Source organism: Deinococcus radiotolerans (assembly GCF_014647435.1).
GTDB classification, from domain to species: Bacteria; Deinococcota; Deinococci; order Deinococcales; family Deinococcaceae; genus Deinococcus; species Deinococcus radiotolerans.
The window spans coordinates 55134-110385 of sequence record NZ_BMPE01000011.1; the positions used below are offsets into that span (position 1 = coordinate 55134).

The 55252-nt window shown below is 71.2% G+C and carries 58 protein-coding genes (1 of these 58 running past the window's edge); 26 read left to right on the forward strand and 32 right to left on the reverse strand.

Annotated elements, in window-relative coordinates:
* Nucleotides 1–35 precede the first annotated feature (35 nt).
* The 3 genes from IEY63_RS15525 to glpX form a co-directional block, all read right to left on the reverse strand.
* Entirely contained in the window at nt 36–857 is an 822-nt protein-coding gene (locus IEY63_RS15525; protein WP_189069903.1) for an enoyl-CoA hydratase/isomerase family protein, read from the reverse strand.
* A gap of 109 nt (nt 858–966) precedes the next feature.
* Nucleotides 967–1575, reverse strand: coding sequence for an NAD(P)H:quinone oxidoreductase (gene wrbA / locus IEY63_RS15530; RefSeq protein WP_189069904.1), 609 nt, complete (start codon nt 1573–1575; stop codon nt 967–969).
* 132 nt (nt 1576–1707) lie between these two features.
* Complete coding sequence (glpX, locus tag IEY63_RS15535) at nt 1708–2721, reverse strand: class II fructose-bisphosphatase (protein WP_189069905.1); 1014 nt, start codon at nt 2719–2721, stop codon at nt 1708–1710.
* Nucleotides 2722–3044: 323 nt separating this feature from the next.
* Between glpX and pgm the strand changes: the two genes are divergently transcribed.
* The 10 genes from pgm to IEY63_RS15585 all read left to right on the forward strand — a co-directional run bounded on the left by pgm (nt 3045) and on the right by IEY63_RS15585 (nt 14620).
* Complete coding sequence (gene pgm / locus IEY63_RS15540) at nt 3045–4694, forward strand: phosphoglucomutase (alpha-D-glucose-1,6-bisphosphate-dependent) (RefSeq protein WP_189069906.1); 1650 nt, start codon at nt 3045–3047, stop codon at nt 4692–4694.
* A 502-nt stretch (nt 4695–5196) separates the two neighbouring features.
* A complete protein-coding gene (locus IEY63_RS15545) occupies nt 5197–6009 on the forward strand; it encodes an MHYT domain-containing protein (RefSeq protein ID WP_189069907.1) in 813 nt (270 codons plus the stop codon).
* A 73-nt stretch (nt 6010–6082) separates the two neighbouring features.
* Entirely contained in the window at nt 6083–6445 is a 363-nt protein-coding gene (locus tag IEY63_RS15550; RefSeq protein ID WP_189069908.1) for a response regulator transcription factor, read from the forward strand.
* A complete protein-coding gene (locus IEY63_RS15555; protein WP_189069909.1) occupies nt 6445–6825 on the forward strand; it encodes a chemotaxis protein CheW in 381 nt (126 codons plus the stop codon). Before IEY63_RS15550 ends, IEY63_RS15555 begins: the two co-directional genes overlap by 1 nt.
* Nucleotides 6826–6883: 58 nt before the next feature.
* Nucleotides 6884–9100 carry a methyl-accepting chemotaxis protein gene (locus IEY63_RS22285; RefSeq protein ID WP_229784749.1) on the forward strand — a complete coding sequence of 739 codons (2217 nt, stop codon included), beginning with the start codon at nt 6884–6886 and terminating at the stop codon, nt 9098–9100.
* A gap of 16 nt (nt 9101–9116) precedes the next feature.
* Entirely contained in the window at nt 9117–11831 is a 2715-nt protein-coding gene (locus tag IEY63_RS15565) for a hybrid sensor histidine kinase/response regulator (RefSeq protein WP_189069910.1), read from the forward strand.
* Nucleotides 11828–12583 carry a DUF4388 domain-containing protein gene (locus tag IEY63_RS15570; RefSeq protein ID WP_189069911.1) on the forward strand — a complete coding sequence of 252 codons (756 nt, stop codon included), beginning with the start codon at nt 11828–11830 and terminating at the stop codon, nt 12581–12583. Before IEY63_RS15565 ends, IEY63_RS15570 begins: the two co-directional genes overlap by 4 nt.
* Complete coding sequence (locus IEY63_RS15575; protein WP_189069912.1) at nt 12580–13419, forward strand: response regulator; 840 nt, start codon at nt 12580–12582, stop codon at nt 13417–13419. The genes IEY63_RS15570 and IEY63_RS15575 overlap by 4 nt, the downstream gene beginning before the upstream one ends.
* A 225-nt stretch (nt 13420–13644) precedes the next feature.
* Nucleotides 13645–13860 (forward strand): hypothetical protein, encoded by a 216-nt coding sequence (locus tag IEY63_RS15580; RefSeq protein WP_189069913.1) that lies wholly within the window; start codon nt 13645–13647, stop codon nt 13858–13860.
* Entirely contained in the window at nt 13850–14620 is a 771-nt protein-coding gene (locus IEY63_RS15585; protein ID WP_189069914.1) for a DUF421 domain-containing protein, read from the forward strand. The genes IEY63_RS15580 and IEY63_RS15585 overlap by 11 nt, the downstream gene beginning before the upstream one ends.
* Nucleotides 14621–14679: 59 nt before the next feature.
* Here the strand turns inward: IEY63_RS15585 and IEY63_RS15590 are convergent, their stop codons facing one another.
* The 9 genes from IEY63_RS15590 to IEY63_RS15630 all read right to left on the reverse strand — a co-directional run bounded on the left by IEY63_RS15590 (nt 14680) and on the right by IEY63_RS15630 (nt 22490).
* A complete protein-coding gene (locus IEY63_RS15590; protein ID WP_189069915.1) occupies nt 14680–15069 on the reverse strand; it encodes a 2Fe-2S iron-sulfur cluster-binding protein in 390 nt (129 codons plus the stop codon).
* 28 nt (nt 15070–15097) lie between these two features.
* Complete coding sequence (locus IEY63_RS15595) at nt 15098–16753, reverse strand: adenine deaminase C-terminal domain-containing protein (RefSeq protein WP_189069916.1); 1656 nt, start codon at nt 16751–16753, stop codon at nt 15098–15100.
* Nucleotides 16754–16796: 43 nt separating this feature from the next.
* Nucleotides 16797–17603, reverse strand: coding sequence for a hypothetical protein (locus IEY63_RS15600; RefSeq protein WP_189069917.1), 807 nt, complete (start codon nt 17601–17603; stop codon nt 16797–16799).
* Nucleotides 17604–17700: 97 nt separating this feature from the next.
* Complete coding sequence (locus tag IEY63_RS15605; RefSeq protein ID WP_189069918.1) at nt 17701–18039, reverse strand: hypothetical protein; 339 nt, start codon at nt 18037–18039, stop codon at nt 17701–17703.
* Nucleotides 18040–18176: 137 nt separating this feature from the next.
* Nucleotides 18177–18929, reverse strand: a complete 753-nt coding sequence (locus tag IEY63_RS15610; protein WP_189069919.1) for a PulJ/GspJ family protein — start codon at nt 18927–18929, stop codon at nt 18177–18179.
* Entirely contained in the window at nt 18926–19333 is a 408-nt protein-coding gene (locus IEY63_RS15615; protein WP_189069920.1) for a type II secretion system protein, read from the reverse strand. Before IEY63_RS15615 ends, IEY63_RS15610 begins: the two co-directional genes overlap by 4 nt.
* Nucleotides 19330–19794, reverse strand: a complete 465-nt coding sequence (locus tag IEY63_RS15620; protein WP_189069921.1) for a pilus assembly FimT family protein — start codon at nt 19792–19794, stop codon at nt 19330–19332. The genes IEY63_RS15615 and IEY63_RS15620 overlap by 4 nt, the downstream gene beginning before the upstream one ends.
* Complete coding sequence (locus IEY63_RS15625; protein WP_189069922.1) at nt 19791–21404, reverse strand: pilus assembly PilX N-terminal domain-containing protein; 1614 nt, start codon at nt 21402–21404, stop codon at nt 19791–19793. Before IEY63_RS15625 ends, IEY63_RS15620 begins: the two co-directional genes overlap by 4 nt.
* Before the next feature lie 90 nt (nt 21405–21494).
* Entirely contained in the window at nt 21495–22490 is a 996-nt protein-coding gene (locus IEY63_RS15630; protein ID WP_189069923.1) for a C39 family peptidase, read from the reverse strand.
* Nucleotides 22491–22866: 376 nt separating this feature from the next.
* On the opposite strand from IEY63_RS15630, the gene IEY63_RS15635 reads away from it, so the two are divergent.
* Together IEY63_RS15635 and IEY63_RS15640 are read left to right on the forward strand one after the other, a co-directional pair.
* The gene (locus IEY63_RS15635; RefSeq protein ID WP_189069924.1) at nt 22867–23316 is read left to right on the forward strand and encodes an NUDIX domain-containing protein; all 450 of its coding nucleotides are present in this window, start codon (nt 22867–22869) and stop codon (nt 23314–23316) included.
* Entirely contained in the window at nt 23313–23759 is a 447-nt protein-coding gene (locus tag IEY63_RS15640) for an NUDIX hydrolase (RefSeq protein WP_229784750.1), read from the forward strand. The genes IEY63_RS15635 and IEY63_RS15640 overlap by 4 nt, the downstream gene beginning before the upstream one ends.
* Here the strand turns inward: IEY63_RS15640 and IEY63_RS15645 are convergent.
* Nucleotides 23756–24478, reverse strand: a complete 723-nt coding sequence (locus IEY63_RS15645) for a GNAT family N-acetyltransferase (protein WP_189069925.1) — start codon at nt 24476–24478, stop codon at nt 23756–23758. The genes IEY63_RS15640 and IEY63_RS15645 overlap by 4 nt on opposite strands.
* Before the next feature lie 108 nt (nt 24479–24586).
* On the opposite strand from IEY63_RS15645, the gene IEY63_RS15650 reads away from it, so the two are divergent.
* The 7 genes from IEY63_RS15650 to IEY63_RS15680 all read left to right on the forward strand — a co-directional run bounded on the left by IEY63_RS15650 (nt 24587) and on the right by IEY63_RS15680 (nt 30174).
* Entirely contained in the window at nt 24587–24868 is a 282-nt protein-coding gene (locus IEY63_RS15650; RefSeq protein WP_189069926.1) for a hypothetical protein, read from the forward strand.
* 7 nt (nt 24869–24875) lie between these two features.
* Nucleotides 24876–25511 carry a hypothetical protein gene (locus IEY63_RS15655; RefSeq protein ID WP_189069927.1) on the forward strand — a complete coding sequence of 212 codons (636 nt, stop codon included), beginning with the start codon at nt 24876–24878 and terminating at the stop codon, nt 25509–25511.
* Nucleotides 25512–25521: 10 nt separating this feature from the next.
* Nucleotides 25522–27042 carry a uroporphyrinogen-III C-methyltransferase gene (gene cobA, locus IEY63_RS15660; protein ID WP_189069928.1) on the forward strand — a complete coding sequence of 507 codons (1521 nt, stop codon included), beginning with the start codon at nt 25522–25524 and terminating at the stop codon, nt 27040–27042.
* 126 nt (nt 27043–27168) lie between these two features.
* Nucleotides 27169–27726 carry a precorrin-2 dehydrogenase/sirohydrochlorin ferrochelatase family protein gene (locus tag IEY63_RS15665; RefSeq protein WP_229784751.1) on the forward strand — a complete coding sequence of 186 codons (558 nt, stop codon included), beginning with the start codon at nt 27169–27171 and terminating at the stop codon, nt 27724–27726.
* Nucleotides 27723–28814, forward strand: a complete 1092-nt coding sequence (hemA, locus tag IEY63_RS15670) for a glutamyl-tRNA reductase (RefSeq protein WP_189069930.1) — start codon at nt 27723–27725, stop codon at nt 28812–28814. The genes IEY63_RS15665 and hemA overlap by 4 nt, the downstream gene beginning before the upstream one ends.
* Nucleotides 28815–28880: 66 nt before the next feature.
* The gene (gene ygfZ / locus IEY63_RS15675) at nt 28881–29756 is read left to right on the forward strand and encodes a CAF17-like 4Fe-4S cluster assembly/insertion protein YgfZ (protein WP_189069931.1); all 876 of its coding nucleotides are present in this window, start codon (nt 28881–28883) and stop codon (nt 29754–29756) included.
* Nucleotides 29749–30174: a hypothetical protein gene (locus tag IEY63_RS15680; protein ID WP_189069932.1), complete on the forward strand. Its 426-nt coding sequence runs from the start codon at nt 29749–29751 to the stop codon at nt 30172–30174. The genes ygfZ and IEY63_RS15680 overlap by 8 nt, the downstream gene beginning before the upstream one ends.
* 181 nt (nt 30175–30355) lie before the next feature.
* On the opposite strand, the gene IEY63_RS15685 is transcribed toward IEY63_RS15680, so the two are convergent.
* The 3 genes from IEY63_RS15685 to IEY63_RS15695 all read right to left on the reverse strand — a co-directional run bounded on the left by IEY63_RS15685 (nt 30356) and on the right by IEY63_RS15695 (nt 34435).
* Nucleotides 30356–31375: an ABC transporter permease gene (locus IEY63_RS15685; RefSeq protein ID WP_189069933.1), complete on the reverse strand. Its 1020-nt coding sequence runs from the start codon at nt 31373–31375 to the stop codon at nt 30356–30358.
* Between the two features lie 31 nt (nt 31376–31406).
* On the reverse strand, nt 31407–32429 hold the full coding sequence (locus IEY63_RS15690; protein WP_189069934.1) for an ABC transporter permease: 1023 nt from the start codon (nt 32427–32429) through the stop codon (nt 31407–31409).
* Nucleotides 32430–32716: 287 nt separating this feature from the next.
* Nucleotides 32717–34435, reverse strand: coding sequence for an ABC transporter substrate-binding protein (locus IEY63_RS15695; protein ID WP_189069935.1), 1719 nt, complete (start codon nt 34433–34435; stop codon nt 32717–32719).
* Nucleotides 34436–34729: 294 nt separating this feature from the next.
* Between IEY63_RS15695 and IEY63_RS15700 the strand changes: the two genes are divergently transcribed.
* The 6 genes from IEY63_RS15700 to IEY63_RS15725 all read left to right on the forward strand — a co-directional run bounded on the left by IEY63_RS15700 (nt 34730) and on the right by IEY63_RS15725 (nt 40540).
* Nucleotides 34730–35749 carry a D-alanine--D-alanine ligase family protein gene (locus IEY63_RS15700; RefSeq protein WP_189069936.1) on the forward strand — a complete coding sequence of 340 codons (1020 nt, stop codon included), beginning with the start codon at nt 34730–34732 and terminating at the stop codon, nt 35747–35749.
* A 236-nt stretch (nt 35750–35985) separates the two neighbouring features.
* Nucleotides 35986–36216, forward strand: a complete 231-nt coding sequence (locus IEY63_RS15705; protein ID WP_189069937.1) for a FeoA family protein — start codon at nt 35986–35988, stop codon at nt 36214–36216.
* Nucleotides 36213–38435, forward strand: a complete 2223-nt coding sequence (gene feoB, locus IEY63_RS15710; RefSeq protein ID WP_189069938.1) for a ferrous iron transport protein B — start codon at nt 36213–36215, stop codon at nt 38433–38435. The genes IEY63_RS15705 and feoB overlap by 4 nt, the downstream gene beginning before the upstream one ends.
* The gene (locus IEY63_RS15715; RefSeq protein WP_189069939.1) at nt 38432–38734 is read left to right on the forward strand and encodes a DprA-like winged helix domain-containing protein; all 303 of its coding nucleotides are present in this window, start codon (nt 38432–38434) and stop codon (nt 38732–38734) included. Before feoB ends, IEY63_RS15715 begins: the two co-directional genes overlap by 4 nt.
* Nucleotides 38735–38886: 152 nt before the next feature.
* On the forward strand, nt 38887–39756 hold the full coding sequence (gene ypfJ / locus IEY63_RS15720; RefSeq protein ID WP_189069940.1) for a KPN_02809 family neutral zinc metallopeptidase: 870 nt from the start codon (nt 38887–38889) through the stop codon (nt 39754–39756).
* Nucleotides 39757–39868: 112 nt separating this feature from the next.
* Nucleotides 39869–40540: a M48 family metallopeptidase gene (locus IEY63_RS15725; RefSeq protein ID WP_189069941.1), complete on the forward strand. Its 672-nt coding sequence runs from the start codon at nt 39869–39871 to the stop codon at nt 40538–40540.
* Nucleotides 40541–40611: 71 nt separating this feature from the next.
* On the opposite strand, the gene IEY63_RS15730 is transcribed toward IEY63_RS15725, so the two are convergent.
* The 15 genes from IEY63_RS15730 to IEY63_RS15780 form a co-directional block, all read right to left on the reverse strand.
* Nucleotides 40612–40818 (reverse strand): hypothetical protein, encoded by a 207-nt coding sequence (locus tag IEY63_RS15730; RefSeq protein ID WP_189069942.1) that lies wholly within the window; start codon nt 40816–40818, stop codon nt 40612–40614.
* Nucleotides 40819–40964: 146 nt separating this feature from the next.
* On the reverse strand, nt 40965–41594 hold the full coding sequence (locus IEY63_RS15735; protein WP_189069943.1) for a helix-turn-helix domain-containing protein: 630 nt from the start codon (nt 41592–41594) through the stop codon (nt 40965–40967).
* Nucleotides 41591–43120, reverse strand: coding sequence for a hypothetical protein (locus tag IEY63_RS15740; RefSeq protein ID WP_189069944.1), 1530 nt, complete (start codon nt 43118–43120; stop codon nt 41591–41593). The genes IEY63_RS15735 and IEY63_RS15740 overlap by 4 nt, the downstream gene beginning before the upstream one ends.
* Complete coding sequence (locus IEY63_RS15745; RefSeq protein ID WP_189069945.1) at nt 43113–43829, reverse strand: ATP-binding cassette domain-containing protein; 717 nt, start codon at nt 43827–43829, stop codon at nt 43113–43115. The genes IEY63_RS15740 and IEY63_RS15745 overlap by 8 nt, the downstream gene beginning before the upstream one ends.
* A complete protein-coding gene (locus IEY63_RS15750) occupies nt 43816–44367 on the reverse strand; it encodes a hypothetical protein (RefSeq protein WP_189069946.1) in 552 nt (183 codons plus the stop codon). The genes IEY63_RS15745 and IEY63_RS15750 overlap by 14 nt, the downstream gene beginning before the upstream one ends.
* Nucleotides 44367–45281 carry a hypothetical protein gene (locus tag IEY63_RS15755; protein WP_189069947.1) on the reverse strand — a complete coding sequence of 305 codons (915 nt, stop codon included), beginning with the start codon at nt 45279–45281 and terminating at the stop codon, nt 44367–44369. Before IEY63_RS15755 ends, IEY63_RS15750 begins: the two co-directional genes overlap by 1 nt.
* The gene (locus tag IEY63_RS15760) at nt 45278–46231 is read right to left on the reverse strand and encodes a DUF6895 family protein (protein ID WP_189069948.1); all 954 of its coding nucleotides are present in this window, start codon (nt 46229–46231) and stop codon (nt 45278–45280) included. Before IEY63_RS15760 ends, IEY63_RS15755 begins: the two co-directional genes overlap by 4 nt.
* Nucleotides 46221–48944 (reverse strand): insulinase family protein, encoded by a 2724-nt coding sequence (locus tag IEY63_RS15765; RefSeq protein WP_189069949.1) that lies wholly within the window; start codon nt 48942–48944, stop codon nt 46221–46223. The genes IEY63_RS15760 and IEY63_RS15765 overlap by 11 nt, the downstream gene beginning before the upstream one ends.
* Complete coding sequence (locus tag IEY63_RS15770) at nt 48944–49723, reverse strand: ABC transporter permease (protein ID WP_189069950.1); 780 nt, start codon at nt 49721–49723, stop codon at nt 48944–48946. Before IEY63_RS15770 ends, IEY63_RS15765 begins: the two co-directional genes overlap by 1 nt.
* Complete coding sequence (locus IEY63_RS15775) at nt 49716–50648, reverse strand: ABC transporter ATP-binding protein (protein WP_189069951.1); 933 nt, start codon at nt 50646–50648, stop codon at nt 49716–49718. The genes IEY63_RS15770 and IEY63_RS15775 overlap by 8 nt, the downstream gene beginning before the upstream one ends.
* Nucleotides 50649–50767: 119 nt before the next feature.
* On the reverse strand, nt 50768–50896 hold the full coding sequence (locus tag IEY63_RS22475) for a hypothetical protein (protein ID WP_268239666.1): 129 nt from the start codon (nt 50894–50896) through the stop codon (nt 50768–50770).
* An 11-nt stretch (nt 50897–50907) separates the two neighbouring features.
* A complete protein-coding gene (locus IEY63_RS22480; RefSeq protein ID WP_268239667.1) occupies nt 50908–51036 on the reverse strand; it encodes a hypothetical protein in 129 nt (42 codons plus the stop codon).
* Nucleotides 51037–51047: 11 nt separating this feature from the next.
* On the reverse strand, nt 51048–51176 hold the full coding sequence (locus tag IEY63_RS22485; protein ID WP_268239667.1) for a hypothetical protein: 129 nt from the start codon (nt 51174–51176) through the stop codon (nt 51048–51050).
* A gap of 91 nt (nt 51177–51267) precedes the next feature.
* A complete protein-coding gene (locus IEY63_RS22490) occupies nt 51268–51393 on the reverse strand; it encodes a hypothetical protein (protein ID WP_268239668.1) in 126 nt (41 codons plus the stop codon).
* 341 nt (nt 51394–51734) lie between these two features.
* Entirely contained in the window at nt 51735–54578 is a 2844-nt protein-coding gene (locus IEY63_RS15780) for an AfsR/SARP family transcriptional regulator (protein ID WP_189069952.1), read from the reverse strand.
* A 229-nt stretch (nt 54579–54807) separates the two neighbouring features.
* Here IEY63_RS15780 and IEY63_RS22495 point away from each other — a divergent pair, with 229 nt between their 5' ends.
* On the forward strand, nt 54808–54936 hold the full coding sequence (locus IEY63_RS22495; RefSeq protein ID WP_268239669.1) for a hypothetical protein: 129 nt from the start codon (nt 54808–54810) through the stop codon (nt 54934–54936).
* 82 nt (nt 54937–55018) lie between these two features.
* On the opposite strand, the gene IEY63_RS15785 is transcribed toward IEY63_RS22495, so the two are convergent.
* Nucleotides 55019–55252, reverse strand: partial view of an endonuclease/exonuclease/phosphatase family protein gene (locus tag IEY63_RS15785; RefSeq protein WP_229784752.1) — the final stretch only. The gene runs 693 nt beyond the window's last position; only the last 234 of its 927 coding nucleotides appear in the window; the start codon falls outside the window, past its right edge; it ends in the stop codon at nt 55019–55021.

Consider the following 55252-nt stretch of genomic DNA (forward strand, 5'->3'; position numbering starts at 1 on the left):
TCCGCTGTGCAGCAGCCTCCGTTTCCACTTCCCCTTTACAGCGGTGCGTCGTCGGCGAAGTTCGGTGCGCGTTTCTCGCGGAGGCTGCTGAGACCCTCGCGGACGTCGGGGCCGGTGAAGCCGAGAAACTCCAGGGCGAGGGACGCGTCGAAGGTGGGTCCGGCCTGCCTGAGCCAGTTGTTGAGGGCGTATTTGGTCCAGCGGATGGCGGTGGGGCTGCCGCTGGCGAGTTGCCGGGCGACGGTCCAGGCGCGGTCCAGCAGTTCCTCGTCCGGGACGGTGAGGCTTACGAGGCCGATGCGTTCCGCTTCGATGCCGCTCACCGGTTCGCCGGTCATGAGGTGGTATTTGGCCTTGTTCAGGCCGCACAGCAGGGGCCAGATGATTGCGGCGTGGTCACCGGCGGCGACCCCCAACCGGACGTGCCCGTCGAGGAGGCGGGCGGTGTGCGCGGTGATGCTCACGTCGGCCAGCAGCGCGACGGCGAGGCCAGCGCCGACGCAGGGGCCGTGGATGGCGCTCACGATGGGTTTGGAGCAGTTGATGACGTTGTACACGAGGTCTCGGGCTTCTTTCCAGACGCGGGTGAGGGCGGTGAAGTCGCTGCTCATCTCCTCGATCAGGGTGAAGTCCCCGCCGCTGCTGAAGCCGCGTCCCTCGCCGCGCACGAGGACACTGCGGATGCCGGGCGTGTCATCAATGTCGCGCCACACGCGGGTCAGGGCGCGGTGCGCGTCGGCGTTCACGCTGTTCAGGGTCTTCTCGCTGCGGATGACGACTTCGAGGATGCCGCCGTCGTGCAGGTGGAGGTGCAGGCCGGGGTACGCGCCGGGAGCAGTGAGCTGGGCTGTGTCCATAGGGGCAGGGTAGCGGGTGCGTGGGCGGGGGTGTCCGGCGGGGTGGGATGGATGCACCTGAAGCGGGCCCACACGGCAGTCACGTGCGGGCCCGCTTCAGGTGATCTGTTTAGCCGTTGAGCTTGGCGGTCACTTCAACGAGGCGGCGCGCCTGGTGGGCGATGGTGGCGCGGTCCTCATCGGTCAGGGGCTGGCCGTTCGCGGTGACGCTGGCGCCGTAGGGGTTGCCGCCCGACGCGAAGATGGCCTGGTCGGTGTAGCCGGGCGCGACGATGATCGACCCCCAGTGCATGGCGGTAACGTACAGCGTCTGGAGGGTGGTTTCCTGGCCGCCGTTGGGGTTCTGGGCGCTGGTCATGGCGCTGAAGGTCTTGTTGGCGAGTTTCCCGGTCGCCCACAGGCCGCCGAGCGTGTCGATGAACGCGCGCACCTGGCTGGCGGCGCCGCCGAAGCGGGTGGGGGTGCTGAACAGGTAGGCGTCGGCCCATTCGAGGTCGGCGGGGGTGGCGGTGGGGACGTCGGCGCTGCGTTCCTGCTGGGCTTTCCAGGCGTCCTGGGTGTCGATGACGGCCTGGGGCGCGGTCTCGGGGACTTTCAGGATGCGGACCTCGGCGCCGGCGGCGCGGGCGGCTTCGGCGGCGGCCTGGGCCATGGCGTGGTTGGTGCCGTAGGTGGAGTAGTAGACGATGGCCAGTTTGACGGGGGAGGGCGTGGTCATGTCCCCAGCATGCACCTGACCGGGCATTCACTCAATATTGAAAGATTTGGCATGCATTGAGCGAATTCTCATCTGGGAAAGGGGAAGGGCACCCGGCAGTGACGCTGTGCCGGGTGCCCCTCCCGCCAACGGTCAGACGCGGATGGTCACGCGCGCGCCGTCGTCCTCCAGATGTACCGTGTCAATGAAGCGCACCACGCGCGTCGCGTAGCCCATCACCAGCGTGTGGGTGCGCGCCCCGCCGCCGAAGCGCCGCACGCCGCTCAGCAGCTCGCCGTACGTGATGCCGGTCGCGCTGAACACCATCTGCCTGCCCGGCGCGAGGTCATTGGTCTTGTAGACCCTGTTCTCGTCGACGCCCATCGCCTTGAAGCGCTCGCGCATGGCGTCGTCCTCCGCGATGAAGCGGCCCTGGATCTCCGCGCCCAGGCACTTCATGGCCGCCGCCGACAGCACCCCCTCGGGCGCGCCGCCCGAGCCCATCAGCGCGTGCACGCCCGTGCCGCGCACGCCCACCTGCAGGCTGGCGACCACGTCCCCGTCCCCGATCAGTTTCACGCGCGCCCCGGCGGCCCGCACCCGGCGGATCAGGTCCGCGTGCCGCTCGCGGTCCAGGATGGTGATCATCAGGTCGTCCACGTCGCGCTCCAGGCTCTGCGCCAGGACGTTCAGGTTCGCCTCGACCGGCCAGTCCAGGTTCACCTTCCCGGCGGCGGGGGGCGGCACGACCAGCTTGTCCATGTAGCAGTCCGGCGCGTGCATCAGCCCGCCCCGCTCGGACAGGGCGATCACGGCCAGGCCGTTCGGCAGGCCCTTGGCGGTCACGCTGGTGCCCTCGACCGGATCCACAGCGATGTCCACCTCGTACTGCCCCTGCCCGACCTTCTCGCCGATGTACAGCATGGGGGCCTCATCCATCTCGCCCTCGCCGATCACGACCGTCCCGCGGATATCCAGGCTGTTCAGCAGTTCGCGCATGGCCTCGGTGCCCGCGCCGTCCACGGCGTTCTTGTCGCCCATGCCCATCCAGCGGCTGGCGGCCAGGGCGGCGCCCTCCGTCACGCGGGCGGTCTCTAGGACCAGGGCGTGCTCGAAGTGGTTGGTGTCCACGCGGCTCTCCGCGCCTTGCTTCCGCTTGACCGTCATGCCGTTAACGTAACACGGGGACGTGAAAAACCGTCTCCGGGAGCGGTTCCATGCGGTGATTGGTGTGTCACTCCCCGGGGGAATTTGGGTTGGCTCAGTCCGTGGGGCGGCTCAGCGCAGTACGCCCGCCCAGACCAGCAGCAGCCACAGCACCACTGGGATGGCCAGCGAGCCAACAATCAGCTTCAGCAGCCGCCACCAGTCGTTCAGGAACTCCTTCACGCCCTCAGCGTAGCAGCCGCCCGAGCGCGCGACCGGGTGCCCCTTCACGCTGTCTTGCCTCAGCCGGACCCGCCATCCACGCACTCCGTACACTGGCGGGTATGACCCTCAGCCCCCTGGCCGGTAAACGCGCGCCGCAGAGCCTGCTGACGAACATCCCCCGACTGGTCGCCCACTACTACGAGACCCGCCCCGACGTCCGCGATCCACTGCAACGCGTGGCCTTCGGGACCAGCGGGCACCGCGGGACCAGCCTGAACGGCACCTTCAACGAATCGCACATCCTGGCCGTCACGCAGGCCGTCGCCGAACACCGCGCCGCCGCTGGCATCACCGGGCCGCTGTTCATGGGCCTGGACACCCACGCGCTGTCCGAACCCGCCTGGATGACCGCCCTGCAGGTCCTGGTTGCCAACGGCGTGCAGGTGCGCGCGCAGGCCGGCTCGTTCACGCCCACGCCCCTGATCAGCCACGCGATCCTCGAACACAACCGCCCCGGGCGCGAAGGGACGCCCGACCACGACTGGGCCGACGGGATCGTCATCACGCCCAGCCACAACCCCCCGCAGGACGGCGGCTTCAAGTACAACCCCCCCTCCGGCGGCCCGGCCGATACCGACGTGACGGGCGCCGTACAGGCCCGCGCGAACGCCATCCTGGAGAACGAACTGCGCGACGTGAAGCGCGTCTCACTGGAGGACGCCCTGGCGGGCCTGACGGACTTCGACTTCATCACGCCCTACGTGTCGGGGCTGGGCACGGTCGTGAATCTGGACGCCATCCGCCAGAGCGGCGTGAGGATCGGCGTGGACCCGCTGGGCGGCAGCAGCCTGCCGGTGTGGCAGGCCATTCAGGCGCAGCACGGCCTGAACCTGGCGATCGTGAACGAGGACATCGACCCGCGCTTCGCGTTCATGAGCGTGGACCGCGACGGGAAGATCCGCATGGACTGCTCCAGCCCGTACGCCATGGCGGGCCTGCTGGCCCTGAAGGATGACTTCGACGTGGCCATCGGCAACGACCCGGACGCCGACCGGCACGGCATCGTGACCCGCGCGGGCCTGATGAACCCCAACCACTACCTCGCGGTGATGATCGAGTACCTGTTCAGCCACCGCCCGGGCTGGCGCGAAGGCGCCGCGATCGGCAAGACGCTGGTCAGCAGCGCCCTGATCGACCGGGTGGGCGCCGGGATCGGGCGGCGCGTCGTGGAGGTCCCGGTGGGCTTCAAGTACTTCGTGGAGGGACTGCTGGACGGCTCGTTCGGCTTCGGGGGAGAGGAGAGCGCCGGAGCGAGCTTCCTGAGACTGGACGGCACGTCCTGGAGCACCGACAAGGACGGCCTGATCCCCGGCCTGCTGGCCGCCGAGATGACCGCCGTGACCGGCAAGACGCCCAGCGAACGCTTCGCGGACCTCACCGCGCGCTACGGCGAGACCGCCTACGACCGCCAGGACGCTCCGGCAGACGCCGCGCAGAAGAAGATCCTTTCAAACCTCAGCCCCGAGCAGGTCAGCGCGACCACGCTGGGCGGCGACCCCATCACCGCGAAACTCACCCGCGCGCCCGGCAACGGCGCGGGCATCGGCGGGCTGAAGGTCACGACCGACCAGGCGTGGTTCGCCGCGCGGCCCAGCGGCACCGAGGACGTGTACAAGATCTACGCCGAGAGCTTCCGCGGCAAGGAACACCTGAAACAGGTCATGGACGAGGCGCGGGACGTGGTCAGCGCCGCCCTGAGCGGCCAGTAAAACCGGACGCTTCTGCGCGGCCACGCCCGCCTGAACGTCAGCTGCCGGGGCCTCGGTGGCCCGAAAACACCAGAGTGCTCCCTGTGCGGCCCTTCTGCCTGGGCCGCCACGCCTGGGCACTGGGCCACGCCGGAATCATTCCTGTGTGGTCCGGCTTGTTCTTGACCGGCTGCGGTCAACGACCAGTTCCAGGAGCCAGGGTGCCGTCAGTGGAGACGTTGTTTCCGGCACCCCCAGGCCCGCAGCACTGGGGCGACTCTGCATGAACTTCATCTGCTGTCATGAAGCTCATCCGGCCGATCGGAGGCTCTGGGCTGAGTGGCGGACCCGCCCTGACCGCGCCTGAGCGGGTTGCGATCGCGGGCGCTCTCATGAGTGCGAATGCGAAAAATTCCGCACCCTGCCGCACCAATCAGTAAGTTTTATGTGAGTTCATTTTTCCTATGTTTGGCTATCAAAGATCGGGTTCAGACCCGACCCGCAGCCCACAGGAGGAAGTTACATGGATCACGCTGAAATGCTCCACCACACCTGGGTGAGTTCGTACATCATCCTGTCGTTCATCATTGCCACCGTGGCGTCCTACATGTCCCTGGAACTCGCCGGACGCGCCGGACGCGTGTTCAGCAGCGCCGCGAACCGCTTCTGGCTGATCGCGCAGGCCCTGGTCCTCGGCTACGGCATCTGGGCCATGCACTTCGTCGGCATGATGGCCTTCCAGGTAAACGCCGCCACCAGCCTGAACTACCCGATCACCGTCCTCTCCGGCCTGGTCGCCGTGGCCTTCATGTACCCCGCGCTGCTGATCCTGCACGCCGGACCCTTCAACCTGCGCCGCCTGAGCATCGCGGGCGTGATCGCGGGCATCGGGATCGTCGCCATGCACTACAGCGGCATGGCCGCCTTCCGCCTGCCCGGCACGGCACTTCAGCTGAACATCCCGGCCCTGATCGGCTCGGTGCTGATCGCCGTGGGCGCCAGCATGGCCGCGCTGTTCCTGTTCCACCGCCTCACCAGCGACTGGGCCAAGCAGCAGACCCGCGCGCGGCTGAACCTCGTCAAGGTCGGCGCGGCCGCCGTGATGGGCGCCGCGATCACCGCCATGCACTACACCGGCATGGCCGCCTTCCGCTACAAGATCGTGGACGAGATGCAGGTCGGGATCGCCCAGCAGGGCATCGACACCACCCTGCTCGCCCTGGTGATCGGCGTCGTGACCTTCCTGCTGATGGGCCTGGCCCTGACCAGCATCCTGATGGACGCCGGCCGCGGCGGCGACCTGGAAGACGTCGACTTCGGCAGCGCCGCGGACTGAACTCACCTCCCGTATCCTCTGCACCCTGTGGCCTGCCGCGTCCCGCGGCGCGCCCGGAAAGGACAACACCCTCATGGCACGAATTCTGATTGTTGATGACTCCCCCGCCGACCTGAAGTTCATGGAAGCCGCCCTGAAAGCCACGCCCCACAGCGTCACCGCACTGAACGACCCCGCCCAGGTCGAGGCGGTCGCCGACCAGCTGCGCCCGGACCTGCTCCTCGTGGACGTCGTCATGCCCGGCCGCAACGGCTACGAGGTCGTGCGCGGCCTGCGCCGCCAGCCCGGCATGGACAACCTGAAAGTCGTGTTCGTGTCCAGCAAGGGCACCGAGACCGACGTGAAATGGGGCCTGCGTCAGGGCGCCGACGACTACATCGTCAAACCCTACACGCCCGAGCAGGTCCTGGGCGTCGTGAACCGGCTGATCGGCTGATGCCCGACGCGCTGCTCGTCCGCGTGCAGGACACCCGCCTGGCGCTGCCCCTCTCGGGCGAGCAGACCATCGCGGAAGTCGGCCCCATCGCCCCGCTGCCCCACGGTGAACCGCTGCTGCGCGGCCTGACCACCCTTCAGGGCCGCGCCGTGCCCCTGCTGGACCTCGCGCCGCTGCTGGGCCACCCCGCCGCCACCCCCGCCCTGATGGTCCTGACCAGCCTGGAGGGCGAACGTGTCGCCCTGCTCGTGGATGAGGTCTACGGCGTCAGCAGCGTCCCCACGCCCCCCCCCGGCACCAGCCTGCTGCTGGACGTGCCCGGCGGCCCCCTCCTGAACCCGACGGCCCTGATCCGCGATCTGCGCGACCACCTGAGCTGACCCGCCCCCCGCACCTCACCCCACGCCCCTTCCCCCGCTCCCGCCCGGAGGTCCACCCATGCAACTCCAGTTCCAGACTGCCCGCCTCAACCGCGCCAATCGCAAAACCAACGCCCAGCGAGTCGGGTGGCTGGGACAGCTGCGCGTGGGTCAGAAGCTCTCGCTGGCCGCGTTCGCGTTCGCCGTCCCGCTGACCGTGCTGGTCAGCACGCTGCTCGTCGAGCAGCAGAGCGCCATCACGAAAACCAAGTTGGAACTGTCCGGCATCGAGCAGTTCGGGCCGCTGCGTGACATCAACACCAACCTCGCGGGCTTCGTCTCCACCGCCCTGCGTGGGGACAGCGGCGGCGCCGCGAAGGCCGCGTCGGCCATGGACGGCGCTATCGACCGGCTCGAAGCGCAGGTGTCGCCCGAGTACCGCGAGCGCGTGCAGTCCCTGCGCCGCGACTGGAAGACCCTGCCCGACTCCATCGGCACGCAGCCGGACCTCGCGATCCTGCAGACGTACGCGCAGCTGCTCAGCACCTACCAGCGCGACCTGAGCGAGGATCTCCTGACCCAGTCGGGCCTGATGCTCGACCCGGTGCCCAACACCTTCCACACCATGGAAGCCACGCTGCGCATCCTGCCGCGCCTGTCCACCGGTCTGAACCTCGCGGCACTGACCACGGAAGCGGGCCGCCGCGAGCCCGGCGACGACAGCTCCTACCTCAGCGTGCTGCGGGACCTGAACGTCACCCTGCAAGACGCCCTGACCGCCTACAACGCCAGCGTGGACCGCGTGGTCCGCGCCGACCCCAAGGCCGGGGCCGCCCTGAGCGAGGCCGCCACGAAACTCAACGAGGCCGTCACGCCCGCCCTGGCCGACCTGGGCGCCGCCGTGGAAGGCGGCAGCCTGAACAGCGTGGACGTGCAGGGCATCCAGAACAGCGCGCTGCTCCAGGTGGGCGCCGCGTACAACTCCGGCGTGGAAACACTGACCCGCGACCTGCAGAGCCGCATGAGTGACACGGAACGCCAGCGTCTGCTGTCCCTGCTGGCGATCATCGCGGCGCTGGTGCTGGCCTTCACGCTGCTGATCCGCCTGTCGCGCGCCATCGTCAAGCCCCTGACCGAACTGACCCGCGCCAGCCGCGCCGTGTCCAGCGGCGACCTGAACGTGCAGGTGCCCGTGCAGACCCGCGACGAGCTGGGCTACATGGCGCATACCTTCAACAACGCCACCACGCAGCTGCGCGTCAACGAGGAGAAGAACCTCAACGAGCGCGAGGAAGCGGCCAAACTCCAGAACAACATCGGTTCGTTCCTGGACGTCACCATGGACATCGCCGGCGGCGACCTGACCCGCCGCGGCGTGGTCAGTGAGGACGTGCTGGGGAACGTCGTGGACTCCATCAACCTGATGGTCGACGAGCTGGGGCAGGTGCTGGGCGAGGTGCAGAAGGCGTCGGTGTCCGTGACGGACGCCAGCCGCGACATGCTGCGCACCACCGACCAGATCGTGCAGGGCGCCGACACCACCACCCAGGAAACCCGCCGCGTGGCCGCACAGGTGCGCGCCGTGACCGACGGCTTCCGCGACATGGCCGAGGCCGCGCAGCTCAGCGCCGAATCCGCACGCCAGGCGCTCGAAGCGTCCGAGCAGGGCCGCGAGGCCGTGCTGGGCACCCTGGACGGCATGCAGAACATCCGCCGCGAGGTGCAGGGCGTGGCCCGGCGCATCAAGACCCTCGGTGAACGCTCCCTGGAAATTCAGGAAATCGTGGACACCATCTCGCGCCTGTCCAGCCAGACCAACCTGCTGGCACTGAACGCCTCCATCGAGGCGGCCGGTGCAGGCGCCGCCGGCAGCCGCTTCGCGATCGTGGCAGACGAAGTGCGTAAACTCGCGGACTCCTCCGCGCAGGCCACCGCGCGCATCGCCAGCCTGATCCGCACGGTGCAGCTGGAAATCACCGAGGTGGTCGGCAGCGTGGAGGACAACACCCGCGAGGTGGAACAGGGCTACCGCGTCGCCGCCATCGCCGGGGAACGCATCGAGCAGCTGGGTAAGCTGGCCGCCGAGTCCGCGCAGTTCGCCGAGCGCATCAACGCCGCCACCACCGACCAGGTGCGCAGCGTCGAGCAGGTGAGTGAAGCCGTGCAGCAGATCGGTCAGGTGGCCGAGAACTCCAACGAGAGCGTCGAGCAGGGCCGCGCCGCCGCCCGCCGCCTGCAGCACCTCGCGCAGAACCTGCTGCAGAGCCTCTCGCGCTTCAAGCTCCCCACCAACTAAGGCACAAGGAGCTGATGTGACCTCCCTCACCCCCCCGGTCACCCTGGACCCGGAACTGACGGCCTCCTACCTGCAAGACGCCCGCAGCGTCGCCGCGGGACTGGAAGACGCCACCGTCGACCTGTGGGTACCCGCCGACCGCGCGCGTGCGCTGGACACCCTCTGGGTGCTCAGCCACCGCCTGCACGGCACCGCCGGCCTGTACGGCCACCCGCAGACCGCGGCGCTCGCTGCGCTGCTCGAACGCCTGATGGAAGGGCGCGTGCACCTGAACACCGACGAGGCCGTGCCCATCCTCACGGAGATCCTCGAGCGCGCCCACACCTGCTTCAGCAGCGCCCTGAACCGCATCGAGGAAGGCCAGAGCGAGGGGGACGTGGGCCTGCTGTTCGCGGAGATCGGCGGTCCCGCGCAGGTCACGGAACTGCTGCGCACCCAGCCCTTCCAGTTGCAGGCCCGCCAGGCCCGCACCGAGGAGCAGGAGGAGCCGCCCTTCGCGGTCGTGAACGCCGCCATCTGGGAGGACTTCGGCCCAGAGGCGGCCGAGCTGGCCGCCACGCTGCGCAGCGGCCTGCACGCCGACACCCCCGACCTGACCGCCCTGTTCCGCGCGGCGCACACCCTGAAAGGCAGCAGCGCCATGGTGGGTCTGGCGGACATGGCCGAAGTCGGCCACGCCATGGAGGACCTGCTGGGCGCCGCCCGCGAGGACGCCGTCACCCTGGACCGCGCGCTGCCCCTGATCGACGACGGCCTGAACGTCGTGGAACTCGTGCTGGCGCACGCCGAGGGCCAGGTCCGCGAGTCCCCGCAGGCCCGTATCCAGGGGTACCGCGCCGCCGTGAGCGCCCTGCTCAGCGGCCAGGCCCCCGCCGCACTGCTGCCCGTCACAGAGACAGCCGCGCCCATCCCCGAAGCGCGCCTGAGCGTCCGCGTGGACAGCGGCCGCCTGGACGGCATGCTGGACGACGTGGCCGGACTGGTCGCCGCGCGCGCCCGCCTGAACGGCCTGCTGCTGCGTCAGCAGCAGGTGGCCGCCAGCCTCGACGCCGCGCACGAACGCGTGCAGCGCACCGTGCGGGACTTCGAGGAACGCTACCTGAACCCCAACGTCACGCCCGGCGGGGCCAGCGCCGGCGTGCCCCTGGACCGCCTGCCCGGCCAGCCGGCCCGCGCCGCGGACCTGGGCCTGCAAGACCGCCTTGCGGACTTCGGCGCGCTGGAACTCGACACGTACGACGACCTGAACATCCTCGCGCGCGCCGTGACCGAGCTGAGCGCCGACCTCGTGGAGGTCCGCGCGCAGACCGCGCAGGCCATCACCGCGCTGGGTGACGAACTGACCGGCCTGGAAAAACTCACGCGCCAGCTGCGCGTGGAACTCAGCCGCGCCCGCCTCGTCCCGCTGGAACGCGTGACCGCCCCACTGCACCGCTGGGCGGGCCGCCGCACCGACCTGAAACTCACCGTGCACGGCGAGGACAGCCTGATCGACGCGCAGTACGCCGCGCCGCTCGGGCAGGCGCTGCTGCACCTGCTGACCAACGCCGCCGTGCACGGCGCCCAGAGCCCCGAGGACCGCGCCGCGCAGGGCAAACCCGCCCTGCTGCAGGTGGGCGTGGACGCCCGCGTGGCCGACGGGCACCTGCACGTCACCGTGCGCGACGACGGCCGCGGCCTGAACTACGACGCGCTGCGCCAGCGCGCCCTGCAATCCGGGCACGTCAGCGCCGGCGAACTGAGCGGCATGACCGACGCGCAGACCGCGCAGCTGGTGTTCCTGCCTGGCCTGAGCACCGCCGCGCAGGTCACGCAGGAAGCCGGGCGTGGGGTCGGCATGGACGCCGTGCGCGACACCATCACCCGCCTGGGCGGCCGCGTCAGCATCAGCAGCGTGCCCGGCCAGGGCACCGCCACCACCCTGCACGTGCCGGTCGCGCAGCAGATCGCGGACGTGCTCGTCCTGCGCGCCGGCGCGCAGCGCGTCGCGGTCCTGGCCAGCCAGGTGCAGGGCATGACCACCCTGGACGGCGACGCGCCGGACGGCAGCGTGGACCTCAGCCTCCTGTGGGGCGAGGCGCCCGCCCAGACCCGCTACGTGGCCCGCCTGTCCGTCCCCGAGGAAGACGGCGGCACCCTGCACCTGATCGTGGACGAATTCCAGAGCCTGGAAGAAATCGTGCTGCGCCCCGCCGGGAACCTCCTGACGTCCCTGGAGTACCTGAGCGGCATGACCACCCTGAACGACGAGCACGGGCAGGCCTACCCGGTCGCCGTGCTCGACCCCGCCGGGCTGCGCCGCGCCCGCCCCGCCCAGCGCGACACCCGTGTCACGGGCGCCGCCCAGAGCGCCGGGCGCATCCTGCTGGTCGACGACAGCCTCAGCGTGCGCCGCCACGTGGGCCGCAGCCTGGAACGCTTCGGGTACCAGGTCGCCACCGCCAGCGACGGCCAGGAAGCCCTGGAACGCCTGCTGGCCGGCGAGCAGGCCGACCTGCTCCTGAGCGACCTGGAAATGCCGCGCATGAACGGCTTCGAGCTGCTGCGCGCCGTGCGCTCCAGCCCCGCGCACACGCAGCTGCCCGTGGTCATCATGACCACCCGCGCCGGCGAGAAGCACCAGCAGCTCGCCATGGAACTCGGCGCGAACGACTACCTCGCCAAACCCGCCGAGGAGCGCCTGCTGCACCGCCGACTCGAGGCGCTGCTCGCCGCCGGAGCCCCGGCATGACCGCGGGCGACGGGGCCGCCTGCCTGGTGGTGTCCCCCCACCTGTCACGCGCCCTGTCGCACGCCGCCCTGATCGAAGCGGCCGGCTGGAGCGCCTCGACCGCCGCCGGAGGCCTGCACGCCCTCACGCAGATTGAACGCGAGAAACCCCGCCTGGTCACCATCGACCCCAGCCTGGAGGACCTGAGCCCCGCCGACCTGCACGAAATCCTGCGGGACGACCCGGCCACCGCCGAGACCATCGTCCTGATTCCCGGCGCGCAGCGCCCCAGCCGCTACGGCGGCCCCTTCGACGTGACCGTCCCGGCCGGCCTGACCGCCCCGGACGGCCTGGCCCTGGCCCTCCAGGCCCTGGGCGGCGCGGGCGCCCCCCGCTGGCACGACCCGGAAAGCGCCGCCCTGAGCGGCGAGCTGGGCAGCCTGCCCCTGACCGATATCCTGCTGTGCGCGCAGGAGTTGCAACTTTCGGGCCTGCTGCTCATCTACCATGGCGTGCAGCCCGCGCATCTGGTGCTGCGGCGCGGTGAGATCATCGACGCCGAATGCGGCGACCGGCCCGCCCCGCAGGCCATCACACACCTGCTCAGCAGCCGCGCCCCGGGCGACTTCCGGTTCCACCTCATGCCGCCCGACCCGCTGGGCGCCTACCCGCGCGGCGTGAACACGCCCACCTCGCGGCTGCTGATGGAAGCGGCCGTCCACGAGGATCACGCGCACGCCACCCCGAACCAATCCGCCCTGGAGGCCTCATGAACCCAGCTGACATCAACCCACCCATCACCGTTCTGGTCGTGGACGACTCCGTGAGCGTCCGCAAGGCCCTGGAACGCATCCTGGCCCCCCAGGGCTACCTGATCCGCATGGCCGACAGCGCCGAGAGCGCCCTGGACACCCTTGACCCGCTGCCCGACCTCGTGCTGGCCGACATTCTCATGCCCGGCATGAGCGGCCTGGAACTGGCGCGCATCCTGATGGACCGGCAGCTGAACGTGCCCGTCATGCTCATGAGCGGCATCGTGGACGAGGTCACCCAGCGCGACGCGCAGGCGGCCGGCGCGCGCGGCGTGCTGCGCAAACCCTTCACGCCCGCCGAACTGCTGCCCGCCATTGAACCGCAGGTGCACGCGGCGCTCGACGCCCGCGCCCAGCGCGACGGCACGGCGGCTCCCGCCAGCACGCCCGCCCCGGTCGCTGCTGAACCCACGCCGCCCGCCGCCCCCGCCCCGGACGCCCAGACCCTGGGCACCCCGGCCCCGCAGAGCGCCGCTCCGCACAGTGGCCCCCTGGCGGGCCTGCAGGCCGTTCAGGGTGTGGAGGGCGCCGTGCTGTACAGCGCCGACGGCGACCTCATGGATCACTTCGGTCCTGAACTGCCCGAGAGCTTCGCGATGTACGCCCGCTTCATGGTGACGGCCGCCGCCACCGCCAGCCACCACCTGAACCGCGGTGACCTGAGCGGCATTCTGCTCAGCTACGCCGGGCAGACCCTGCTGCTCAGCCCCCACCGTGACGGGCAGCTCGTGACGCAACTGCGCAGCGGGGACGCCGCTGGGGCCGTGCAGCGCTGGCAGACCGCCCAGCTGAACTGACGGCCACGGGACAGGGAGGCGCGCGGGGAGTCACCCGCCGCCTCCCTGTCCTGTGTGCAATGCGCGGGGGGCTGCCGCCACCGCACGGACCCCGGATGAGCAGCATCTGAGGCGCGCGTGGCGCCGCCCGCTGCGCCTCCGCCGGAACCGGGCGCCCCATGAATGGAGGGCGCATGAAGGAACTCCTATGCGCAGGCTCCGGAACACGCGGCCTACACTGCCCGCATGGACACCCGCCAGAGGACCGGCCAACTCAGGCGCCGCAACGCCCTGTGGCAGCAGCTGCGGACCCAGGCGCCCGGCACCCCCCACTTCGAGGCGACGCTGAATGACCTGAGCACCCTGACCGGCTGGGAGCGGCCCCGCATCCTGGCCGGCCTGGGCCACGCCAGCGCCGACGCGCAGGCCGTTCCCGGCGCGCAGGAGGACCATGAGCGCTGAGGTCGTCCCCTTCGACTGGGCGCGCATGTTCCTGGGCGACACGCCGCCCCTGTTCCTGCTGGAGATCGCGTTCCGGACCGCCGTGATCTTCGGGTGGCTGCTGCTGCTGCTGCGCTTCACCGGCAAGCGCGGCCTGGCGCAGCTGAGCCCGCTGGAGTTCGCCATTGTGATCGCGCTCGGGTCCGCCGCGGGCGACCCCATGTTCTACCCGGAGGTGCCGCTGCTGCACGCCATGCTGGTCCTGGCGCTCGTGGTGGGCCTGCAGTGGCTGATGGCGCGCCTCGTGATCCGCAGTGAGCACGTGGAGTCCTTCATGGAGGGCGTCCCGGTGGAACTCGTGCGGGACGGCGTGATGAGCCCCGGCGCGCTGGGCCGCGCCAACCTGAGCCGAGAGGACCTGTTCGAACGCCTGCGCGCCCAGGGCGTCCGGCAGCTGGGCGAGGTGCAGCGCGCGTACTTCGAGCAGGACGGTAACCTCACCGTCTTCACGCACGCCAGCAGCGCCCCGCCCGGCCTGCCCGTCGTGCCCCCCTGGGACCTGGAGCCGCCCCCGACCGTGCCGGCCGGCACGGTCACGGCGGGTCCCCTCGCGTGCCTGGAGTGCGGCGCCACCCACGAGTGCCGCCCGCAGCCTTCCCCGGCGCACCTGTGCGCCTGCGGCAGTGAGCGATTCACGGTCGCCACCACCGATCCCCTAGCCGCGCCGGGCGACGCCACCCATGACGGCGGGGGCCGCGGCGCTCAGGACGCCCACAACTGAGCAGGCCCCTCACCCTAGGGCGGGAACTGCTCCAACGTACACCGCTGTACGCGTGGGAATCAGCCCTCGGTGGAGGCGCCGGGACGGGTCGTCCACACGGGCTCGGGTTCGATGGCCTCGGCGGGCGCCTTGCCGGGCTCCAGACCGCTGCTGCTCGCCGTCTGGAGCGGCGTAACCGCCATGCCCGGCGCGCACTCGATCTGGCACGACAGCCGCGCCTGACCCAGCAGGCCCTTTTCCTGCAACTTGTCGAACTCGGCGGCCGTCATGGCGTCCGGCTCGCCCTCCTGGAAACTCACGCGGCAGGTGGTGCACCGCGCCACGCCCCCGCAGCGGTGCAGGACGTCCACGCCGCCGCGCTCCAGCGCCAGCACCAGCCGCTCCCCGGCCCGCGCCTGAATCTCACCGAAGCCCTGCACCTGCACCGTCACCGCTTCACCTTGGGTCATGCGCCCCAGCATGCCACGCCGGGGACGCTCAGCGGGGCAGCAGCCGCCAGCCCGGCACGTCCAGCAGGCCGCGCGGCGTGAGCTTCAGCGCGGGAATGACCGTCAGGCCCAGGAACGCCAGGGTCGTCACCGGGTACGGCAGGACGCAGCCGTGCGCGCGGCACGCCGCCGTCACCTGGCCCAGCGCCGCTGCGGCCTGCGCGGGGGGCAGGTCGGTCATCAGGCCCGCGAACGGCAGGGGCAGCTGCGCGCGGACCTCGCCGCCCGCGACCAGCACGAGCCCGCCCCCCAGCCGCTCCAAGGCCCGCCCCGCCGCGCGGACGTCCTCGTCCGTGCCGCCCAGAAAGGCCGCGTGGTGCGCGTCGTGCAGCACGCTGATGCCCAGCGTCGCGCCGCGCAGGCCCGTGCCGGACGTCCAGCACGCCGACCACTGCCCCTGCCCGTAGCGGTCGGCCACGACCAGCCGCGCGTCCCCGCTGCCGGGCTCGCCGGCCCCCGTCGTGATCTGATCCGGGTGGACCTGCATGACGGGCCAGTGCGCGGGCACCTCAAAGGTCGCGTCCGCCCAGCCCGCGCCTAGGTTGACGCCCCCACCCGGCAGGGGCGGCGTGTGCGTGCCCGCGCGGGCCTCGGCGCCACCCACGAAGGTCTCCAGCACCTCGAACCCCTGTAGGTCGCGCAGCAGCACGAAGTCCGCATGGTACCCGGGGGCGATCAGACCCACGTCGTGCAGCCCCCAGTACTCCGCCGGATTGCAGGTCACCAGCGCCACTGCGTCCGCCGGATGCAGGCCGCCCGCCACGCACATCCGCAGAAGGCGGTCCAGGTGGCCCAGATCCAGCAGCTCGTCCACGCTCACGTCGTCACTGACGAGCATCGCGCGGCGCGGCCGGTCACGCAGTACGGGCAGCAGCGCCTCCAGGTTGCGGGCCGCGGAGCCCTCGCGCACCATCAACCACAGGCCCGCCCGCAGGCGCTCGCGGGCCTCCTCGGGCGTCGTCGCCTCATGATCCGAGTGCAGGCCAGCCGCCGCGTACCCCATCAGGTCCCGGCCCTGCACGCCCGACGCGTGCCCGTCCAGCCGCAACCCCGACGCGCGCCCCGCCTCCAGCACCGCCCACACGCCCTCGTCGCCGCCCAGCACGCCGGGGTAGTTCATCATCTCCGCCAGGCCCAGCACGCCCGGCACGCGCAGCATCCGCGCGGTCTGCGCGGCGTCCACGCACGCCCCGCCCCGCTCGAACTCGCTGGCCGGCACGCACGACGGCGCGGACGCCCACACGCGCAGCCCCGAGCTGCGGCCCGCAGCCAGCATCCACTTCAGGCCCCCGGCGCCCAGCACGTTCACCAGCTCGTGCGGCTCCGCGACCACGCCCGTCGTGCCGCGCGGCAGCACCGCGCCCGCGAAACCCGCCGGGGTCAGCAGGCTCGACTCGATGTGCACGTGCGCGTCCATGAACCCCGGCGCCATGACTGCTCCGCGCGCCTCGATCACCCGGGCTGCCCGGAAGCCGCTGCCCAGCGCGGCCACGCGGCCGTCCGCGACCAGCACGTCCGCCTCGAACACCTCGCGCGTGGCGGGCTGCACCACCCGCGCGCCCCGCACGAGCAGGTCACCGCTCTCCTCACCGCGCGCCACGCGCACCAGACGCCGCCGATCCCATCCTTCCCCGGTTCCAACCATGACGCAGTGTAGAGAAGCCGCGCGGGGCCGCCTAGCCCAGCGGCTACGGCGCGCTCTTGAACCCGTGCAGCAGCGACCCGCGTTCCTCCAGCGCCCGCTCGAACAGCGCCTGCTGGAACGCCCGGGCGTCATTCACCCCGGACGCCGCCTGCACGCGCGCCTTGTCCGGCTTGGCAATAGGCGACAGCGTCCCGAACCGCCGCGCGCGGAACATGCCCGGATGCTCCTCGAACACCACCGTCACGCCGTCCGGCAGGTTCCGCACGTGCGCCGCGAACGCCTGCTCCTGCACCAGTTCCGCGTGCGCCGTGCTGCCGCCCAGCTCGGTCAGCAGCCGGTCAATCAACGTGAACACGCCCGCCGCGTACGCGTCCACCTCCGCGCGCGTCGGCAGCGCGCCGCGGTGAATCACCCGGTTGCGGAACTCGGTCCCAAGGCCCTTCGGCGTCAGGAAATCCGGTTCGCGACCCTCGCGCAGCAGATACGCCAGCGCGAACATGCCCAGCTGCCGCTCGGACTGGCTGGACACGTGCCGCCAGGTGCCCTCCAGCGCGGTCAGCGCCTCCTCAAAAGACCCCTCACGCCCCGCGGCGTGCTCCAGCGCGAACGCCCGCACGTAGAACTCAAAGAAACGCTCCAGCGCCGCAGCGAAACTCGCCACCGCCTCGCGCGCGTACCCGTCCATCAGGGCGCGGGTGCCCAGATCGAACAGCACCTCGAATTTCTGCTTGCGCACCAGCACGCAGTACCGCGCGCCGCAGCGGGCGCAGCGCAGGTCATGCACGCTGCTGTCCGCGAACTCCGCGCGGTTCACGTGCGCGCACTGCGGACAGGTCGTCGGGAAGTCCATACCCCGAGCATAGAGCGCCGCCAGGCCGGGCGCCGGTCGGCCAGCCCGGCGCAGCGTCACGCCACTGGGCAGCGTCACACCTCAGGTGGACGCCGGATCAGCGGTAGATCGTGACGGCCAGCAACAGCTTCACCAGCACCAGCGCCCAGACGGTCCACAGCCAGGGCCGCTCCTCGTCCGGCAGTCCGCCCCCGCCTGCCGCCCGCACCGCCCGCTGTCGCGCCTGCCAGATCAGCGCCCCGGCGACGGTGCACAGCAGCGCGTCCAGCAGATCCACCCGCCACCCCTCCTGCCCGCCGCGCAGGTCCGTGCCGGGCACAGGACCGAAGCGCGTGACCTGCCCCACCCACAGGCTCAGAACGAACCCGGACAGGATCAGCAGCGCGGGCCACAGCAGGGCCTGACGAAACGGTGTGAGGCGGGCTGGGAAGCTCACCCGCTCAGCCTACCGGCCCATGCCGCTCCCCACACACTTATCTGCCCCTCGCCGCAGCGGCCAGCGCCTCCTGCCGCTGTTGCGCAGAAGCGTTGAGGGTCACGTGCAGGACCCCTGACGGTTACTTTCAGCTGCGGTCAGGGCACGTTGCGAGCCCGGACATTCAGGGCGTACGCCTGCGTCAGGGGCAGCGTGGTCACGCGCCCACCCGCCTGCTGCCGGAACTGCACGCGGAGCGTCACCGACCTCGTGGCCGCGTTCCAGCTGAACGGCGCCTCGCCACCCGGCAGCTGGTCCGAAGGGGTCAGGTCATCCGACACGAGGAACGGCTGGAAGCCGCGGACGGCACCCAGGCCCGCCAGGTCCCGCAGGGCGGCGCAGCCCGGGCCGCTGGCCGTCTCGAAGGTTTCGCCCGCGGCGGGCACGCAGTTCACGGGGCTGGTAGCGCTGTCGCCGCTGCGGTACTCGCGCAGCACCTGCACGTGCTCCTCTGCCCACGCGTCTGTCGCCTTGTCCAGCGTGACCTTCGAGCGGGGCTCCAAGCGGTACACGAACAGCACGTACCTCGTGACGGTGCCCGCTGTATTCGCGTCTGGCAGGACGGCCGCCAGGCAGGGCTGCTCGGCCGAGCAGCTGTTCCCGCTGCTCCCATTGACCGTCAGGCCGCCCGTGGCGACCCGCACGCGCAGGGCGCCGCGCACGCGGTCCCCCAGGTACCCGGTCAGGTCGTTCAGTTCACTCAGGCCGCGCCCGGTGGCGTTCGCGCGCGTGGTCAGGTTCAGGGTGCTGGTCTGCCAGCTGGTGATCAGGACCAGCACGGTGCCCATGATGCCCAGCGCGAGCAGGATCTCGATCAGGGTCAGGCCGGCCTCGTTCGCCCGGCGCTTCACGAGGCGGGCCGCCCGAAGTCCAGTGTGAACGTGAAGGTGGGCTGCCCGCTGCCCGAGCAGCTCAGCGTGACGCGCCGCAGCAGCGGTCCGCCCGCCGGGGTGGTCCACGCGGCCACCGGGTTCGACTGAGACGGCGTGCAGGTCAGGCCGCCCAGCAGGCCGGTGTCCGGCGCGGCCGGCAGGGTCCCCGCGTCGAACGCGGCCTGCACGCTGTACGCCGTCCGGACGGATTCCATGTAGGCCTTGGCCGCCACCGTGACCTCCTGATCGGTCTGGTTGCTGCGGTTGACCTTGAACAGCGTGGGCAGGAGGCCCAGCACCGCCACGGACAGCCCCGTGAAGATCGCCAGGGCCACCAGAACCTCCATCAGGGTCAGGCCCGCCTCGCTGCCCATGCGCCTCACTTCACGATCACCTTCCCGAAGACGCCCGTGACCCGCACGGGCCGCTGAATGCTGGGGTCCGCCGCCCAGAACACCGTGAACTGCGCCGCGGCCGCGTCGGTGGAGCCGTAGGGCGCGCGGAAGCTCAGGCTGTTGACGCCGCTGTCCAGGCTGGCCTGCACCCCGGCAGGCAGCGGCAGGACGCGGGTGGTGGGCGTGCCGGCGCAGGCGTTGTCCGGGTACGCGCGGACCGTCAGGGACGGACTGGCGCTGCTGGCCGTGAGCTGCACCTCCTGACAGGCGTTCAGGCGTTTGGCGCCGGTGCGGGCGGCGTTCACCGCCTGCGTGAACACCTGGGTGCCCTCCAGGACGGCGCTGCTGGCCCGCCAGCGCAGGTAACTGCTGACGCCCAGCGCGGCCAGGATCCCGATGATGGCCAGGACGACCAGCAGCTCGGCCAGGGTGAACCCTGAGCCCTTCACCGCTGCCTCCAGGAGCCTGCGGTGTCGGTCAGGCGGGCGCCGCCACGCGCATTCAAAAGCCGACGGCGCAGCTGGACGGCATTGAAGTTCACGGTGAGATTCCCGGTCAGGTCGGTGGTCTGATCGTCGGTCGTGAGGCCCTCGATGGGTCCGCCCCGCACGGCCACGGCGCCGTTCACCGTGAGGTTTCCGTTGAACTTGCCGCCCTGGTTGCCCCGGAAGTAGATGAATCCGTCGAAGGTGGTGCGCCCGTTCACGTTCGAGTTGATGTCCCCGTCGACGATCAGCACGCCGCTGGAGTCGCTGTTCTTCAGCGCGGCGTCGAAGTCCTGCGCGCGGATGCGGCGCACGGCGTTCACCATGGGTGGGAAATTCCCGGATGAGTCGGGCCGGGTCAGGGGGACCAGGGCGTCGAGGTCCGCGTCGTTCAGGCCCAGCAGTTGCCGCGTGAAGAACGGGTCGGCGCTGTTCGTACTCAGCAGCGGATCCCGGGCGCCCTCGCACTGCACGGCCTGACCGGCCAGCGCGGCGCAGTCGTTCTGGCCGTCCATCTGAAAGCTGTCCAGGGCCCGGCTGGTGCCCTTGACCTGAATGCTGCTGCCGCTGCGCATGGCGCTCACGTCCCGCGTGACCTCGGTGCCTTCGGGGATGCGGGCGGGCTGGCCGGCCACCCAGTCCAGCGTCACCTGATCCGGCGCGCCGCTGCCAGGGCCGCCCACGCCGGTCACCCGGGCGGCGTACCCGGCGACCGTGACGGTCTCGCCCACCGTGAAGTCCCCGGCGTTCGAGACGCGCTGCGGCATGGGGTCCGTGACGCTGAGGCTCGTCTGCGCGGCGGCGTTCAGGAGCAGCTCGACCCCCGTGCCGGCCGGGGCGGACAGCGCGGACGTGAGGGCGGCGGGCACGCTGGTCAGCTGCACCTGCGCGCCGCTGATGCCGGTCACGCGGAACCGGGGCCCGTCGCTGCCGGGTGGGATCTGCACGTAATCTCCACTTCTCAGGCCGCTGGCGTCCGCGACGGTGACCGTCACCTGCTGCGTGCCGACGCTGGCATTCAGACCCGCTCCGGTCAGCGTGGTAAGCACGCCGCGCCCGGACTGCCCGGAGATCTGCGCGCTGCCGTTCGCGTTGACGGGCGGCAGGGACGTCAGGGCCGCGCGCACCCGCAGGCCAGCGGGCAGGTAGACCGGGGTCAGCTGGAAGTCGTGCAGCACCACTTTCACGGCGCTGCTGGCGCTTCCGCGGGATTCCACGGTGAAGCGGTCCCCGCCCACCGGCGTGAAGCTGAGGGTGCTGGGAAACAGGGCCGATTCCGCGTCCGTGCTCAGGCTGTCCAGCCAGCGCCCCAGGTCGGCGGGCGTGCTGCCGGTATAGGGGGCGCTGATCAGCCGCTGGTTGACGCGGACCATGACGGTGTTCAGGCCGCTCTCGGCGGCGAGGAGGGCCTGGTACGCGCGGCGTTCGTCCGCGCCGCCGCCGCGTGAGCCCGTGACCAGGGTGGCGCTGGTCATGACGATGATCATCAGGACGATGCCGGTGAACAGCAGCGTGATGACCAGGGCCACGCCCCCCTCGTGTTCGGGGTGGGCTGATCGGCTGGGCGGGTGCATGACGGCAAGGTACGGTGACCCGCACGTGAAAAATGCCACACATGAGGCAGCGCACCCGAACGGGGTGTGCTGCAGGTCAGTTCGGGTGCCTCAGCGGGGCGTGATCAGGTACACGAGGCCGCCCGAGTGACCCAGCCACAGCCGCTCGAACGCGGCGCGCGGGTACGCGCGGCGCACGCCCGCGTCGGTGGGCGCGGCCGGGTCGTTCAGCACCGGGTTGCCCTGCGCGTCGAAGCCGGTCAGGACCATCAGGTGCCCGCTGGAACTGGGAATCGCGGCGCCCGGCAGCTCCCCGGCCTTCCAGCCCAGGCTGACCGCCAGGGGCGTGCCCTGCGCGGTGAAGGTCTCAGCGGCGGCCAGGCTGGGCAGGCGCAGCACCACCGCCCGCAGGCCGCGCGCGCCCGCGTACGCGGCATTGAAGGCCCAGTTGCCCGTGCCGTCGTACTCGCGGTCGAACGTGCCGCGCGCGGCGTCGGGCACCGTGACGTTCAGGCCGTGATGCGCCAGGATCATGGACACGCTGGTGGGACTGCACCAGACCTCCCCGCCGTTCGGGTAGAGCATCTGCGAGCGCATGGGCACCTTGACCTCCCGGCCCCACGCGGCGCGGTTGCCGGGCGCACCCAGCGCCTCACTGCGCCGCGCGCGGTCCGCGGTGTTGAACGCCACGAGGCGCACGCCGGTGCCCGCGCCGCGCAGCGTCACGCGGTACTGGAAGGCGCTGGCCTTGGCCGTCAGGCGCAGCGTGTCGGTCAGCACCTGCCCGGCGGCGTCCTTCTGCCCGTCCAGGCTGGCGCGGTCCCCGCTGTCACTCCAGGTGCCGAAACTGAACCAGCGGGTCCAGCCGCCGGCGCCCTGGGCGCGGACTTCCACGCTGACACTGCCCCGCACGGGCGTCACGGCGTTCCACGAGGGGATCAGCTCGTCGAAGGCGGGCACGCGCAGCGGCGCAGACGTCCACGTGCCGCTCGTCGCGCCGGGCGCGAGGCTCAGCCCCGCCGCGCCGGCCGTCACGCCGCGCCCCTCGCCGCCGGCCCAGTCGCCGGGCTGCTCGTGAATGGTGGTGGTCGTGTTGGGGTACGTCATGGTGAGGGCCTCCGCGTCCGGCATGAGCAGGGACGCTGAAAGAACAAGGGCAGACAGCAGGGAGCCGCGATTCATGTGTGCCCCGGATGATGCCGCGCGCCCAGGGGCGTGTGGTGAGTGGCCGCCCCGGCGTCGGGGGGGACCGAGGTGCAGGCCGGACCGGCGGCCCCGTGAGTCTGAGGCGTCCCGGTCCGGGCTGGTTGAGTCGGTCATGGTCGCCGGTGACCGGTGGGTGGGGTGCGGGTCACGCAGGGGCGCACCGGGTGAGTCCAGCGGCCGCCACTTCGCAGCGCTGGGCGCCGTGCGCGCGTCCGGCTCGCGGCGCTTCGGCACAGTTTGATCTGCGTCTGTTGTGCATGATGTGTAAGATACTCATATGAGTAGAGAAGGATACATCCGTGAGCTTCGTGCTGTGATCGGCCCACGCCCCGTCAATCTGATCGGTGTCGCAGCACTGATCACCGACCCGTACGGGCGCGTGCTGCTCGCCCGGCGCGTCACGTCCGGACGCTGGGGCCTCATCGCGGACCTGTGCGAACTGGGTGAGGCGCTGGACGTCACCCTGCGCCGCGAGGTGCACGAGGAGAGTGCCCTCACCGTCACGGACGCGCACCTGATCGACCTGCTGTGCCCCGACCGGCTCAGCGAGGTCCCCAACGGCGACCAGTTCTACAGCTACACCGCCGCGTACCGCGTCACGGCCTGGCACGGCACCCCGCAGCCCGACGGGCACGAACTGGCCGAACTGCGCTTCTGGGCCCCAGCCGAACTCTCCGGGCTGCCCCTGACCCGCCTGGGCCGCGCCGCGCTGGCGTGGCAGGTGTGAGCTACGTCCGCGACCTGAGGGCCCGCACCGGCCCGATGCCCCTGATCCTCACGGGGGCGTGCGGCCTGCTCCTGCGGGGTGAGGGGGTGCTGCTGCAGCGCCGCCGCGACACCGGCGGCTGGGGGACCCCAGGCGGCCTGTGCGAGCCGGGCGAGTCGCTGGAGGAAACCCTGAGCCGCGAGGTGCACGAGGAGACCGGCCTGACCGTGCGGGAGGCGCAGCTGCTGAAGGTGATCAGCGGCGCCGGGACCTTCGTGCGCCTGCCGAACGGCGACGAGTTCTATCAGGTGTCGGCCGTGTACGTCGTGCGCCGCTGGGAGGGCGCGCCCCGCCCGGACGGGACCGAGGGCACTGAACTGCGCTTCTGGCCGCTGGCGGCCCTGCCCGCTGCGCTGGGTCCGGTGGACCGCGCCGCGCTGACCCAGCTGCGCGGGCGGCCCTAGCCAGGCCGGGTGAAGGTCAGGCGCAGGGCGCTCAGCTGGAATCCGGCGCGGCGGATGTTGCGTTCACTGTCACTGCCGGGCGTGGCGAACACGCTGGCCAGCGCAGCGCCCTGACCGCGCGCCGCGTGCAGCCGGGCGGCAAGCAGCGCCGTCTGCACGCCCCGCCCCCGCCACTGGGGCCGGGTGGACGTGCCGAACAGGGCGGCGACGTTTCCCTGCACATTCAGGGCTGCCGTTCCGGCGTGCTGGCCGTCCACGTGAGCGGTGAAGCGCTGCGTGCCGGGTAACCCGGCCACCACGCGCATGATGGGCTCGCTTCCCGGGCCGAAGCCCTGCCCGGACAGGGCGGCCCAGGTGGCTGGGTCGGTCTCCGCCGTGACCTCCAGCGCGGGCGTGCTGGGCAGGTCCCGCAGGTCGCGCGTGTAGGCGTGCAGGGTGTATGAGAGAACGTAGCCCCGCGCGGTCAGCAGAGGCAGCGCCGCGTTCACGAAAGGGGAGAGGACGTGCAGGGTGATGGGCGCGGCGTGCTGGGCGCTGAACGCCTCGAACGCGCTGAGGTCCGCCTCGGTGGGCGTGGCGTGGCCGTCGTGCCAGGCGCTGTTCAGCGCGAGGTCCGGCCCGTGGTACGCGGCGACCAGTGGGCCGAACTCCGCGCGGACGCCGCCGCGCCCGTGGGCGGACGCTTCGGCCTGCGCCAGCTGCCGGATGAGTTCGTTCATGAGGGCCAGCCTAGCGCGGCGGGGGGGCGCGCTGGGGGAACGTTAGGCCGCCCTTGACCTTGTGACGCACGGCTCCGTTGCCGTTAGGGCGCGGGTGAACGATGAGGCATGATCGCATTCCACCCCCAGCTGTTCGTCCGCATCGTGGAACTCGACGGTCCACGCGCGCCTATGCCCAGACCGCTGGCCAGCGGCTTCACCGAGCACCGCGCGTACCGGGTGCTGGGCGTGTACAACCCCTCGGAAAGTTCGGACGCGTACTTCATCCTGCCGAACGACCGGGATGAGATGTGGTTCATCTGCCAGCGTCACCTTCGCTTCGCCGGGCTGCACGACACGTCCGCCCACCACCTTGACCTGACGGACGTGCACGCCAGCGCCGCCGACTGAGGGGCCCGTGCCGTCCCTGATCCGGCCGGCCGCGCTGCTCACCGGGGTGGTCCTGGCGTACACCGCGTACCTCCAGTCGCCCCGGCACCCGCTGCGCCCCACCGACCTGCCCGACGGGGTGGGCCCGGTCACTCACCGCCGCTACTGGCTGCGCGTGCAGCGACCCGACCGCTCGCCCGAGGCGCTGACCGCCCTGACCTTGCAGGCCCTGCCGACGCTCGCGCCGAAACTCACGGCGTGGTTCCAGGGTCTGGACGCGCCGCTGCCCGCGCAGGGGGGCCCGCCGCTGCGGCGCGGGTCGCGCCTGAAGATCCTGATGGGCTTCACCCGCCGCGCGCGCGTGGTGGTGGACGAGGTGGGCGCCCGTCACTTCTGCCTGCGGACCCTGCACCTGCACGCCGACGCGGGGACCGTCACCTTCCGCGCCGTGCCGGAGCGCGCCGCCCTGCGCCTGGAGGTGGAATCCGTGGTCCGCGCGGCGTCCTGGCCGGACCGGATCGCGTACCTGCTGGCCGCTCACGCGCTGCAACGCCTGAACTGGCGGGCGGTGCTGCTCGGCGCGGCCCGGCTGTCCGGCGGGCAGATCGTGGACGGCGGAGATTGCACAGAGGAGGCCGCGTACCGGGGCGTGCACGCCCGCTAGGCTGTGCGGCATGACTGCCGCGTCCCTCGTTCCGTCCCGAGCGTTCGTGTCCCTGGTCGGCGCCGGACCCGGGGACGCTGGCCTGCTGACCCTGCGGGGCCGCGAGGCGCTTGAGCAGGCCGACGTGGTGCTGTTCGACTACCTCGCCAATCCGGACCTGCTGCGCTTCGCTCCGCAGGCCGAGACGGTCTACGTGGGTAAGAAGGGGTTCTCGGCGTACATCCGGCAGGGGCAGATCAACGACCTGATGGTGCGCCGGGCGCTGGAGGACGGCGGGCGGCACGTGGTGCGCCTGAAGGGCGGGGACGTGTTCGTGTTCGGCCGGGGCGGCGAGGAAGCCGAGGCGTGCGTGCAGGCCGGAATTCCCTTTGAGGTGGTGCCCGGCGTCAGCAGCGCCCTGGCCGTCCCCGCCTACGCGGGCATTCCGGTCACGCACCGTGACCTCGCGCAGTCGTTTGCGGTGCTGACCGGGAACACGCGGGGCGGCAGCGCCCACTACGGGCGGCTGTCCGGCGTGGACACCTTGGTGCTGCTGATGGGCGTGCGGAACCTGGATCAGATTGCCGCCGAGCTGATCGGTGCAGGCCGCGCGCCAGACACGCCCGCCGCGACCATCCAGTGGGGCACGACCCCGCAGCAGCGGGTGGTGACGGGCACCCTGGCCACCATTGCCAGCGAGGTACGCGCCGCAGGCCTGGAAGCCCCGGCGGTGACGGTGGTGGGCGAGGTGGTGCGCCTGCACGGGCCGCTACGCTGGTTCGAGGAGGCCCACGGGGCGCGCGGTCCGCTGGCCGGGCAGACGGTCGCCGTGACCCGCACCCGCGTGGGCGCCAGCGACCTGTCCGAGCGGCTGCGGGCCCGCGGCGCGAGCGTGCTGGAGGTCCCCCTGATCCGCTTCGCGCCGGCCTCGCAGCCGGAGGCCCTGCACGCGCGTCTGCGCGACCTGAGTGGCGTGGCGTGGCTACTGCTGACCAGCAACCAAGCGGTCGCGGCGCTGCTGGAACACCTGGACGCGCTGGGTCTGGACACCCGGCACCTGGCGGGCACGCGGCTTGCAGCGGTGGGGCCCAGCACCGCCCGGTCACTCGCGGAGCGCGGCCTGCGCGCAGACTTCGTGCCCAGTGTGTCGGGGGCCCGGCACCTGGGCGCGCAGATTCCCGCCACGCCGGACGGCGGCACGCTGCTGCACCTCACCTCGCAGCTGGCAGAGGATCACCTGGAACGCGCCCTGACCGCGCGCGGCCTGCCGTACGAACGGGCGGAACTATACCGCACCGAACCTGCCCAGCCGGACGACCTGAGCATGGACCGCCTGCGCGGCGCGGCGGTGGTGACCTTGGCGTCCGGAAGTGCGGCGCGGCACCTGGCGGCGCTGGCCGGCACCGACTTCCGCGTGGCGGCCATGGGCGAGCAGACGGCCGACGCGGCCCGCGAGGCGGGTTTCACGCGCGTGACCGTGGCCCGCGTTCCCACCCTGGACGCCCTGGCCGACGCGGCCGAGGACGCCCTGAGGGCCGGGGTGGGCGGCTAGCGGCTGGCCCCTCACCGGGCGTCCCGCGCCCGGTGACGCTTTCGCACTGGAATCCCGTCCCAGTCGTCTTTCTTACCGATCGGTCGGGGACGGCTGCCCCGTGCGCGGCGCGCTATGCTGCGCCACGTGAGTTTCCTCCCAGCTTTCCTTGATCTTCGCGGCGTGCGCGCCGTCGTGATCGGCGGAGGAACCGTGGCCCTGCGCCGCGCGCGCACCCTGCTGGACGCCGGGGCGCAGGTGCAGGTCATCGCCCCACAGCAGCACCCGGACTTCGCGGCGCTGCCCGTGACCGCCCTGAGCCGCCATTACCGGCGCGGCGACCTGAGCGGCGCGGCCCTCGTCATTGCGGCCACCGGCTCAGCCGACGTGAACGCGGCCGTCGTGCGCGACGCCCAGGCGCAGGGCTCTCTGGTCAACGACGCCGCCGACGCCACACGCGGCAACTGGCGTTTCCCCGCGCAGGCCGAGCGGGCGGGCGTGCAGGTGGCCGTCACCAGCGGGCGCGAACTGCCCCTCCTGGCCCAGGCGCTCGCGGAACGCATCACGGCCCTCCTGCCCGACGAGGAGAGCCTGGACGGCTGGACCGCCCGCCGCGAACTGGCCATCACCCAGCCGGATACCCAGCGGGCCGCCAGCCTCGACGCCCTGCGCGCCGACATCCGCCGCGCCGTGGGGCTCGCATGACCCTCGCATGCCCCACCGCGCACGCCCTGCTGACCCGCACGGGCGCCCACATCCCGCGCGCCCTGGATTTCGTGGTCGTCGGCCTGAACCACCAGACCGCACCGGTCGAGATCCGCGAGCGCGCTGCCGTCCGCGCCGGTCACGAGGGCGCCCTGCTCTCGCACCTGTGCGGGTACGCGCAGGAAGTCATGCTGCTCGCCACCTGCAACCGCACCGAGGTGTACATGGCGGGCGTCAGCGGCGACCCCCTCGCGACCTTCGAGGGCGCCTGGAACGAACAGCTGCGCGACCACCTGTACATCCACACCGGCGAGGCCGCCGTCACGCACCTGTACCGCGTGGCTGCGGGCCTGGACAGCCTCGTGATCGGGGAGACGCAGATCCAGGGGCAGGTCAAACGCGCCTGGATGGACGCCCGCGAACGCGGCCTGACCGGCACCACCCTGAACAAGGTCGCGCAGGGCGCCCTGGCCGCCGGCAAGCGCGTGCGCTTCGAGACCGGCATGAGCGACAAGATCGTCAGCGTCTCCAGCGCCGCCGTGGACCTCGCGCACTCCGCGCTGGGCAGCCTCGCGGGCCGCACCGCCCTGATCATCGGCGCGGGCGAGACCGCCGAACTGACCCTCACGCACCTGCGCGCCGCCGGGGTTGAGGACGTCATCGTCGTGAACCGCACCGTGGAACGCGCCCGGCAGCTCGCCGAGAAACTCGGCGGACGACCCTGCGCCGCCGACTACCTGGAAGAGGTCCTGCCCGAAGCGGACGTGCTGATCGCCTCCAGCGGCGCGCCCCACTACGTCCTGGGCGCAGACGGCGTGAATGCCGCGCTGCGCCAGCGCCCGGGCCGCCCCATGTTCCTGATCGACATCAGCGTGCCGCGCATCCTGAACCCCGACATTGCGGGTGTACCCGGCGCGCACCTGCACAACCTCGACGACCTGACCGGCATCGTCGCCCGCAACATGCAGAGCCGCCGCGCCGCGCTGCCGCACGCGGGCGCCATCGTCCGGGACGCCGCCGCGGACCTGAGCCGCTGGCACCTGACCCGGCAGGCCCGGCAGCGCGAACTGGCCCTCGCCAGCGACTGACCGCCCACCGCGCCCGTGTCACCCGGCTCCCACATGGCCCGCGCCGCATCCCGTACCCTGGTCGGCATGTGGACCCGGATTCCCTCCAGCAGCCTGCGCGTGACCGGCGCGGACCGTGTGGACTTCGTGCACGGTCAGATGACGAACAACCTCCGCGCGGCCCCCACGCCGGGCCTGGTGCCCTGCGCGTTCCTGAACGTACGCGGCCAGATCGAGCAGTTCGCCCGCGCTTACAAACGCGACCAGGACGTGTACCTGCACCTAGACGCCGGACAGGCGCAGTCCCTGGCCGCGCGGCTGCGGCGCTACATCATCTTCGATCAGGTGGAGGTGCACGACGTCAGCGACGAGCTGCGGACCGTGCACCTCTGGCCCGGCGCGGCCCTGCCCGGCTGGCAGGCGGACGGCGGGGACGCGCAGACCTTCGAGCTGGCTGGAAGCACCGTCCTGGCGGGCCGCGTGAACCGCACCGGCGCCGCGGGCGTGGACCTGCACTACCTCGCCCGGCACGAGGCCGCGGTCCTGGCCACCCTGCCGGGCGCCGAGGTGCCCCTGACTGAACTGGACGCCGCGCGCGTGCAGGGCGGCATTCCGGACATCACGCGCGACGCCCTGACCGGCACCCTCCCACAGGAAGTCGGCCTGGACCTGAGCGGCCCCCTGCCAGCCATCAGCTACCGCAAGGGCTGCTACGTGGGCCAGGAAATCATGGCCCGCCTCGAAGCACGCGGCAACGCCCGCTACCACCTCGCGCGCCTGAACGGCCCCGGCCGCTGGGAGGCGGGCGCCGAGATCACCGCAGACGGCAAGGTGGTCGGGCAGGCGGGCCTGCACGCCGGGCCAGGCAGCGTCGCCCGCATTCGCAAGGAACTGCCGGACGGCGCGGCCGTGCAGGTGGCCGGACAGCCCGCCACGGTGGCCCTGATCCGCACGCATGCTTGACACCCTGACCCGCGACCTGCGCGCCGGCACCCGCACCGCACTCCTGCGAGCCGCCCGGCGCGCGTACCTGCTGGCCCTGGGCGCCCTGGCAGTCCCCGCCGTGCTGATCGGGACCGTCCTGCTCCTCTCGCCCGCCCAGCCGGACCGCGCGGCCGCCGTGATCCTCTGGGCCGTGGCCGTGGCGCTGGGCCTGGGCGCGTTCGTGCTGGCCCGCCGCGCCGCCCACCGCGCGGATCTCAGCGCCCCGCAGGCTGCGCTGACCGGCGCCATCCAGGCCAGCAGCGCGCCCGGCGTGCCCCTGCTGCTGGCCTGCGCCTTCGCGGGCACCCCCCTGCTGGGCCTGAGCCTGCTCATCACCGGCGCGCTGCTGCACCTGCTGGTGTGGCGTCAGCTGCCCGGCTGGGTGCGCGAACCCTGAAAGCCGCTCCTGGTGGCAGGCGGCTGGTCACCTGTCCGCGCCTGTGGGATGACACTTGACGACCGCCGGGAGATCTGCACTGTGGGCAGGCTGAGCCTGTCTGGCCTCGCTGCGCACCAGTGCCCCCTCAGGACCCATGAGAAAACCCCCGCTCAGAGGCGGGGGTTCCGGTGTCGTTGGCTCAGCGGGACTTGGGGTCCAGCGCGTCGCGCAGACCGTCACCGAACAGGTTGAACGCCAGGCTGAACAGCACGATGAACACGGCCGGGTACACCAGCACGTACCAGTACTCGGGTTTCAGCCACGCGCGCGCGGCGTCCACCAGCTGCCCCCACTCGGAGAAGCCCGGCTCAAAGCCCAGGCCCAGGAAGGACAGGCCCGCGACGCTCAGGGGCACGGTCGCCAGGTCCAGCACGGCGATGGTGAACACGGCGGCGATGCTGTTGGGTACCACGTGCTTCATGATCAGGCGGAAGTCGCGGGCGCCCAGGCTGCGGGCGGCGTCCACGTACTCCAGCTGGCGGGTGCGCAGCACCTCACCGCGGATCAGGCGGGCGTAGCCGGCCCAGCCGGTCACGCAGAAGGCTACGATGATCGGCACGGTGGGATCGTAGTCCCCGCCGCCACTCTGGAAGCGGGCGCGCAGGATCGTCAGGATCACGACCGTCAGGATCAGGGGGGGCAGGGAGAACAGCACGTCAATGAACCGCTGGATCAGGTTGTCGATCCAGCCGCCGTAGTAACCGCTGATCGCGCCGATGATCACGCCCAGCCCCAGCGTGATGGCCACGATGATGAACGCCATTTTCAGCGCGGTGCGGGTCCCCCACACCAGGCCGTAGAAGATGTTGTAGCCGTTCACGGTGCCGAAGGGGGCCTGCGCGTCGGGTTTGGTGGGCTGCTGCTGGAAGCTCAGGCGCTCGGTGCGGTAGCAGCTTTCAGGTGGCGCGAACACGGCGGACCAGAAGGCCGCGCGGGCCGGGTTGTAGACCTCGTTGGCCTCTGTGATGTTCAGGTCGCGCAGGCAGTTGCCGCTGGGTTTGGCGATCAGCGGCGCGAACAGGGCGACCATGCCGAACAGCAGCGTGATGATCAGGCCGGTGATGGCCAGCGGGTTGCGGCGCAGTTTGCGCGTGGCGGGACTGGTCCAGAATTCCTGGAAGCGGGTGCGGTCCCGCCTGGGGGCGGCAGCAACGGTCATGCGGTCCTCCGGAAGGTGGGGGCGGGGCGCATCAGTCGAACCTCACGCGCGGGTCGATGACCCCGTACAGGATGTCCACGATGGTGCTGACGACCACCACGATCACGGCCGTGAGCATGGCGAAGCCCAGCACGGCCGCCAGGTCCACGCCCAGCGCGGCTTGCACGACCCACTGGCCCACGCCGGGGAACGCGAAGATCGTCTCGGTGATCAGCGAGCCGCCCAGCAGACCGATGATCAGGAAGCCGCCCAGCGTGACGATGCTCAGCAGGGCGTTGCGGCGGGCATGCTTGCGGTTCACGACATTCGGCGCGAGGCCCTTGGCGCGGGCCGTACGCACGTAATCGCTGGTCAGCGCCTCGAGCATGTTGTTGCGCATCACCTTGATGATGTTCGCGCTGAGCACGATCATCAGGGTCAGGGCGGGTAGGATCATGTGCTGCAGGGCGTCCCAGGCGACGTCCCAGCGGCCGTTGAGGGCCGCGTCGACCGTGAGCAGGCCGGTGTAGGTCTTGATGTCACCCAGCGCGAAGGTATTCACGATGTTCAGCTGCCCTGAACCCGGGAGCCAGCCCAGGTACGCGTAGAACACCGCCAGCAGCAGGATGCCAACCACGAAGCTGGGCAGCGAGTACCCCAGCACGACCAAGACGCGCAGCACCTGGTCAATGAACTTGTCCTTGTGCAGGGCGCTCAGGGTGCCCAGCCAGACGCTCAGCAGCAGGATCGGGATGGCCGTGACGATCGTCAGCTCAATGGTGCGCGGCAGGCGCTCCTTGATGGTCACGACCACGTCCTGGTTGCTGGCCTTCGAGTAGCCCAGGTCACCCTTGAGGGTGCTGCTGAGCCAGCGGCCATACTGGACAGGGAAGGGGTCGCGCAGGCCGCGCTGTTCGATGATCTGTTCCAGGCGCGCGGCCTGCTGTTCGCTGCGGATGTACGGCGCGGCGCGCTGCTCGGGGGTGAGCAGCTGGGTCAGGCCGACGATCATCAGGGAGAGAACGAGCATCACCACAGGAATCTGGATGAGCCGTTTCACGATGAAATTGAGCATGAATGCCTCGGGGTGGGAAACTTCCGGCGGAGTCCGGTGGGACTGCGACCGGGAAACGAAGGGAGAAGAACGAACGTTGGTTTGGTGGTAGCGCCTGAGCTGTAGTCCGCTCTCTAGACTAGTTCATCAGGCGGGCACAACGCAAAGGCTGGGCTCTGCGTGTCCCGGCTGTATGAACCTGTCAGCACGTGCTGGACTGGATTGACCGCTTCCCGCATCAGTAGAGAGGAGCAGCCCACTGCTGGGACTGCTCCTCTCTGTTTTGCCGTGTGGGCGGCGAGGATGATTTACTTCTTGCCCAGTTCCTTCCAGAAGGTACCGGTGATGAAGGAGATCATGGGGTTGTAGTTGCTGGCGCTGACGCCCGTCAGGGTGTCGCGGGCAAAGTTGTAGTTCACGGGCGCGGGGATCAGGATGTACGGCGCCTGCTCGTAGGCCTTCTTGCCGACCAGGCTGTACAGGCGGTTACGCTCGGCGGTGTTGACCGTGTTGCGCGCCTGATCGAGCCACTTGTCGACCTGGCTGTCCTTCCAGGCGCTGCGGGGGAAGTAGTACCCGTTGCTGCTGTAGAAGGTGTACATGAAGTTGTCCGGGTCAGCGTAGTCGGGGGCCCAGGCCAGGATGGTCATGGCTTCCTTGCCGTCCTTGGAGTCCTTGAGCATCTCGCTCCACTGCTTGGCCTGGATGTTGATCTTGAACTTGGGGTTCAGGGATTCAACGTTGCGCTTGAGGATTTCCATGGCGGTCTGGGCGCCCACGCTGCCCGCGCGGTAGTTGCTGGTCAGGGTGAAGCCGTTCTTCCAGAGCTGGCCGCCGTAGGCGCGCTTGAAGAAGGCCTCGGCCTTGGCCTTGTCGAAGGTGTAGGTGTTGATCTTGCCGTCGTAGCCTGGGAAGAGGTCGGGGAGCAGCATGGTGCGCTGTTTGCCCTTGCCCTTCTGCACGTCCTGGATGTACTGCTCGTAGTTGAAGGCGTAGCTGAAGGCGCGGCGCACGTTGGCGTCCTTGAAGAAGGTCGCGGGGATGCCCTTGCCGTCCAGCTTGCCGCTGCCCAGCAGGGCGGTGTTCTTGATGTTCTCGTTCATGAAGAACGCGCTGGCGGTGGTGTTGGGCAGGTTGTCGACCCAGTTCACGCCGCTCTTGCCCTTGATCTGCTCTTCGTCCACGGCGCGGCCGCCGCCGTCGATCAGGTCGGCGTCGCCGCGCAGGAAGGCCTGCTGGCGGGCCGCGAGTTCGCTGACCTTCTGGAAGATGACGTTCTTGATGGCGGGCTTCTTACCCCAGTAGCCGTCGAAGGCGGTGGCCAGGACGGTATTGGCGTCCTTGCGGACCAGCTTGTAGGCGCCGGTGCCGCTGGGCGCCTGGGACAGCTTGCTGTTGCTCAGGTCCTTGCCGATCCAGTCCTTCCAGGTGGCTTCCTTGCCGTTCCATTCGCCGATGCTGGCGGCGTACTTGCTGTCCACGACGCTCTGGCCCACGAAGGCCAGTTTTGCCAGGAAGGCGGGGTCAACGCCGGGCAGCGTGAAGACCAGCTGGCCGGCGTTGTTGCACTCGACGGCCTTGTCGATGCGGGCCCAGGTGATGGTTTTGTCGTCTGCGGCGTTGGCGCCGGCGCCCAGGAGGCTCTCGGCGAGGAACCAGTTGCCGGACTCGGCGCTGTTGGTGACCAGGTTGCGCTCGAAGGTGTACTCGGCGTCAGCGCAGGTGAAGGCGTTGCCGCTGTGGAACTTCACGCCCTTACGCAGGTCGAAGGTGTAGGTCTTGCCGCCGTTGCTGATGGCCCACTTGGTGGCCAGCAGGGGCTCGAGCTTGGTGAGGCTGGAGCCGCTGTACGTCAGGAGGGTCTCGTAGATGTTTTCAACGACGGCGCCGGAGGCGGTGTCGTAGGTGACGCCGGGGTCCATGGTGGGGATGTCGGAGGACGACTGGTAGACCAGGGTGTCCTTGGGCGCGGCCGCGAGGGCAGTCGTCAGGGTCAGCAGGGTGGCGAGAGCAGCAACTTTTTTCATTGATCCTCCAGATGGGTACTTTGACAGCATGTGCAAGGTCGCCTATCTGGGCGTCTTGCAGGGTCTGTCTAGGGGTTGATCGGCGGCATCATAGCGCACGTCTGACAGGGGAGATGTGACTTTCGTCCGGATGGTTGGGCCGGGCATCAGGAATACGCCGTGGACGTGCTGAGAAATTCCCCCTGTCTATATTTATGCATTCGGGCGGGCTTGCTGGCGCAGGTGCAGTGCGCGCCTCATGTGCCGCCTGTTGAGTACGGTGTGTAGCGCCGGGCACGTGGCATACTGCGCCGCGTGAAGAAGCGCATCCTGCTGCTGGCTGGCGGCCAGTCCGGTGAACACGAGGTCAGCCTGATGAGTGCCCGCAGCGTCCTGAACGCCCTGCCCCGCGATCAGTTCGACGTGACGCCCGTGGTGATCAGCAAGCAGGGCCGCTGGCTGCCCCCCACTGAAACGCAGCGCGCCCTGGAGTCCGGTGAGGCGCCCTCAGGGGGCGATCTGGTCCTGCACCGCGCCGCGAGCGCCGAGGGCTACGACGCCGTGTTCCCCCTGCTGCACGGCCCGATGGGTGAGGACGGCACCGTGCAGGGCCTGCTGACCCTGGCCGGGATTCCCTTCGTGGGCAGCGGCGTGCTGGGCTCGGCCGTGAGCATGGACAAGGTCATGACCAAGCAGGTGCTCGCCTCTGCAGGGATCCCGCAGGTGGCGTGGCAGCTGGCCGTGCGCCGCGAGTGGCAGCAGCAGCCCGACAGCGTGCGGGACCGGGCCGCCGGTCTGGAGTACCCGCTGTTCGTGAAGCCCGCGAACCTGGGGTCCAGCGTGGGCATCAGCAAGGTGGCGCGCGCCGAGGACCTGGACGCCGCCCTGAACCTGGCATTCCGCCTGGACCGCCGCGTGATCCTGGAGGCCATGACCGCCCACAAGCCCCGCGAGGTTGAGGTGGGCATTCTGGGCAACGACGCGCCGATCGCCAGTCCGGTTGGCGAACTGCAGTTCGCCGCGGATTTCTACGACTACGAGACCAAGTACACCGAGGGCCGCGCGACCATGCACATTCCCGCGCCGCTGCCCGCAGACGTGGCCGAGCAGGTCCGCACCCTGGCGCTGCGGGCCTTCCGCGCCCTGGACTGCGCCGGGCTGGCCCGCGTGGACTTCTTCTACCTGGAGGAGACCGGCGAACTCCTGCTGAACGAGGTGAACACTATGCCGGGGTTCACGACGACCAGCATGTACCCCAAGCTGTTCGAGGCCGCCGGGCTGAGTTACAGCGCCCTGGTCACCCGGCTCGTTGAGCTGGCCCTGGAAGACCGCTGAACGCTGCCCGATGGAAAGAGCAATGGGCCTGAATCGGGGGTCGCGTCACGAGCAGTGATGAGCAGCTGCGGTATTCCGTGCGCGCGCTCATCTCTGTTCGGCCTGGGCGTCCTGAGGCGGTCCACTGGATTGACCGCTTGATGTGAGCGGCGTCTCTTGAATGGCTGGCCTGCCGTTCCCAGGGTGGGCTGAACGCCCCTGACAGCCTGTGAATCCCTATCTGTATACTCGGGTATATGCCGGATGTGCCTCTTGACGCCATTGCACCCGGGCAGACCGCGCACGTCGTGGCCCTCGACCCCGCCCACCCGCTGCGCCGCCGCCTGATGGAACTGGGCTTCGTGCGCGGCGCCCCCATCACCGTGATCCGCCGCGCGCCCCTGGGTGACCCGGTGGAACTCCGGATCGGCGCGACCCTGCTGGCGCTGCGGGCCGCCGACCTGCACCTGATCCGGGTGCGCCTGTGACCGCCGCCCCCAGCCCCGCCACGCTGATTCCCGACGAGGTCGCCTGCGCCGACACCCTGGCCCGCCTGAAAGCAGCCCGCGAACCGCGGGTGGTGGTCGTCGGGAACCCCAACGTCGGGAAGACCACCCTGATCAACGCGCTGGCGGGCACCAACCTGAAGGTCGGCAACTGGAGTGGCGTCACAGTCGAGAAGCGCGAGGCGCACCTGAACCACGAAGGGCGGCGCGTGTACCTCCTGGACCTGCCCGGCGCGTACTCACTGAGCCCGCACACCCCGGAGGAACTCGTCACGCGCACCGCGCTGCTTGATGAAGCACCGGATGTCGTCCTGAACGTACTGGACGCGGGGAATCTGGAACGCAACCTCTACCTGACGCTCCAGCTGATGGATTACCGCCTGCCGGTCGCCGTGGCCCTGAACCTAGTGGATGAAGCGCGGGAGAAGGGCGTGCAGGTCGACTCGCGCGCGCTGTCGCGCCTATTGGGGGTGCCGGTCGTGGAGACCATCGCCAGCCGCGCCCAGGGAACGGCCGGTCTGCTGGACAGCGCCCTGGGCCACGCCACGCTGGGCATCGGCGTGCGCTACCCCGAGGCCATAGAACTGGCCGTGGAGGCCCTGACCGCCCGCATGGTCGGCGTGGAGACCCTGCCGCCCCACGCGCACCGCTACCTGGCCCTGACCCTGCTGGAAGGTGACCCCAGCGTGCGCGGCCGCCTGAACGCCACCGGGCACGCCGCCCTCGTGCAGGCCGCTGACGCGCAGCTGGGCGCCCTGGCTGCCCAGGGCCTCGATCCGCTGATCGAGATTGCCGAGGCCCGCTACGCGCTGGCCGGGGACATCGCCCGCGCCGCCGCCCCGCAGGCCCAGGCGCGGCGCACCGTCACCGAACGCCTCGACGCGCTGGCGCTGCATCCCTGGCTGGGCATCCCGCTGTTCCTGGCGCTGGTGCTGCTGGTGTTCCGCCTGACCTTCACGGTTGCCGCGCCCTTCGTGGACCTGATCGGCGGTCCCCTTCAGGACACCCTGACCGGCTGGGCCAGCGCGGCGCTCGCGTGGTTTCCACTGGCCCGAGACCTCGTGACCGGCGCGATCATTCCCGGCGTGGGCACCGTCCTGAGCTTCCTACCCACCCTGCTCGTCCTGTACCTCGCCATGAGCTTCCTTGAAGACAGCGGCTACATGGCCCGCGCGGCGTTCCTGATGGACCGCGCCATGCGCAGCGTCGGCCTGGACGGCCGCGCGTTCATCCCCCTGATCCTGGGTTTCGGCTGCAACGTGCCCGCCGTGTACGCCACCCGCACCCTGGAACGCCGCAGCGACCGCCTGCTGGTCAGCATGATCCTGCCGTTCATGAGCTGCTCGGCGCGGCTGCCGGTGTACGTGGTGTTCGCCGCCGCGCTGTTCCCCCGGCAGGCCAGCCTGCTCGTGTGGGCCATGTACACCCTGGGCATGTTGGTGGCCCTGGCCTTCGCGTTCGTGCTGCGCCGCACCAGCTACCCTGCCGAGGGCAGCGGCGTGCTGCTGGAACTTCCCCCGTACCGCTTCCCCACCGCCCGGGTGCTGTGGAAGCACGCGTGGCGCCGTACCGCCAGCTTCGCCAAACGGGCGCGTACCACCGTGCTCGCCACCGTCGCGGGCGTGTGGCTGCTGCTCGCCATCCCCGCCGTCAGCGGCGCGCAGTTTGCCACGGTCGCCCCGCAGGACAGCCTGTTCGGGCGCGTCAGTCAGGCCATCTCGCCGATCTTCGCGCCGCTGGGCTTCGGCACGTGGGAGGCGACCGGCGCGCTCGTGCCCGGCTTCATCGCCAAGGAGGTCGTGGTCGGGACCCTCGGGCAGATCTACCTGGGCGAACAGGCCGCCCGCCCCACCCCCCTCGGCCTCGTGGACGGGATCGCGCAGGCGGGCAGGGCCACCTGGGACGCCGTGGTCAGCAGCGTCAGCGCCATCCCCACCATCCTCGCCCTGCCCAGCCTGAACGCCGACGCCACGCAGGCCCTGAACACCCCGCTGGCCACCGCGCTGTCCCGCGCCTTCACGCCCGCCAGCGGCCTGAGCTACCTGGTGTTCGTGCTGCTCTACACCCCATGCATTGCCACGGTGGGCGCCCTGGCGCAGGAACACGGGCGGAGATTTGCGTGGACGACCGTCGCGTACCAGCTCGCCACCGCCTGGATCGCCGCGTTCCTCGTGTACCAGATCGCCCGGGCCGTCCTGTGACCACTGCGCGCCCCCCCGCCAGCCCGCTGGGCGCGCTGCTGCACGCCATCGGCATCCAGCCGCGCACCCCGGATGAACTCGCCCGCGCGCTGGGCAGCACCCCGGACGCCCTGAGCGGCATGCTGCGCACCCTCCGCTCTGGCGGGTACGTGCAGGACGCCACTCCGCAACAGGACGGCTGCGCCTGCGGCCCCTGCGCCCTGAAAAGCATGTGCCGCAACGCCGACGGCACCGAACCGGTCCTGCACCTCCTGCGTCTCACGCCGCGCGGCGAGACGTACCTGAAACGCCTCGGCTGATCCCTTAAGCAACTCCACTGCAAAGCCTAAAGGTCGGATCAGACGTCCAGCACGCGTCCCTTCCTACAATGACGGCATCAACAGCGGACGGCACTCGCGGGCGCATCCCCCGGCACCTCCTCTGAATTCACGCAGCGTCAAAGGGGCAGGATATGGACTGGAAGAATCTTCCCGGCAGTGGTGGGAACGTTGAAGATCGTCGCGGCGCAGGGGGGTTGCCCGGTGGCGGCATCGCTGTAGGTGGCGTGGGGGGACTGATCATCGCCCTGATCGCCATGTTCTTCGGGATCAATCCTGGCGATATTCTCGGGGGCGGGAATAACACCCAGACGCAGCAGTCACAGCAAAACCCGTCCACGCAGACGACCCAGAACGACGAGTCCTATCAGTTCGTCAAGAACATCCTGTCCAGCACCAACCTGGTGTGGGGCAACATCTTCAAGCAGGCGAACCGCACCTATACCGATCCGAGTTTGGTCCTGTACACGCGGGGTACTCAATCCAGCTGTGGTCAGGCCAACAGCGCGGTAGGACCCTTCTACTGCCCCGCCGATCAGAAGATCTACCTCGATACCAGTTTCTTCTCGCAGATGGACCGTCAACTGGGAGGCGGCGGCGACTTCGCCTACGCCTACGTGATCGCCCACGAGGTCGGGCACCACGTGCAGGACGAACTGGGCATCAGCGATCAGGTCGAACGTAAGCAGCGCAGCGCCCGCACCGAGGCCGAAGCGAACAGCTACAGCGTGCGCCTGGAACTTCAGGCTGACTGCTTCGCCGGCGTGTGGGGCAACAAGACCCAGCAGGACGCGAAGATCACCGAGGCGGACGTGCAGGAAGCCGTGAACACCGCGCAGGCCATTGGCGACGACAACCTCCAGAAGCAGGGCCAGGGGTACGTCACGCCGGATTCCTTCACGCACGGCAGCGCCGCCCAGCGCGTCAAGTGGTTCATGACGGGCTTCAAGAGCGGCAACCCGAACGGCTGCGACACGTTCAACGTGAATTACAACCAGCTGTAAATGCATCCACTGCTGGCGTCCCAGTGAAGCCTGGGACGCCGCAGTCCTGTTCATGGGTGCGGGCGTGACCGGGCTCACCACGCCCGCTGCCCCCATGCGCTTTTCTGAGGGCATGACGGACTGGGAGGTGGCGGGCGTGCCCGTGCAGGTGAAGCGCAGTGGGCGGCGCCGCACGGTGGCCGTGCAGGTCACACCGGGCGCCGTGACCGTGTTCGCGCCCACCCGCGTGCCCCTGCGGCAGCTGCGCGACATTCTGGACGCCCGGCGCGAGTGGGTGGCCGGCCACCTGGCGACCTACGCGGCCCGGCCGCCCGCGAGGCCGGCGCCGTTCCACGGTCAGCGCGTCCCCTTCCTGAATGAGGAACTGACCCTGCATCTGGATGAGGGCCGCTCGCGGCCCGAACGCACTGGCGCGGCCCTGCACCTGCCGGCCGGAACTGCGGAGGCCGCACTGACCAGCTGGACGCGGCGGGCCTGCGCGGCCCCCTACCGTGACCTGGTGGGGACTGCGGCTGAGCAACTGGAGGCCGAAGGCCGACTGACCGCCGTGCACGTGAGTGATACGCGCACGCGCTGGGGGAGCTGCACGGCGGACGGCGTGATCCGCCTGCACTGGAAGCTCAGCCGCGCGCCCGCAGCCGTCCTGCACTACGTGGCGGTGCACGAGGCGGCGCACCTGCTGGAACTGAACCACTCCTCCCGCTACTGGGCGCACGTCTCGCGGGTCGTGCCTGACTGGCCCGCCCACCGTGCGTGGCTCAGGCAGCACGGCCATACCCTGTAAGCGCCAATAGGAGAGGGCCAGCGCGTGCCGGGAAAATTCCGGGTGCGCGCTGGCCCTGGTGCGGACGCTCGTTACATGGCGGGCATAGGTTCAGGCATGCCCGGCGTGTCTGGGTTCGGGGTGGGATGCGGTTCGGGCATGCCGGGCGTATCTGGATTCACCGGGGGGTCCATGACGGGGCCGGTATCACCGGAGCCGGGCATCTGCTCGGGCATGGGGGTGGGCACGTCGGTGGGTTCGGTGGCCGGGGCGGGCGGACGGTCATAGGGTCCAGTCATGAGGCACCTCCAGAGGGGGAATGACCGTCAGTCTGGCGCCCGCAGATGCACGCGGGCCCTGAGGGACATGAACCCGGCTTCATGCCGGCCCCCAGACGGGCAGGGTCCGGCGCGGGGCCGCCGGACCACTCAGGCACAGGGGCGCGTCAGGAGGCGCACAGGCGCCGCTGCGCGAGGCGCATCCGGGCCTGCACCATCCCGCGGCGCACGTCCCCGGCGGGCAGGCGCTCCCCCAGCGCCTCAATAAGTTCCAGATCATCCGGGAAGCGCGCCACCAGCGTCCACAGGGGCTCCAGTTCCCCGCTGAGCAGCGCCGCCTGCCGCACGCTCTCGTGCAGGTACTCGCGGTACTCGGTCACGGCGGGCGCGTCCGACAGGGGCAGCAGTTCACCCCGGTACAGCTGCGCCGCCTCGCGGATGCGGCCCTCCATCAGCAGGTCCTGCACGTGCAGGAAATCCGCGCCGACGACCGGCACCAGCCGGTACGGTTTGCTGCTCAGACCGATCAGTTTCGACAGGCGGTGCACCTCGACCGCCTGGTTCTGCGTGTCGCTCCACTCGCCGTACAGCGCGGCGGACAGCTGCCCGCCCGTCACGCCGTTCGGATTCGTGGCCAGAATGACCAGGATCTCGCAGAAGCGGCGCCGGAGCTTCAGGGTCTGACCGTCCAGCGTGGCCTGCTCGGCCCCCAGGAAGGTCAGATACAGCCCGGGCGTCGCCAGGGGGGCGGGGGCAGCGGTCAGGGGGGCAGGCGGCGGAGTGATCAGGGTGGTCATGCGGGCACCTCCAGGGCGTGCGGCAGGCGGCGGGGCCAGTGACGGGCGGCGTGCAGGGCCAGCAGCGCGGCGCTCAGGGCCAGGGTGGGCAGGGCGTGCGCGGGGTTCAGGGTGTCCAGCACCCCCAGGTGATTGAACGGCCCGAGGTACCACGCGAGGAACAGCAGGCTTTCGCTGGCGGCGTCAGTGACGCGCAGGTCCCGCAGGGTCAGCAGCAGCGCTACCGTGAGGAGCGCCGTGATGACCAGCGCGCCACTCAGGTCCGGATGGGCGGGCAGCAGGGCCAGCAGCGCCCCACTGGCAGGCAGCACGAGCACCGCGAACGCCGCCGCGCCGCGCCGCAGCGGCAGGGTCGCGCCCCGCACGGTCGTGCCCAGCAGCGCCTCGGTGCCACTGGCGCGCTCCTGGAACACCACGCGCGCCGCCACGGGCACCCCCACGATCAGCAGCAGCGGCAGCAGCGGCCCGCCGGGGTTCGCGGCCGCGCCGACGCCCGCCACGCCCAGGGCCAGCGCGGCCAGGGGCAGCCAGCGCGGCGCGCCCAGCAGCGCGGCCCGCACGTCCAGCAGCGCCAGGCGCAGCCCGGACCCCGCCGGCATCGGCCAGGGGCGTATGGGCCGCGCCGTGCGCGGGGAGGGTGAACGCCGCGGCGCCCCCCGCCGGAGATCGAACAGCGCGGCCACGAGCACCAGCGCCACGGCCAGCGCCACGGGCAGCGTCCGCCCCGCCACGTCGGCCGGCGTCCAGGTCAGGCCCGTCCACGCCTGCGGGGTCAGCGGCGCGGTGCGGGCCTGGACACCCACGTTCACGCCGCTCTCGGCCAGCACGAACGGTGCCGCCACCCGCCCCGTCAGGGCCAGGGTCGCCTGCCGCAGCGGCTCGCGCACGCCCAGCAGGTCCGGCACAGGTGCGGGCGTGCCCAGCGTGACGCCCACCAGCGCCGTCCAGAGCAGCACGCCCGCCACGCCCCGGCCCAGGCGCGCGCGGGGTATCACGGCGTCCAGCAGCGTACCCAGCGCTGCCACCAGGGCCAGCACTGGGAAGGTGATCAGCACGCCCGGCAGCAGCAGCGCCCCCAGGTCCGGCGCGCCGGTCGCCTCGCCGCGCGCCAGAACCACCGCCACGCTGCCCAGCAGCACCACGCCCCACAGCGCCCACAGCAGCAGCGTGTCCGCCAGCGTCCGCGCGCCCAGCAGCGCCACGCGCGACGCGGGACTGGTGGCCAGCAGCGCCCAGCTGCCATTCGCCGCGTCCCGCTGCGGCGCGCGCCCCACCAGGAACAGGCCCGCCAGACTAAATGCCAGCGCGCCCAGCACCCCGGTTACCAGTCCCACCCACGCCCACGAGTACGCGCCCCGCTGCCCGTTCACGCTGAGCGTCAGGTAGGCCGCGTCCCGCGCGGGCAGGTACAGCGCCGTGACGACCACCATGGCCAGCAGCAGCAGCGGCAGGCCACCCTGGCGCAGCCGCAGCCGAGCCTCCAGTGTCAGGAAGCGCCGCAGCCCCCGACCACCCACCTCAGGCACGGGACACCCCCGCCGCCGTGAGCACCAGCGGCGACCGCACCGGACGGCGCGCGGCACGCGGCTCGCTCGCCTCGTGCGTGATCACGCCGCCCTCCAGGGTCAGCAGGCGGTCCGCCGTGGCGTCCAGGTCCTCGCGGAGGTGCGTGACCAGCAGCACCGCCGTCCCCCGGGCCCGCTCGCGCAGCAGCGCCTGGAAGCGCAGGCGCTCCTCGGCGTCCAGGCCCACGCTGGGTTCATCCAGGATCAGCAGCTGCGGGTCGCCCAGCAGCGCCTGCGCGATCAGCACCCGCCGCGCCATGCCCCCGGAGAACGAGCCCACCGGGCGCCGGGCGTGCGCGCCCAGGTTCACGGCGTCCAGCAGCTCCGGAATCTGCGCGTCCACCGCGCGGGCGTCCAGGCGTTTGGCGGCGCCCATGTACTGCAGGAACTCCGTGGGCGTCAGCTGCGGGTACGCGCCGCCCTCCTGCGGCACGTACCCCAGCACGCGGCGCAGCCGCTCGGGGCGGCGCGTCACGTCCTGCCCGTCCCACACGAGCTGCCCCGCGCTGGGCCGCTCAAGGGTTACCAGCGTGCGGATCAGCGTGCTTTTCCCCGCGCCGTTCGCGCCGACCAGGCCGGTCACGCCGGGCCGCAGTTCCAGCGTCACGCCGCGCAGCGCCTCGGTGCGCCCGAACCGCACGCGCAGGTCCCGCACCTCAAGCGTTGGCACGCGCCACCCCGCTCAGCTCGCAGGCGGCCAGGGCGCGCGTGATCGCGTGCGTGGCCGGCAGGTGAAAGCGCAGCGCCGCCTCATGCCGCGCGTGCGGTGCGGGCCGCAGCGGGTTCAGGTACCCGCACGCGCCGTCCGCCCGCTGCTGGAACGCCAGGAAGTCCGCGACGTCCGCCGCGTGCGGCAGCCGCCAGTGCAGCAGCAGCTCCAGCAGCGCCGCCGCGAGCGGCAGGTCATTCTCCCGGCAGGCTGCGAACGCGCAGCCCGGCACGATCACTCCGGCCAGGCCGCCCGGCCCGTCCGGCTGCCCGGCCCCGGCCGGCGCCGCCCGCACCTGCGCCAGCAGTGCCGCCGAATCCAGATCCAGCCACTCTGTCAGCGGCACGGGCGCCGCGTCGCTCCTCAGGTCGGGCACGTTCAGGGACGCGCACGTCACGGTCTCCCGCGCCAGCCGCGCCGCGTCGTCCGGCAGGGGGAGGGCCAGCAGGTCCGCTGCCCAGCGGGCAGCCGCTTCAAAATCAAAGGTCACGACTCGCATCACTCGTTTCTCCTGGAAAAGTCAGGGGTCCACAGCGCCCCCGTCCTCTGAGCACCGGTCCACTGGGCGGCGGTCCCCAGGTTCGCGGCCACCACCGGCCACACCCAGCGGTCCTGCGCCTCCGGCATCTCCGTGCGCGCCTGCGCCGCGGCCTGCAGCGCCCGCGCCAGCAGGTCCGCGCTGGGCGCGCCGCTCAGCGCGTGCGCCAGGGCGTGCTCCGACACGGCCCGCAGCGCGCCCTCACGGTCCGGCTGGTCTGCGGCGCCCAGCGCGCGCAGCGCGTGCACCAGGTTCGCGGCCGTCACGCCCGCCGCCCAGTCCGGCACACCCAGGCCGCCGCTGCGGGCCGCGCGCAGCAGGTAATTCAGTACGCTGACCTTCTCGTAACACCACAGCCACGCCGGGGCACCCGCACCCAGCGCGGACGCCCGCGCCAGCTCGGTCGGGGCGGGCAGCGGCGCGCGACCCAGGTTCAGGCCGTCGGCCTGCAGCGCGTGCAGGTGCACGCTCAGGTCCAGCAGGTGCATGGGCGTCCACTCCGCGCGGCTGATCAGCCCGGCGTCCAGGGTGCGCTGCACGGGCCGCAGTGCGCCCGGCAGGCCCGGCCAGTGCCGGTGCCACAGGTGCAGGGATGGCAGCGCCGGGTGCAGCCACTCGGCGTTCGTGAGCAGCAGGTCCTCCCACAGCGGGTGGCGCAGCAGCGCGCTCATGACCCGCTGAAGGCGCGACTCGGGCAGGCTCAAGCCGGACGGCAGGCACAGCAGCGCGCGGCTGACGGTGGCCAGCTGCTGCACGTCCCGGCTGGCTTCCGGCCCGAACACCTGGCGGGGTAGCGTGTCGTCCAGCACGTCCAGCCACGCGCGCAGGCTCAGCGGCTCGCGCAGCGGGGCGGGGGCGGTCAGGGCGCCGCTCACGACGCCACCTGCACGGCCGGTTCCTGCGCGGCCTGAAGGGGCTGGGGGAACAGGGCGGGCATCGCCGCGCCCAGCATGACCAGCGTGGTGTGGTAACTCTGCGTGAAGCGGTAGTGGCCCGCTGCGCCGCCCGGCGTCGCCTCGTCCCGCTCGGCGCGGTAACTGGGCGCCGGGACGGCCCCGCACGTCAGTTGCAGCGCCGCCAGCCGCGTCCAGGCGTACCGGGCGGCCACGCTGCCGGTGTCGCCCAGGAAGGCCAGGCACATCAGCAGCTCCCCGCTCAGGTCGGCGTTGCCCTCCCGCAGCGTCAGGCCCAGCGCGCCGCGCAGCTGCTCCCGCAGGCCCGCCGTGTCCGGCCAGCACGCGGCCAGGTCCGCCTCGCCCAGGTCCGCCAGGTAGAAGAGGGTGTGCGTGATCGAGTACAGGTCCGAATCCGTGCAGTGCGCCAGGGGCCGCGCCGTGCCCAGCACCGTGCGCGGCAGGTCCGGCAGCAGGGACCGCGGGTCGAAGTGCAGTTCGGCGCGCGCCACGCTGTACGCGAGGTCCATCGCGCGGTACGGCGTGCGGCTCACGCGGACCAGCTCCGGCAGGCCCGTCTGGCGGAAGCGGTCCAGCAGCCCGTCGCGCGGGGCGCGGCCGCACAGCGCGTCGAACTCGTCCCGCAGCGCGAACACGATCAGGCCGGCCGGGTCCTGCTGCGCGAACGCCGCGAAATCGTACGAGTCGAAGGTCCGCGCGCAGAAGGCCGCCAGGTCCGCCAGCAGCGGCTCCTGATGGTGCAGGCCCCGGCGCAGGAACGGGTTGAGGACGAACACCAGTTCAATGAACGGCTTGACGCGCAGCGAGTGATCCGACACGAACTCGTGATCCGGGTGGAAGGCGTCCAGGTGCGCCGACACCCACGTGAGCGCGCGGCGGAACACCGGCAGCGCCGGATGATCAGTGGTCATGAAACCCCCAGGGCAGCAGAGACGGAATGTGGTGGCAGAAGGGGCGTCCGTGGGTCAGCGAAGAGGTGGTCCGCGGCCACCGCGCCAGCTGGGCGGCCACCCGCGCTATGTCATCCGCCGTGACCGACAGCAGGCCCCGCAGGAACACCGCGCGGTGGGGGACGAAGCCGAAGTGCGCGTCCAGCGCCGCCTGCCGCGCGAGCATGGCCCGCGACCGCAGCGACAGCAGCTGCCGCACGGCGCCCAGCCGCGCCGCCTCCAGCGCCTCGCCCCGTAGGTCCGGCAGGTACGACGTGGCCGCGCGGAACACGTCCAGCGTCCGCTCGGGCTGCGGGTCGCGCGCCGAGACGGCCAGCAGCAGCCCCGCCTCCGGCAACGCCCGCACCGTCACTGCGTACGCCCCACCCTGCGCCCGCACCGGGGCGTGCAGCGCGTCCTGCAGCGCGCGGCCCAGCACCAGGAACGCCGGGGCGTCCGCATGCGCGAACGGCACGGTCGGCCACGCCAGCGCCGCCGAACCCGGCAGGTCCGCCCCGCCCGGCGCGGCCCTCAGGGGTGCCAGTGCACCCCGCGCGGCCACCGGCAGGCCCGACAGCAGCGGCCGCAGCACCTCCGGCAGCGCCGGGCCGGGTTGATCAGCGACCACCACGGCCCGCAGGTCCTCCCGGGCCCACAGCGCGGCGTGCAGGGCGCGCAGCGCGTCCTCCAGCGCCGGGTGCGCCGCCGAGGCGTCCAGCAGGTCGTGGCTGAGGCACCCGTCACACGCCTCGCGCACCCCGAAGGCCGGGTTCACCGCCAGCGCCGCGCGCAGCATGCCCAGCTGCGCCGACTGCGTGGGGCGCAGGGCCCGCAGCTGCGCCGCGCGGTCCTGGAGCTGCCGCCGCGCCTCCTGCGGCACCGGGCTGAGCGTGGCCCAGGCCTGGCCCAGCCGCGCCGTGACGTCCGTCATGCGCGTACTCAGGCCCCGGACGTTCAGGGTCACGCTGAGGGTCACGCGCGCCGGATCAAGCGGATCGTGCGTGGTGTCCGCGTTCACGCTCCAGGTGGCGCCCAGCGCCTGCACGTCCCGCGTGAGCGCCTGCCCCAGCGGACTGCGCGGCAGCAGGTGCAGGTACGCGGGCAGCCAGCCCAGCAGATCGGTCTCCCCGGGCAGGTCCCGGCTCACGCTGAACTGCGTCAGCGCCCCCGGCACCCGCGCCGACTGCACCGGCACGCCCAGCACCTCACCCGCGTGCAGGTCCGGCACGTCCGGCAGCCGCACCCGCTCCGTCAGAGCGGCCCGCTGCGGCGCGGGGGCCGCCGCCAGGGGCGCCTGTTCCTCCCAACCCTCGGACCCGGTCGGCCCGTCCAGCAGGAGTGGCGCGGCGCGCGGCTCTGGGTCCGGCGCGACCTGCAGGCGCACCACGCTGCGGTGCCCACTGTCCGCCAGCACCCGCCGCGCCAGGTCCGCCAGGAAGCCCGGCAGGTCCGGCAGGTCCGCCAGGGCCTGCGCCGCGCCCGCCAGCGCCTGCGGCAGCGCGTCCTGCCCGTGATGTGCGGCGCCCAGCACATCGAACGACAGCTGCACCCCGTACGGGAAGCCGTGATGCTGCGTGTCCAGCGCACTCAGCGTGTAGCGGCCCAGCGCGGCCTGCACGTCCTCCGGTCGCAGGGGCGCGCGCAGCACGTCCAGCAGCGCCGCGAGCAGCTCCTGCGGGTCCACGTCCGCCGCGACACCCGCCGCCAGGACCGGCTGCGCCGTGTCCGCATGCAGCCCGCTGCCATCCGCGAGCGGCCCCCCCAGTGCCCGCGCCACGCGCTGCAGCGGCGCGTCCGGGTGCCCCAGCAGCGCCAGGCCCAGCACGTTCAGCCCCTGCGTCTCCAGCGGGGACAGCCCCTCCGGGAGGGCCCACGCGATCAGCGTCTGCGCGCTGCGCGGGTGCGAGACCGTCCACTCCGGCACGCCGGCCGTCATGGGCTGCGGCCAGGGGGCCGCCTGGCCACGCGGCCGCGCCCGCAGCACCTGCGCCACGCGCCGCGTCACCTCCGGCAGCGGCAGCGACCCGTACGCGAACACCGTCAGGTTCGCCGGCACGTAGTACTGCGCGTGGTATGCCCGCACGTCCGCGACGCTCAGGTCCGGCAGGGCCTGCGGCGTGCCACCCGACGACCACGCGTACGCCGAGCCCGGGAAGAGGGCCGCGCCCGTCGCCTCCCGCAGCCGACGCGCCGGGTGCGCGTACGCGCCGCGCATTTCGTTCAGGATCACGCCGCCCAGCGACCCGTCTGGTAGCGGCCGCCACGCCTCCTGCCGGAACGCCCCGCCCTCCAGCAGCGGATTGAAGGTGGCGTCCAGCAGGAAGTCCAGCGTGTCCAGCATGTCCCCCGGCACCGTCCCCGACGCCGTGAAGGCCGTCCAGTCGCGGGTGGTGCTGGCATTCAGGTAATCCAGCAGCTGCCAGCGCTGCCACGCCTGGAACGCGTCCCGCGACGGAAAGCGCCGCGAGCCCATCAGCACCAGGTGCTCCAGCACGTGCGGGTGCCCCGCGTCACTCCAGGGCGGCGTGCGGAACGACACGCTCAGGGTGCTGCTCTCATCCGGCGCGGCTACGTACAGCAGCCGCGCGCCACTCTCGTGCCGGTACTCCCCGAACGAGCCGCCCAGCACCGGCAGCGGCCGCAGCCGCTCCAGGCGGAAGCCGTGCAGGTCCGCGCACACGGCCGGCACCGTCATCAGTAGCTCCCCAGCAGGCCGCGCGTGCGCACCGCCCGGTCCGCGCGGCGGAACACCTGCACGCCCAGCGCGAACCACAGCGCCCCGCTGAGCAGCATCACGGCCGCGCCCGCCAGGCCCGGCGCGCTGCCGTCCACCATCACGGCCCGCACGCCCGCCGCGCCCGGCACCATCGGCAGCGCCGACAGCACGGGGAACAGCCCCGGCACCGTCTTCTCGAATGGCGTCATCACCACGAACAGCAGCGCGAAGTTCGCCAGGTTCAGCAGCTGCTGAATCCGCTTGGCCCCCAGCGCCAGCGCCCCGAACATGAACGCCAGCCCGAACGCGCCCATCAGCGCCGACGCGACCGGCACGATCAGCCATGGGCTCAGGTGCAGCCGCGTGCCCGTCACCAGGCAGATCACGCTCAGGACCACCGCGTTCATCAGCACGGTCCACACCACCCGCGTCAGGCTGCGCAGCACGAACACCCGCGTCAGCCCGAACCGCGACAGGCACACCTGCTCCAGCGTGCCCGTCTGCGCCTCGTTCTGCGCGTCCATGCTGACGTCCGCCAGCACGAACAGGATCAGCGACCACAGCACGTACCCCACCACCACGCTGTCCAGCCGGTCCCCGAAACTGCTCATGCCCGACACGTACCGCGTGCTGAAGAACAACCCCAGGAACACCAGCGTCAGGCCCAGCACGCTGCCCACCGTGTTCCCCACGTAGCGGCGCATCAGGATCACCGACCGCAGCCACTCCGCCTGAAAGAGCCTCAGCGAATCACGCATACGCCACCTCCGCCTCGCGGTTCACGCGCAGGAACACGTCCGCCAGGTCCACCTCGCTGGGCGTCACCGCCCGCAATTCCAGCGGCCGCAGCGTGTCCAGCACCTCGTACAGCAGCGCGCCCGGCCCGAAGTACGACACGCGGCCCGGCTCCAGCTCCTCCACACCCAGGCCCCGCAGCGCCGCGCGCTGCGCGTCACTGAGCAGCCCGTCGAAGCGCAGCTCGAAACCGCTGCCGCTGTACGCGCGCAGCAGCTCCCGCGTGGGCTGCTCGGTCACCACCTGCCCGCGGCGCATGATCACCACCCGGTCCGACAGTTTCTGCGCCACGTCCAGCTGGTGCGTCGTGAGCAGCACCGCGCAGCCCCGCGCCACCAGGGACCGCACCAGCGCCTGCATGTCCAGCGTCGCCTGCACGTCCAGGCCCAGCGTCGGCTCGTCCAGCAGCAGCAGCTGCGGCTCCGGCAGGACCGCCAGCGCAATCGCCAGCTTCTGCTGCATGCCGCGCGACAGGCGCTGCACCGGCACGTGCCGCTTGTCCCCCAGGCTGAACTCCTCCAGCAGGCCCGGCACGCGGCGGCGCACCTGAGCGCGCGTCAGGCCGCGCAGCACCCCGAAGTACTCGAAGTTCTCCTGCACGGTCAGCGTCCAGTACGTGTTGCGGTTCCCCTCCAGCACCGCCCCGATTCGCTCCAGCACCCGCGCGTCCACGTGCGGGTCCCCACCACACACCCGCACCGACCCGCTATCCGGACGGATCAGCCCGGTCAGCATCTTCAGCGTCGTGGTTTTCCCCGCGCCGTTCGCCCCCAGGAACGCCACCACCTCACCCGCCCGGCAGCTCAGGCTCACGCCCTGCACCGCCTCCACCACCTGCTTGCCCGCCCGGTACGACTTCCTGAGGTCCGTCGCCTGCAATACGTCCATGTTCTCCCCCTCCTGATGGGTCACGCGCACCGTACGCACCACAGGGAGAAAACCCGGAGAAACCCCAACCCAGAACGCGCCCCCCGGCGTCAGGCCAGGGGGCGCACTCAGGTACCGAATTACAGCACTTCAGTCGTCAGCAGGCTGTCGAAGGCGGGCTGTTCGTCGTTGGCGACGATCAGGACGTAACCGGTGAGGGCGAGGACGGCAACGCCGTCGAGTTCGTTCTGGGCAGTGAAGTTGGTCATGTCAGTTCTCCTTATTTGATGTCAGCGGCGATGAGGCTGTCGAAGGCGGGCTGTTCGTCGTTGGCGACGATCAGGACGTAACCGGTGAGGGCGAGGACGGCGACGCCGTCGAGTTCGTTCTGAGCGGTGAAGTTGGTCATGTCAGTTCTCCTTATTTGATGTCAGCGGCGATGAGGCTGTCGAAGGCGGGCTGTTCGTCGTTGGCGACGATCAGGACGTAACCGGTGAGGGCGAGGACGGCAACGCCGTCGAGTTCGTTCTGGGCGGTGAAGTTGGTCATGTTCAGTTCTCCTGTGTGGGGGTGGCGGCCTGGGGGCCGAGGTCGAGGTCGAGGGGCAGGAAGGTGTGGGCGTGTTCGGGGAACGCGGGGGTCATTCGACCGTGCTTTCCAGGTACCCCTGGAAGCCCTCGGAGGCGGTCGAGTTGTCCGGCAGGACGAAGCGGAATCCGGTCAGGACGAAGATGGCGAGCTGGTCGGTGGTGTCGTGTGCATTCATCGTGGTGCTCCTCCCTGGATCGTTCGGGGTGCCTCTGGGCGTCTCCCGTTCGTTGGTATGAGTATGCGGGGGCGGTATTTGCCCGCACCTGACGATGTTTTTCCTGCTGTTGACCTGTTGATTGCTGGAACCTTACATGCGTGGCAACACTGCTGGCTGGCGTGCGGGGGGCGCCGGACTGCTGGACTGTCTGGTCAGCGTGCCCCTCGCGCGTCTGGGCTGCGTTCCTCCACAGACTGGCCTCTGTGGGGTGCCCACACGTGTTGGCGCCTCTCCACGATCAGGGGAGGCGCCGGGTTCGCTGGGCCGGGCTTACCGGGCGTGCCGGGCGGCGTGGGTGGTCAGGTGACGTACCGGGCGCGCAGGGCCTCGGGGGGGTGGGTGCCCATTTCGCGGGTGAGCATGCGTTCGTACTCGCGGTACGTGCCCTGCGCCCCGACCGGGTCCCCGGCCCGCTCATGGGCGTTCAGGAGGGCGAGGTACGTGTCCTCGTGCAGGGGGTCCAGGCGCAGCAGGTGGCGGGCGGTGCTGATCGCCTCGGGCAGGTCGGCGTGCCCGATCAGGCGCAGCCCGGCGGTCTGGGTGGCGGCCTGGAGGCGTTCGCGGGTCGCCTCGGCCCATTCGCCTTCCAGGGCGGGCATGAACGGTGCGGTGTGAGCGTGCACGGCGCGGCGCAGGAGGTCCGGGTCCGTGCTGTGCTCGGCGGCCAGGATGTCCGCGGCGTCACTGTGGACGGTCAGGAGGGGCGACAGGGCGTACAGGTTTTCCTCGAATGGCAGGGGGTTGAAGGGCAGGTGGTCTTGCAGCGCGGCGCGGAGTTTGCGGATCGTGAGTTTCGCGTAGTTCACGACGCGGGTCTCGCTGGAGCCGTCCCAGAGGTCGCGGATGATCTGGGCGCGGCTGGCCTCGCCGGTCAGGGTGAGGTACGCGAGCAGTTCGGCGGCGCGGCTGAAGGGCAGGTGCAGGGGCGTGCCGTTCAGGGTGGCGTGCATGGGGCCGCAGGTGTGCAGGTGCAGGGTGGGGGGTGGCGCGGCCGGGCTGGAGGTCAGGTTGGAGGTCGCCCCGGGTGTGCTGGCCCGGGTGGGGGTGTGGGGCCGCAGGGTGGCTGAGTGCGCGCGGCGCAGGTGGCCGGGCAGGGGGGGCGGGGTGGGTTGCGCGGCACTGAGCCCCAGGTACGCCTGCCGGAGGTCCTGGTATTCGGCGGGGGCGTCCTGCCACAGGGTCTGGGCCTGCTCGCCGTGGCCCTGCGCGAAGGCCAGGACGCCACGCATGAAGTTCAGGGTGGCCCGCAGGGGCTGGTCGGTGGGGGGGAGGTTCGCGGTGGCGCCCTCCAGGGCGGTGTGCGCGTCGGCGAACGCGCCGAGTTGCGTCAGGGCGTGCGCGCGGCCCAGTTGAATGCGCGTCACCAGGGGGGCCAGGTGGCGTTCCTGCGCGGCGGTCAGGGCGTGCGCGTAGGCCTGTTCGGCGCCGCTGAAGTCGGCGTTCCACAGCAGCAGGTCCGCCTGGGTTTCCAGGTACACCACGCGCAGGTCCGGCATGCTGTCCCCGATCAGGTGCAGCGCGCGCGTGACGAGTTGCTGCGCCTCGTCGTGCGCGCCGGCCTGGCCGCGCAGGATCGCCAGGTCGTTCAGGCACACGGCGATCTGCTGGTGGCTGTGCATGGATTCATACAGGTCCAGGGCGCTGCGCAGGTGCTGTTCACTCAGGGCGGGGTCGCGCAGGTCCTCGTAGACGGTGTGCAGGGTGAAGTACGTCCCGGCCCATTCCAGCGGATGCAGCGCCTGCGAGGTGTCGAGCAGGACTTCGGCCCGGGCGGCAGCGTCCTGCGGTCGGCCCAGACGCAGCAGCGCCGCGACTTCCAGGCGGGCGGCGTCGGCCCGCTGCGAGCGGGTCAGGGCGTGCTGCGCCAGGAGCTGCGCGTAGTGCAGCTGCATGTGCCGGTCGCCGCGGCGGTGTGCGGCGTGCGCCAGGGCGCGCAGGGCGTCTGGTTCCAGGGTGCGTTCCAGCAGGGTGGCGGCCAGCGTCTCGCCTTCCTGCACGCGGTCGGTGCGGATCAGGGCCAGGGCCAGCGCCGCTTCCAGGGGCGGGGGCAGGGTCTGCCAGCGGCGCAGTGACTCCAGCGTGCTCAGCACGGACGGGTAGTCAATGCGCCACAGGTACTCGCTGCACAGGCGGCTGGCCAGCACCTGCGCGGGCTGTGCGTGACCGCCGCGTTCGTAGTGTTGCAGGGCCAGCAGGGGCTCACCGCGCGCCTCGGCCTGCTCGGCGGCGCGGTGGTACAGCTGCGCCGCCCGGTCCGGGCTGCGGCTCAGGTCCTCCCGCAGGACGTCCCGCACGGCCTGAAGGGGCACGAAGCGGTCCGGGGCGGTGGGCGTCAGGGGCAGGCCGGCGTCCTGCACGGCCTGAAGCCAGCCGCTGGGGAGGCTCAGGTGGGCGTCGCGGGCACCAGCCTCGCTCCATTCCTCCAGGGTGGCCGCCTCGGGCAGGGCCGAGCGCACGGGTTCCGGCAGGCGCTGCAGCAGGTCCCGCACGAGATCCAGCGGGGAGAACGTGCCGTGCGCGTCCGCGGCCAGCAGGGCCAGTCCGGCGGGCCAGCCGCTCAGGCCGCGCGTGTCGGTCAGGTTGGGCGGGGTCAGGCCGCGCCGCTCGAAGTACAGTTGCGTTTCCTGCGGCGTGAAGCGCAGCTGGTCCCCGCTGATCAGCAGCAGCCGCTCGGCCATGAAGGCCGTGGGAAGCGGCAGGGCCGGGCGGCGCGGCGCGGCGGCCAGCACGCGGTGGCCCTCGTGCAGGTCCTGGATGAACTCCGCCAGCCAGCGTAGGGTGTTCACGTGCGCCAGGTGCAGGTGATCCAGCGCCAGCAGAACGTGGTCGTTCAGGGCGTTCAGCGCGCGGGCACAGGCGCGGGCGTCCACAAATTCGGGGCGGCCGTCCGGCAGCTGCGCGTCGGGAAACGCGGTCTGTAGGGCGCGCAGCAGCCGGGTGTTGAACACGGCCGGGTCACGGTCGTCCGCGTTCAGGCTCAACCACGCGGCACGCCGGTCCTCCTGACGGGCGCACTGCGCCAGCAGGGTCGTCTTCCCGAAGCCGGACGGGGCCACCAGGAGGATCAGCGTCTCATCGCTGCGGTCCACTCGGTCCAGCAGGTGCGTGCGGTGAAGTTCGTGGCGCAGGGGACGTGGAATCAAGCGGCACTCCAGAGGGGGAAACGGCAGAAGACGCGGAGGGCGTGGAGATGAGCGTGATGACCCATTGTACATGTGGGCATCAGATTCTGATCAGCCTCCAGTTCCGCCCTCCAGGCGCGCGAAGTTGGGGACTGGCGTGGGTTTCTCCAGCAGGCCACGGGGCGTTTCTCCTGACTTTCTCCGGCGCCTTCTTAGGCTCTGCTCACGACCAGCACAGGAGGAACCACCCATGCGCAAACTGATCATCGCTCTGCTCGTCCTGACCGTCAGCACCTCCAGCGCCCTCGCCGAAGGCACCATCACCCTGCAGGGTGGCGTGGTGATCATCCTGCCCATCCCCCTGCCCACCGGCAGCTGAACGGACGGCCCCAGATCAGCCCGGTAAGAGGTTCGGGCCCGCCGACGGATGAGTGCGGCACCTCACCGCGGGGCCCGGCCGGTCAGCGGTACTCGACCAGCAGCGGAAGGTGATCGCTGAGCGTCCACGGGAGCACGCGGGCGCGGATGGGATGCAGGCCACGGCTGAACTGATGGTCAATGCGCAGACCCAGGGCGGGGTACGTCCAGCCGGGACCGCGCCCAGCTGTCTGAAAGGCGTCAGGCCCAACCGCTGCCCGCAAGGAGCGGTACGCCTGCCCGCTCGGCGGGGTGTTCAGGTCGCCGCCCAGGATCAG

What these genes read in the sequence shown, in the direction of transcription:
- IEY63_RS15685 (WP_189069933.1), bottom strand. Translation starts at nt 31,375, where the DNA reads ATGACCGTTGCTGCCGCCCCCAGGCGGGACCGCACCCGCTTCCAGGAA.
- IEY63_RS15725 (WP_189069941.1), top strand. Translation starts at nt 39,869, where the DNA reads ATGACGGACTGGGAGGTGGCGGGCGTGCCCGTGCAGGTGAAGCGCAGT.
- IEY63_RS15600 (WP_189069917.1), bottom strand. Translation starts at nt 17,603, where the DNA reads ATGGACTTCCCGACGACCTGTCCGCAGTGCGCGCACGTGAACCGCGCG.
- IEY63_RS15585 (WP_189069914.1), top strand. Translation starts at nt 13,850, where the DNA reads ATGAGCGCTGAGGTCGTCCCCTTCGACTGGGCGCGCATGTTCCTGGGC.
- ygfZ (WP_189069931.1), top strand. Translation starts at nt 28,881, where the DNA reads ATGTGGACCCGGATTCCCTCCAGCAGCCTGCGCGTGACCGGCGCGGAC.
- IEY63_RS15580 (WP_189069913.1), top strand. Translation starts at nt 13,645, where the DNA reads ATGGACACCCGCCAGAGGACCGGCCAACTCAGGCGCCGCAACGCCCTG.
- IEY63_RS15650 (WP_189069926.1), top strand. Translation starts at nt 24,587, where the DNA reads ATGATCGCATTCCACCCCCAGCTGTTCGTCCGCATCGTGGAACTCGAC.
- ypfJ (WP_189069940.1), top strand. Translation starts at nt 38,887, where the DNA reads ATGGACTGGAAGAATCTTCCCGGCAGTGGTGGGAACGTTGAAGATCGT.
- hemA (WP_189069930.1), top strand. Translation starts at nt 27,723, where the DNA reads ATGACCCTCGCATGCCCCACCGCGCACGCCCTGCTGACCCGCACGGGC.
- IEY63_RS22490 (WP_268239668.1), bottom strand. Translation starts at nt 51,393, where the DNA reads ATGAATGCACACGACACCACCGACCAGCTCGCCATCTTCGTCCTGACC.
- IEY63_RS15590 (WP_189069915.1), bottom strand. Translation starts at nt 15,069, where the DNA reads ATGACCCAAGGTGAAGCGGTGACGGTGCAGGTGCAGGGCTTCGGTGAG.
- IEY63_RS15525 (WP_189069903.1), bottom strand. Translation starts at nt 857, where the DNA reads ATGGACACAGCCCAGCTCACTGCTCCCGGCGCGTACCCCGGCCTGCAC.
- IEY63_RS22485 (WP_268239667.1), bottom strand. Translation starts at nt 51,176, where the DNA reads ATGACCAACTTCACCGCCCAGAACGAACTCGACGGCGTTGCCGTCCTC.
- glpX (WP_189069905.1), bottom strand. Translation starts at nt 2,721, where the DNA reads ATGACGGTCAAGCGGAAGCAAGGCGCGGAGAGCCGCGTGGACACCAAC.
- IEY63_RS15595 (WP_189069916.1), bottom strand. Translation starts at nt 16,753, where the DNA reads ATGGTTGGAACCGGGGAAGGATGGGATCGGCGGCGTCTGGTGCGCGTG.
- IEY63_RS15550 (WP_189069908.1), top strand. Translation starts at nt 6,083, where the DNA reads ATGGCACGAATTCTGATTGTTGATGACTCCCCCGCCGACCTGAAGTTC.
- IEY63_RS15645 (WP_189069925.1), bottom strand. Translation starts at nt 24,478, where the DNA reads ATGAACGAACTCATCCGGCAGCTGGCGCAGGCCGAAGCGTCCGCCCAC.
- IEY63_RS15750 (WP_189069946.1), bottom strand. Translation starts at nt 44,367, where the DNA reads ATGCGAGTCGTGACCTTTGATTTTGAAGCGGCTGCCCGCTGGGCAGCG.
- IEY63_RS15545 (WP_189069907.1), top strand. Translation starts at nt 5,197, where the DNA reads ATGGATCACGCTGAAATGCTCCACCACACCTGGGTGAGTTCGTACATC.
- IEY63_RS15770 (WP_189069950.1), bottom strand. Translation starts at nt 49,723, where the DNA reads ATGCGTGATTCGCTGAGGCTCTTTCAGGCGGAGTGGCTGCGGTCGGTG.
- IEY63_RS15730 (WP_189069942.1), bottom strand. Translation starts at nt 40,818, where the DNA reads ATGACTGGACCCTATGACCGTCCGCCCGCCCCGGCCACCGAACCCACC.
- IEY63_RS15775 (WP_189069951.1), bottom strand. Translation starts at nt 50,648, where the DNA reads ATGGACGTATTGCAGGCGACGGACCTCAGGAAGTCGTACCGGGCGGGC.
- cobA (WP_189069928.1), top strand. Translation starts at nt 25,522, where the DNA reads ATGACTGCCGCGTCCCTCGTTCCGTCCCGAGCGTTCGTGTCCCTGGTC.
- IEY63_RS22495 (WP_268239669.1), top strand. Translation starts at nt 54,808, where the DNA reads ATGCGCAAACTGATCATCGCTCTGCTCGTCCTGACCGTCAGCACCTCC.
- IEY63_RS15555 (WP_189069909.1), top strand. Translation starts at nt 6,445, where the DNA reads ATGCCCGACGCGCTGCTCGTCCGCGTGCAGGACACCCGCCTGGCGCTG.
- IEY63_RS15635 (WP_189069924.1), top strand. Translation starts at nt 22,867, where the DNA reads ATGAGTAGAGAAGGATACATCCGTGAGCTTCGTGCTGTGATCGGCCCA.
- IEY63_RS15765 (WP_189069949.1), bottom strand. Translation starts at nt 48,944, where the DNA reads ATGACGGTGCCGGCCGTGTGCGCGGACCTGCACGGCTTCCGCCTGGAG.
- IEY63_RS22475 (WP_268239666.1), bottom strand. Translation starts at nt 50,896, where the DNA reads ATGACCAACTTCACTGCCCAGAACGAACTCGACGGCGTTGCCGTCCTC.
- wrbA (WP_189069904.1), bottom strand. Translation starts at nt 1,575, where the DNA reads ATGACCACGCCCTCCCCCGTCAAACTGGCCATCGTCTACTACTCCACC.
- IEY63_RS15575 (WP_189069912.1), top strand. Translation starts at nt 12,580, where the DNA reads ATGAACCCAGCTGACATCAACCCACCCATCACCGTTCTGGTCGTGGAC.
- IEY63_RS15625 (WP_189069922.1), bottom strand. Translation starts at nt 21,404, where the DNA reads ATGCACCCGCCCAGCCGATCAGCCCACCCCGAACACGAGGGGGGCGTG.
- IEY63_RS22285 (WP_229784749.1), top strand. Translation starts at nt 6,884, where the DNA reads ATGCAACTCCAGTTCCAGACTGCCCGCCTCAACCGCGCCAATCGCAAA.
- IEY63_RS15680 (WP_189069932.1), top strand. Translation starts at nt 29,749, where the DNA reads ATGCTTGACACCCTGACCCGCGACCTGCGCGCCGGCACCCGCACCGCA.
- IEY63_RS15630 (WP_189069923.1), bottom strand. Translation starts at nt 22,490, where the DNA reads ATGACGTACCCCAACACGACCACCACCATTCACGAGCAGCCCGGCGAC.
- pgm (WP_189069906.1), top strand. Translation starts at nt 3,045, where the DNA reads ATGACCCTCAGCCCCCTGGCCGGTAAACGCGCGCCGCAGAGCCTGCTG.
- IEY63_RS15695 (WP_189069935.1), bottom strand. Translation starts at nt 34,435, where the DNA reads ATGAAAAAAGTTGCTGCTCTCGCCACCCTGCTGACCCTGACGACTGCC.
- IEY63_RS15735 (WP_189069943.1), bottom strand. Translation starts at nt 41,594, where the DNA reads ATGACCACCCTGATCACTCCGCCGCCTGCCCCCCTGACCGCTGCCCCC.
- IEY63_RS15760 (WP_189069948.1), bottom strand. Translation starts at nt 46,231, where the DNA reads ATGACCACTGATCATCCGGCGCTGCCGGTGTTCCGCCGCGCGCTCACG.
- IEY63_RS15705 (WP_189069937.1), top strand. Translation starts at nt 35,986, where the DNA reads ATGCCGGATGTGCCTCTTGACGCCATTGCACCCGGGCAGACCGCGCAC.
- IEY63_RS22480 (WP_268239667.1), bottom strand. Translation starts at nt 51,036, where the DNA reads ATGACCAACTTCACCGCTCAGAACGAACTCGACGGCGTCGCCGTCCTC.
- IEY63_RS15690 (WP_189069934.1), bottom strand. Translation starts at nt 32,429, where the DNA reads ATGCTCAATTTCATCGTGAAACGGCTCATCCAGATTCCTGTGGTGATG.
- IEY63_RS15570 (WP_189069911.1), top strand. Translation starts at nt 11,828, where the DNA reads ATGACCGCGGGCGACGGGGCCGCCTGCCTGGTGGTGTCCCCCCACCTG.